The organism is Photobacterium sp. BZF1 (genome assembly GCF_014349205.1).
Lineage (GTDB): Bacteria > Pseudomonadota > Gammaproteobacteria > Enterobacterales > Vibrionaceae > Photobacterium.
On the sequence record NZ_JACSOF010000036.1, the window covers coordinates 1 to 46,731 of the forward strand.

36 protein-coding genes and 2 tRNA genes are annotated in these 46,731 nt (G+C 51.6%); 20 read left to right on the forward strand and 18 right to left on the reverse strand.

Annotated elements, in window-relative coordinates:
- Positions 1-124: 124 nt before the first annotated feature.
- The 3 genes from BIZ37_RS10060 (at position 125) to BIZ37_RS10070 (ending at position 1,717) form a co-directional block, all read left to right on the forward strand.
- Positions 125-200, forward strand: a tRNA-Asn gene (locus BIZ37_RS10060).
- Between the two features lie 44 nt (positions 201-244).
- Positions 245-320: transfer RNA gene (locus BIZ37_RS10065), tRNA-Thr, on the forward strand.
- 140 nt (positions 321-460) lie between these two features.
- Positions 461-1,717, forward strand: coding sequence for an HD-GYP domain-containing protein (locus tag BIZ37_RS10070; RefSeq protein ID WP_187461392.1), 1,257 nt, complete (start codon positions 461-463; stop codon positions 1,715-1,717).
- A gap of 82 nt (positions 1,718-1,799) precedes the next feature.
- On the opposite strand, the gene mrcB is transcribed toward BIZ37_RS10070, so the two are convergent.
- Positions 1,800-4,283, reverse strand: coding sequence for a penicillin-binding protein 1B (gene mrcB / locus BIZ37_RS10075; RefSeq protein ID WP_370577332.1), 2,484 nt, complete (start codon positions 4,281-4,283; stop codon positions 1,800-1,802).
- Between the two features lie 15 nt (positions 4,284-4,298).
- A complete protein-coding gene (gene hrpB / locus BIZ37_RS10080; protein WP_187461394.1) occupies positions 4,299-6,764 on the reverse strand; it encodes an ATP-dependent helicase HrpB in 2,466 nt (821 codons plus the stop codon).
- Positions 6,765-6,822: 58 nt separating this feature from the next.
- On the opposite strand from hrpB, the gene thpR reads away from it, so the two are divergent.
- The 8 genes from thpR to panC all read left to right on the forward strand — a co-directional run bounded on the left by thpR (position 6,823) and on the right by panC (position 13,443).
- Positions 6,823-7,374: an RNA 2',3'-cyclic phosphodiesterase gene (thpR, locus tag BIZ37_RS10085; RefSeq protein WP_187461395.1), complete on the forward strand. Its 552-nt coding sequence runs from the start codon at positions 6,823-6,825 to the stop codon at positions 7,372-7,374.
- Positions 7,375-7,397: 23 nt separating this feature from the next.
- Complete coding sequence (sfsA, locus tag BIZ37_RS10090) at positions 7,398-8,111, forward strand: DNA/RNA nuclease SfsA (RefSeq protein ID WP_187461396.1); 714 nt, start codon at positions 7,398-7,400, stop codon at positions 8,109-8,111.
- Between the two features lie 136 nt (positions 8,112-8,247).
- Positions 8,248-8,697, forward strand: a complete 450-nt coding sequence (gene dksA / locus BIZ37_RS10095) for an RNA polymerase-binding protein DksA (RefSeq protein WP_107301166.1) — start codon at positions 8,248-8,250, stop codon at positions 8,695-8,697.
- Positions 8,698-8,768: 71 nt separating this feature from the next.
- On the forward strand, positions 8,769-9,662 hold the full coding sequence (gene gluQRS / locus BIZ37_RS10100; protein ID WP_187461397.1) for a tRNA glutamyl-Q(34) synthetase GluQRS: 894 nt from the start codon (positions 8,769-8,771) through the stop codon (positions 9,660-9,662).
- Between the two features lie 214 nt (positions 9,663-9,876).
- The gene (pcnB, locus tag BIZ37_RS10105) at positions 9,877-11,250 is read left to right on the forward strand and encodes a polynucleotide adenylyltransferase PcnB (protein WP_370577333.1); all 1,374 of its coding nucleotides are present in this window, start codon (positions 9,877-9,879) and stop codon (positions 11,248-11,250) included.
- Entirely contained in the window at positions 11,247-11,732 is a 486-nt protein-coding gene (gene folK / locus BIZ37_RS10110; RefSeq protein ID WP_107301163.1) for a 2-amino-4-hydroxy-6-hydroxymethyldihydropteridine diphosphokinase, read from the forward strand. Before pcnB ends, folK begins: the two co-directional genes overlap by 4 nt.
- A gap of 28 nt (positions 11,733-11,760) precedes the next feature.
- Complete coding sequence (panB, locus tag BIZ37_RS10115) at positions 11,761-12,555, forward strand: 3-methyl-2-oxobutanoate hydroxymethyltransferase (RefSeq protein WP_107301162.1); 795 nt, start codon at positions 11,761-11,763, stop codon at positions 12,553-12,555.
- Positions 12,556-12,564: 9 nt separating this feature from the next.
- A complete protein-coding gene (gene panC, locus BIZ37_RS10120; protein WP_187461399.1) occupies positions 12,565-13,443 on the forward strand; it encodes a pantoate--beta-alanine ligase in 879 nt (292 codons plus the stop codon).
- A gap of 64 nt (positions 13,444-13,507) precedes the next feature.
- Here the strand turns inward: panC and BIZ37_RS10125 are convergent, their stop codons facing one another.
- Positions 13,508-14,278, reverse strand: coding sequence for an ABC transporter permease (locus BIZ37_RS10125; RefSeq protein WP_107301160.1), 771 nt, complete (start codon positions 14,276-14,278; stop codon positions 13,508-13,510).
- On the reverse strand, positions 14,275-15,207 hold the full coding sequence (locus tag BIZ37_RS10130) for an ABC transporter ATP-binding protein (RefSeq protein WP_107301159.1): 933 nt from the start codon (positions 15,205-15,207) through the stop codon (positions 14,275-14,277). The genes BIZ37_RS10125 and BIZ37_RS10130 overlap by 4 nt, the downstream gene beginning before the upstream one ends.
- 199 nt (positions 15,208-15,406) lie before the next feature.
- Here BIZ37_RS10130 and can point away from each other — a divergent pair, with 199 nt between their 5' ends.
- On the forward strand, positions 15,407-16,060 hold the full coding sequence (gene can, locus BIZ37_RS10135; RefSeq protein WP_187461400.1) for a carbonate dehydratase: 654 nt from the start codon (positions 15,407-15,409) through the stop codon (positions 16,058-16,060).
- A 68-nt stretch (positions 16,061-16,128) separates the two neighbouring features.
- Here the strand turns inward: can and hpt are convergent, their stop codons facing one another.
- The gene (gene hpt / locus BIZ37_RS10140; protein WP_107301157.1) at positions 16,129-16,662 is read right to left on the reverse strand and encodes a hypoxanthine phosphoribosyltransferase; all 534 of its coding nucleotides are present in this window, start codon (positions 16,660-16,662) and stop codon (positions 16,129-16,131) included.
- A 221-nt stretch (positions 16,663-16,883) separates the two neighbouring features.
- On the opposite strand from hpt, the gene BIZ37_RS10145 reads away from it, so the two are divergent.
- Positions 16,884-17,474: a TetR/AcrR family transcriptional regulator gene (locus tag BIZ37_RS10145; protein ID WP_187461401.1), complete on the forward strand. Its 591-nt coding sequence runs from the start codon at positions 16,884-16,886 to the stop codon at positions 17,472-17,474.
- A gap of 82 nt (positions 17,475-17,556) precedes the next feature.
- Here the strand turns inward: BIZ37_RS10145 and BIZ37_RS10150 are convergent, their stop codons facing one another.
- The 6 genes from BIZ37_RS10150 to BIZ37_RS10175 all read right to left on the reverse strand — a co-directional run bounded on the left by BIZ37_RS10150 (position 17,557) and on the right by BIZ37_RS10175 (position 23,737).
- Entirely contained in the window at positions 17,557-18,591 is a 1,035-nt protein-coding gene (locus BIZ37_RS10150) for an ABC transporter ATP-binding protein (protein WP_107301155.1), read from the reverse strand.
- Positions 18,591-20,219 (reverse strand): iron ABC transporter permease, encoded by a 1,629-nt coding sequence (locus BIZ37_RS10155; protein ID WP_187461402.1) that lies wholly within the window; start codon positions 20,217-20,219, stop codon positions 18,591-18,593. The genes BIZ37_RS10150 and BIZ37_RS10155 overlap by 1 nt, the downstream gene beginning before the upstream one ends.
- Positions 20,220-20,400: 181 nt before the next feature.
- A complete protein-coding gene (locus tag BIZ37_RS10160; RefSeq protein WP_187461403.1) occupies positions 20,401-21,414 on the reverse strand; it encodes a Fe(3+) ABC transporter substrate-binding protein in 1,014 nt (337 codons plus the stop codon).
- 167 nt (positions 21,415-21,581) lie between these two features.
- Positions 21,582-22,811, reverse strand: a complete 1,230-nt coding sequence (locus tag BIZ37_RS10165; protein ID WP_187461404.1) for an ammonium transporter — start codon at positions 22,809-22,811, stop codon at positions 21,582-21,584.
- Positions 22,812-22,836: 25 nt separating this feature from the next.
- Complete coding sequence (locus BIZ37_RS10170) at positions 22,837-23,175, reverse strand: P-II family nitrogen regulator (RefSeq protein ID WP_107301151.1); 339 nt, start codon at positions 23,173-23,175, stop codon at positions 22,837-22,839.
- Positions 23,176-23,368: 193 nt separating this feature from the next.
- Positions 23,369-23,737, reverse strand: coding sequence for a YacL family protein (locus BIZ37_RS10175; protein ID WP_107301150.1), 369 nt, complete (start codon positions 23,735-23,737; stop codon positions 23,369-23,371).
- Between the two features lie 117 nt (positions 23,738-23,854).
- Here BIZ37_RS10175 and BIZ37_RS10180 point away from each other — a divergent pair, with 117 nt between their 5' ends.
- The 4 genes from BIZ37_RS10180 (at position 23,855) to BIZ37_RS10195 (ending at position 28,368) form a co-directional block, all read left to right on the forward strand.
- On the forward strand, positions 23,855-24,991 hold the full coding sequence (locus BIZ37_RS10180) for a sugar diacid recognition domain-containing protein (protein WP_187461405.1): 1,137 nt from the start codon (positions 23,855-23,857) through the stop codon (positions 24,989-24,991).
- A gap of 159 nt (positions 24,992-25,150) precedes the next feature.
- Positions 25,151-26,416 carry a GntP family permease gene (locus BIZ37_RS10185; RefSeq protein ID WP_187461406.1) on the forward strand — a complete coding sequence of 422 codons (1,266 nt, stop codon included), beginning with the start codon at positions 25,151-25,153 and terminating at the stop codon, positions 26,414-26,416.
- 12 nt (positions 26,417-26,428) lie between these two features.
- Positions 26,429-27,565, forward strand: a complete 1,137-nt coding sequence (locus BIZ37_RS10190) for a glycerate kinase (RefSeq protein WP_187461407.1) — start codon at positions 26,429-26,431, stop codon at positions 27,563-27,565.
- 341 nt (positions 27,566-27,906) lie between these two features.
- Positions 27,907-28,368, forward strand: coding sequence for a DoxX family protein (locus tag BIZ37_RS10195; RefSeq protein WP_107301146.1), 462 nt, complete (start codon positions 27,907-27,909; stop codon positions 28,366-28,368).
- A gap of 216 nt (positions 28,369-28,584) precedes the next feature.
- On the opposite strand, the gene acnB is transcribed toward BIZ37_RS10195, so the two are convergent.
- Both acnB and BIZ37_RS10205 read right to left on the reverse strand, forming a co-directional pair.
- Positions 28,585-31,182, reverse strand: a complete 2,598-nt coding sequence (acnB, locus tag BIZ37_RS10200; protein ID WP_187461408.1) for a bifunctional aconitate hydratase 2/2-methylisocitrate dehydratase — start codon at positions 31,180-31,182, stop codon at positions 28,585-28,587.
- A 274-nt stretch (positions 31,183-31,456) separates the two neighbouring features.
- A complete protein-coding gene (locus BIZ37_RS10205) occupies positions 31,457-33,697 on the reverse strand; it encodes a patatin-like phospholipase family protein (RefSeq protein WP_370577330.1) in 2,241 nt (746 codons plus the stop codon).
- A gap of 131 nt (positions 33,698-33,828) precedes the next feature.
- On the opposite strand from BIZ37_RS10205, the gene BIZ37_RS10210 reads away from it, so the two are divergent.
- The 3 genes from BIZ37_RS10210 (at position 33,829) to BIZ37_RS10220 (ending at position 38,600) form a co-directional block, all read left to right on the forward strand.
- Positions 33,829-35,745, forward strand: a complete 1,917-nt coding sequence (locus BIZ37_RS10210; RefSeq protein WP_187461410.1) for a methyl-accepting chemotaxis protein — start codon at positions 33,829-33,831, stop codon at positions 35,743-35,745.
- A gap of 274 nt (positions 35,746-36,019) precedes the next feature.
- Positions 36,020-38,083 (forward strand): LruC domain-containing protein, encoded by a 2,064-nt coding sequence (locus BIZ37_RS10215; protein WP_187461411.1) that lies wholly within the window; start codon positions 36,020-36,022, stop codon positions 38,081-38,083.
- A gap of 97 nt (positions 38,084-38,180) precedes the next feature.
- Positions 38,181-38,600: a hypothetical protein gene (locus tag BIZ37_RS10220; RefSeq protein ID WP_187461412.1), complete on the forward strand. Its 420-nt coding sequence runs from the start codon at positions 38,181-38,183 to the stop codon at positions 38,598-38,600.
- A 159-nt stretch (positions 38,601-38,759) separates the two neighbouring features.
- On the opposite strand, the gene lpdA is transcribed toward BIZ37_RS10220, so the two are convergent.
- The 5 genes from lpdA to ampD form a co-directional block, all read right to left on the reverse strand.
- Positions 38,760-40,190 (reverse strand): dihydrolipoyl dehydrogenase, encoded by a 1,431-nt coding sequence (gene lpdA / locus BIZ37_RS10225; RefSeq protein WP_107301141.1) that lies wholly within the window; start codon positions 40,188-40,190, stop codon positions 38,760-38,762.
- A gap of 185 nt (positions 40,191-40,375) precedes the next feature.
- Positions 40,376-42,253, reverse strand: coding sequence for a pyruvate dehydrogenase complex dihydrolipoyllysine-residue acetyltransferase (aceF, locus tag BIZ37_RS10230; RefSeq protein ID WP_187461413.1), 1,878 nt, complete (start codon positions 42,251-42,253; stop codon positions 40,376-40,378).
- Positions 42,254-42,267: 14 nt separating this feature from the next.
- Positions 42,268-44,931 (reverse strand): pyruvate dehydrogenase (acetyl-transferring), homodimeric type, encoded by a 2,664-nt coding sequence (gene aceE, locus BIZ37_RS10235; RefSeq protein WP_107300055.1) that lies wholly within the window; start codon positions 44,929-44,931, stop codon positions 42,268-42,270.
- 82 nt (positions 44,932-45,013) lie between these two features.
- Positions 45,014-45,787, reverse strand: a complete 774-nt coding sequence (gene pdhR, locus BIZ37_RS10240; protein ID WP_107300054.1) for a pyruvate dehydrogenase complex transcriptional repressor PdhR — start codon at positions 45,785-45,787, stop codon at positions 45,014-45,016.
- Positions 45,788-46,101: 314 nt separating this feature from the next.
- Entirely contained in the window at positions 46,102-46,656 is a 555-nt protein-coding gene (gene ampD, locus BIZ37_RS10245) for a 1,6-anhydro-N-acetylmuramyl-L-alanine amidase AmpD (RefSeq protein WP_187461414.1), read from the reverse strand.
- Between the last annotated feature and the right edge of the window lie 75 nt (positions 46,657-46,731).

Genomic DNA, 46,731 nt, shown 5'->3' on the forward strand with positions numbered 1-46,731 from the left:
CTCGATAGCTCAGTCGGTAGAGCAGAGGATTGAAAATCCTCGTGTCGGTGGTTCGATTCCGCCTCGAGGCACCATATTTCGATTGTGGTGCTTGAAATAAGCAACATAATGTAAAAAAGATAATTCCCCCTTAGTTCAGTTGGTAGAACGGCGGACTGTTAATCCGTATGTCGCAGGTTCGAGTCCCGCAGGGGGAGCCACTTTCAATTTAAGCTTTCATTAGCTTGAATAATAAGAATAAATTGCCGACTTAGCTCAGTAGGTAGAGCAACTGACTTGTAATCAGTAGGTCACCAGTTCGATTCCGGTAGTCGGCACCATCTTTTGAAACCTCATCTTTGATGAGGTTTTTTTTCGCCTGTCGTTTACCTCTAGAACATTACGCAACCTTGGTCATATTGGGAAAATATACTCGGTTAGGTAGAATTGCACTCTATTTTCAATACGTTGCACGGACGTCATGGCCAGTATCAAACTTTCTGTAGAGCGCTTAACCGAAGGCCTGTATATCAAGCTGCCTGTGCAATGGACCGATCACCCTTTCCTGCTAAACCATTTCAAAATCAAAGATAACCAGCAAATTAGGCTGATTAAGAACCTAGGGATTAAGCATGTCTTCCTGATTCCTGAAAAGAGTGAGTCTCAACCCCTTGATCCAGACAATGCTCTGGAGGCTATCAGCGAGCATGAGAGCCGTTTCCTCGACCAGCAAGCAGATAAGCTATGGAAAGAGAAACAAGGCCGTATAGAGAAGCTGAAGAGCTACAAGCGCAAACTGCAACGTTGTGAAAAAAACTTCTCCCGTTCGATGGCACAACTACGCTCGATAGTGGGAAAGATCAAAAACCGCCCGGTCACGGCCGTTAAAGAGGCAGAGATGCTGGTCGAAGAGATGGTCGACGCCCTGCTTGAATCTGACAATGTTGCCCTGCACTTGATGAACGAGGGCAGTGAGAACGAAGATATCTACAGCCATTCACTCAATGTCGCCATCATGTCAATGATGTTGGCCCGCTCCAGTGGTATGGATGGAAAAGACATCAAAACTATCGCTATCGGCGCCCTGTTCCATGATATGGGCAAACTCAAGGTACCGACCGCCATTATCCGCAAGACAACACCACTCACCGAGCCAGAAGAGAACTATTTAAAGCTCCACCCGAAGTACAGCGTCGATTTAGCCAACTTATCAGATAGTTTCCCCGAGCAGGCCAAGCCTATCCTTAGCCAGCACCATGAACTGCTTGACGGTAGCGGCTACCCTAAACAGCTCACTGCAGAACAGATCGATCCCAAAGCTCAGCTTGTTGCGGTGGTTAATGCCTACGACAATCTCTGTCACCCCCAGGACCCAGCGAAAGCGAGGATCCCATACAGCGCCCTCTCCTACTTGTTCAAGCACAAGAAAGAACAATACAACAATGATTATCTGGCGCTGCTTATCCGGTTACTTGGTGTCTACCCACCTGGTAGTGTGGTCCAACTTTCAAACCAACAACTGGGGCTGGTGATTTCGGTCAACTCAGAAAGCCTACTGACACCCAATATCTTGCTTTATGACCCAACGGTTCCGTCAAATGAAGCACCGATCATTGACTTGGAAGAGAGCCACCTTCGCATCGAACAGGTTATCCACCCAAGTAAGCTGCCGGATAAAGTCCATGCTTACCTCAATCCCCGCAGCCGGATCTCTTTCTACTTCGATCCTGATGACTAACTTCCCTCTAGAAAAATAAAACGCCCCTGTCACGGAAGTCCGAAACAGGGGCGTTTTGATTTAAAGCTATCAGCCAATCGGCTTACCAGCTAAACATCTCTTTGATCCAACCTTCAGGCTTGCTGCCGTCGCAGTAACCTTTAACCGAGCCATCCTGATCCCACATTGGCAGCGAATGCTGGCCCGCACAGTCCCTCACCAAGGTACCATTTGGCATCTGGCTGAACTTGGCTGTCGTCAACTTCTGCGGCCATTGCAGCGCCAAGCGCTCTGGCTGGCGACGTTTGAGGTAATCACCATACAAACGCAACGCACCTGCCGATCCTGTCAGGTTAACCGGTTTATTGTCATCACGGCCAACCCAAACCGTTACCACTTCTCGGCCATCGGCACCGACATACCAACTATCACGGTTTTTATCTGTGGTACCTGTCTTGCCGGCCAAGGCTGCCCAACCAAATTGTGGTTGAAGGAAACGTGCAGTCCCTTGTGAAACCACATTCTTCATGCCGTAGGTGGTCAACCAAGCCGCTTGCTCAGGGACAGCCTGGCTGGCCCTTGGCATCCACTGGTAAAGTTGGTTGCCTTGCTGGTCAACAACGGCCCTCAACGCTGTCAGGTCAGCCTTGAGCCCACCACTGGCAACCGACTGGTACATCTGGGTCACTTCAAACGGTGTCAGCGTGAAGGCTCCCAGCAGGATAGAAGGTAGCTTAGGCACTTCACCGCGATCAACGCCAAGATCGACCATGGTATCAATCACTTCATCAAGTCCAACCTGCATCCCTAAGTTAACCGTTGGGACGTTGAGAGATTTTGCCAGTGCGTAATACAGCGGCACTTCTCCCCGGAACTTGCGGTCATAGTTACGTGGCTGCCAGTTTTTCCCCTTGCTGCCACTGAGCATAATCGGCTTATCTTCAACCGTGGTGGCAAGCGAAAACGTCTCAGGATGGCGCAATGCCGCCAGATATACCGCAGGCTTGACCAAAGAGCCGATCTGGCGGCTGGCATCCAATGCCCGGTTAAAACCGGCATAGCCCGGGTTACTGCCACCAATCATCGCCCTAATTTCACCGGTTCGACGATCTGCTGCTACCAAAGCGGTTTCAAGTCCAACGCCTGCCTTTTGCTTCAGCTTAGGCACCATACTAACCACCGCTTCTTCGGCTTCTTTCTGCGAAAGGGGATCTAAGGTACTGAAGATCCGCAAACCAACACCTGGTGTGTAGTTGTTACCAACCCGCTGCTGCAATTCACGGCGAAGCTGCTGGAAGTAGGCTGGCTGACGACGGGCAATCATTGGCCGGGACTGGACATCCAGCGGCCTCGAGGCAGCCAGTTCATAATCCTCCCCAGACAGGGTGCCGTTGTCCATCATCAGCCTGAGAACAAGGTCACGGCGCTGTTTGGCACGCTCAGGGTTGCGCCATGGGTTGTAGTAAGAAGGACCTTTTGCCATCGCTACCAACAATGCCTGCTGGTCAATCCTCAACTCCTGTAGCGGACGGCCAAAGTACAACCTCGCCCCCAAGCCAAAGCCATGGACTTCCTTACCGCCATTTTGCCCAAGGTAAATCTCGTTGAGGTAGGCTTCGAGGATTTGATCTTTGGTGTAGCGATAATCAAGGATGATGGCAATATAAGCTTCCCTCACCTTCCGCCATAACGAACGCTCACGTGAAAGGAACATATTCTTGGCAAGTTGCTGGGTTAGGGTACTCCCTCCCTGCACTGTCCTGCCCGCCTTCAAATTGACGACCATAGCGCGGGCAATCGCCAAAGGCGAAACACCATCGTGGTGGTAGAAATCCCGGTCTTCTGTCACCAGCAAGGCATCAACCAGCACTTCAGGGAACTGCTCCCGCGGGAGGAACAAGCGTTGTTCGCTCTCTCCGGTTTCCAGCATCCCCAGCATCTTTGGCTCTATCCGCAAATAGCCTAGCTGACGCTTGGAGCCAGCCTCCTGAATACTTTTCAGCTCGCTGCCATCAAAGGTCAGCATGATATGCCGCGCTGCCTCGTAGCCGTCGGAAAAGTCGAACGGGCGGCGGATCAGCTCTATACGGGTCGAAGACGATGAATACTCACCGTTGCGTTGTGGCGTTCGTACTTTGTGGTATTGCAAGACATCCAGCTCGCGCCGGACTTCCTCCAACGTAATAGCCTGTCCCGGTTGCAGGTCCAGCACCCGGCCATACACAACCGCGGGCAAACTCCATAATTGGCCATCAAAACGGTCACGGACAATATTATCGAGGTAGATGCCGACCAACAGCAGTACCGCAAGGATGGCAACCGATAACTTCAGGCCAAAACCAAGCAGCCACTTGAACCAGCCCGGCAGCCCCTGCCGTTTCCCTTTAGGACTCTTTTTACGGCTCCGAGTCGATTTGGCCGGACGTTTCTTGGCAGTTGTCTTGGCCTTGCTTGCCGCTGCCGGTTTACGCTTGCGTACCGGTTTCTTGGTACCGTCCTTGTCCGCTGCGGGCTTCTTGGGTGCCGGCTTTTTGGGAGCCTGCTGTTTTGGTGCTGAAGCCACCGAACGCCTTGCTTGCTCTGTCATCATGATCATCTATTTCTACATGTATTTCTTGGTTTTTTTGGTTGGCTCATGGTTCGCAGGATCATCCGGCCACGGGTGTTTAGGGTAACGCCCTTTCATCTCTTTTTGCACCTCGCGGTAAGCTCCTTGCCAAAAGGCTGCCAAATCGCGGGTAATTTGCAATGGCCGCTGAGCCGGCGACAGCAACTCAAGCACCACCGCCACCTTGCCGTTGGCAATCGTCGGAGAGGCCTTCTCACCAAACATTTCCTGTAATTTCACGGCCAGCACCGGATATTGTCCGGGTTGATAGCGAATGGCATAGCGTGAGCCTGTCGGTACGCTGTAATGGGTCGGCAGTGCCTGATCGAGCAGCTGTTTTTTATCCCATCCCAAACGGGCTTCCAGTGCTGCCAGCAGATCAACCCGTTCAAGAGCCTTGAGGGTTTTCATCCCATTCATGTATGGCAGCAGCCATTCATCCGCAGCAGTTAGCAGTGCCTCATCATCCATCGCAGGTAAATCCAACTCTGGCAGCCATTCGGCAGCGCAGCGGGCGCGATTCAGCAACCCTTCGCTATTCTTGTTCCACGGCAGAATGCCCAGCCCCTTGCGCTGGACTGCATTGAGTAAAGCTTCACTGGCCTTGGCCGGATCTGGCTCCCCCATCAGTTGACGTTCAAGTATTAACTTGCCACAGCACAAGTGCTTCTCTGCGGTCAGGCGGCCTTTCTTATCATCCCAATCGAGCCATTCACGCCACACAAACAAGTGCGGCAGTGTGTCTTGCAATTCAGATAACTGAGCTGGAACGGCTGAAAAGATCCTGCTGTCCCCTTGGCGAGTTTTGATAATATCAGCCACCACCAGCAACTCTTCGTCTGCCAGCGGTTCATCCGGCATCATCATAGCTCCTTGGCCATTAGCAAGCTGATAACGGCTGTCTTTACCGCGTGATAGGGCAATACGGTCAGGGAAGCCTGCAGCCAACAAAGGGGCTACCCATTCACCAGCAACTTTAATTACAGCCTTGCTGGCACCCAATTTTGCCAGGTGCTGAGATGCCCGCTGCAGGTAAGCCTTGCTCCTCGCCTGTTTGCCACTTTCAACTAAATTAAGCTGGAAGTGTAAGTCCGGATTATTATTGCCCCGAGGCGGTTCTTCCAGCAGGGCAACCAGCAACGCGGCAGTCACCATTGCTTTGTCCCCGTGTTTTTGGGCCAACAGCAGCATCGCTGCATGGCGGGGCTCAACACCCAGTTTCTGTATCGCGCTGCCCATCTCGGTCAACCTACCGCCCTCGTCCATAGCACCTAGGCCTTCCAATAGCGTATGGGCTTGCTTCAAGGCAGGAGCAGGCGGTAAGTCCAGCCAATGCAGATCAGCGGCAGACTGGCAGCCCCACTGGGCTAATTCCATCGCGAGCGAAGTAAGATCAGCCCGCAATATCTCCGGCTGAGGCGTTGCAGGTTGGCGAGCCAACATGTCCTCGCTGTATAGGCGCAAGCAGATCCCCGGCTCCAAGCGACCAGCACGGCCAGCCCGCTGCTCGGCAGATGAGCGGGCTATACGAACCGACTCCAAACGGCTTATCCCTGTTTTCGGGTCCCACTGGGCGATGCGCTCCAAACCACAGTCCACCACCATCCTGATCCCCTCGATGGTCAAACTGGTTTCGGCAATATTGGTCGCCAACACCACCTTGCGCTTGCCTTTCGGCGCAGGCGTAATGGCCTGCTGTTGCTGGTTGGCGGTCAACTGGCCATAGAGAGGGCACACCAGCACATCATTGCCGAGATGCCCTTCCAATTGCTCTGCCAAACGGCGGATCTCCCCCGCCCCCGGCAAGAAGGCCAACATCGAACCAGGCTCCGAAGCCAGCAGAGCTGAAATCTCTCGTGCTGTCGCGTCAATGAGGTGGGTATTTTCCGCCAGCTTCTTGTACCGTAATTCAACGGGGAAACTACGTCCTTCAGACTCAATGTAACCTGCTTCAGGCAGTAACCCTGTCAGGGCATCCGCATCCAGCGTGGCCGACATCACCAGCAACTTGAGGTCATCACGCAGTGCTTCTTGCACCTCCAGCGCCAGTGCCAGTGAGGTATCAGCATGGATACTGCGTTCGTGAAATTCATCGAAGATCAACAGGTCGATCCCGGTCAGCTCAGGATCTTGCTGCAACATCCGGGTCATGACCCCTTCGGTGACAATTTCCAACTTGGTCTTGTTACTTACACGGGTTTCCCCCCTAACCCTCAAACCTACCGTCTCTCCCACTTGCTCACCGAGCTGTGAGGCAAGGTAACGGGCAATATTCCGGGCTGCCAGGCGGCGCGGCTCGAGCATCACTATCTTGCCAGCAACTGCCTCCTGCTGTAGCAAAACCAAAGGCAAGCGGGTTGATTTACCGGCCCCGGGAGGGGCTTTGAGGATCAGTTGTGCGCGGGCATCGAGTTGGGTCTGCAGTGCAGGGAGCACGTCATCAATAGGCAGTTGTGACAATGGGAACACCTTGTGTCATATTCAATTTAGGCTTGGCCATTGTAGCTTACTTAATCATATGAAAGAGAAAAAACAGCGCCTGTTCTTTGCATTATCGCCCGATAGCAGCAGCGATGACTTCCAGCGCCTCGCCAGGCTTTCGGCACAATGCGGCATATTCGGCCGCCCAGTCATCACCGACAACCTCCATATAACGCTAGCCTTTCTCGGTATGGTGACTGACGAGCAGGCAGCAAAGGTTGTGGCAACTGCCGGACAACTAACGCCGCCACCGGCTTTCTCTTTAAATTTAGATACATTGGGCTACTGGAAACGCAGCAAGGTCATCTGGGTTGCGCCAGATAAGCCGCCGCAGGCTTTGCTGACACTGGCACAGCAACTCAAGGTATTGGCCCTAGATTGTGGTCTGGAGCAGGAATCACGCCCCTACAAACCCCATGTCACCCTTGCCAAATCCGTAGCAAAACGCCCCGAACAATTGCCACAGGTTGGCAAAATAGACTTTCACTTCAACAGTTTTGGCCTGTATATTTCCAAGCCAGTCAGCCATAACGGCCGCCAAGGTGTGCAATACCTCCAGCTTGGTAAATGGCCCCTCGGCAGCCAATAGCAAGAAAAACAACAGGACAAGGTATGAAGTTCAACGCACCACTGCAATCAGCCACCCTCATCAAACGCTACAAGCGTTTTCTCGCCGACATCACCTTGCCCGACGGTTCAACCACCACCATTCATTGTGCCAATACCGGTGCCATGACAGGGTGTGCCGAACCAGGAAATACGGTGTGGTACTCCACCTCTGCTAACCCAAAGCGGAAATATCCTAACAGCTGGGAGCTTTCTCAAACTAAAGAAGGGCATACCATCTGCGTCAACACCGCACAGGCCAACCGCTTGGTAGTCGAGGCCATTAACAAGAATGTCATCACAGAATTGGCAGGCTATTCATCACTTCGCACCGAAGTTAAGTATGGTAGTGAAAACAGCAGGATAGATGTTTTATTACAAGACGAATCAAAACCTGATTGCTATATTGAAGTAAAGAGTGTCACTCTGCTGGACCAAGGAAAGGAGGGGCAAGGTTTTTTCCCGGACGCAGTAACAACCCGGGGGCAGAAGCACCTGCGAGAATTAATTGAAGTGGCACAAAACGGTGAACGTGCCATACTTTTTTTCGCAATTTTACATTCAGGGATTGAAAAAGTATCTGCGGCACACCATATAGACCCGGACTACTTTTCATTAATACAACAAGCAGAGCGGGCTGGCGTAGAGATCCTGTGTTACAAGGCGGTATTGAACCCAACGGAACTCTACCTCGCGCATCGCATAAAATTCAACCAGTAAGTACCGCAAAGTGATGGTTTCTTCACATTGGTATAAAATTGAATATATGCAGCAATTGCCACACCACTCCCTTTCTGCTATAGATACCGCCCAAATTTAACCAGTGACGGTTATTAGGTATATTAGGAGATGCTATATGCCAGAGAGCAACGTTAAAAAATCGCTAGGCATCCTGGCTATTGCTGGGGTTGAACCTTACCAGGAAAAGGCTGGCGAAGAATACATGGGTGAAGCTCAGCTAGAGCACTTCCGTAAGATTCTTGGTGCTTGGCGCAACCAGCTACGTGAAGAAGTTGATCGTACTGTAAACCACATGCAGGACGAAGCAGCCAACTTCCCAGATCCCGTTGACCGCGCCGCTCAGGAAGAAGAGTTCAGCCTAGAGCTTCGCAACCGCGACCGCGAACGTAAATTGATCAAGAAAATCGAGAAGACCCTTCAGCGCATTGAAGATGATGACTTCGGTTTCTGTGAATCTTGCGGTATCGAGATTGGTATCCGCCGTCTGGAAGCCCGTCCAACAGCCGACCTATGTATCGACTGTAAGACGCTGGCTGAAATCAAAGAAAAGCAGATGGCAGGCTAGTACGATTCGTACAGCACCATGATAGTCAAGAGGGAGCGCTAGCTCCCTTTTTCGTTTTGATTGATTTTCTTATGAGTACAAACAAGCACTATATTGGCCGTTTCGCCCCATCCCCATCAGGTCCCCTGCACTTCGGCTCGCTGGTTGCCGCCTTGGGTAGCTATCTGCAAGCCAAAGCCCAGCAAGGCACCTGGCTAGTTAGGATGGAAGATCTGGACCCGCCACGGGAAATGCCCGGTGCTGCGGATGATATCCTACATACCCTCGAAGCCTATGGCCTCGAATGGGACGGAGGGATCATGTACCAAAGCCAGCGTCACGACGCCTACCAAGCCCAGATTAATGCCTGGCTGGCCGACCAACAGGCCTATTACTGCCAATGTACCCGTAAGCAAATCAAGCAAGCCGGGGGCTTCTATCCGGGTAACTGCCGTGACAAGCAGCTCGAGGCTGCTGGAAATGCCATCCGCCTCAAGGTCGATGAGCCCGTATTAGCCTTCGATGACCTACTGCATGGCCATATCAATATCCCGCCACCGCTGGCCGAAGAAGATTTCATTATCCGCCGCCGCGATGGCTTGTTCGCCTATAATCTGGCAGTAGTACTGGATGACATTGAGCAGGGGATCACTGAGGTTGTCCGCGGCGCAGACTTAATTGAGCCAACCGGCCGCCAGATAGGGCTCTATCGGCTGCTCGGTCAACCTGAAGTCGGTTACCTGCACTTGCCACTGGCAGTGACCGAAAACGGCAACAAGCTCTCGAAGCAGAACCATGCCCCGGCCATCGACAAGGCCAACCCAAGGCCGGCGCTGGTCGAAGCGATGCGATTCTTAGGCTTGCAGCCACCGGCAGATCTGGCAAGCTCGACAACCCGAGAGATTTTGTGCTGGGGAATTGCCCATTGGCAGATAGCTAACCTGCCGGCAACCACAGCGATAACTTTCGACCCTTCACACGGTTGAAACCAAGCATCTGCAGTATTGTCGCCCAGCTAAACGTTAACCGCCTTGCTGCCCCCGAAATGCCCGCAATTTGCCGCCAAAATGCGGGGGAAACAAGCGCTAGGATTCTAAAATGGCCTGCTGTGATATATGATATGCGGCTGTTTGTTGAATCCGAACCACATAAATGAGGTGTATTATCTTTAATCGAGTCGCCAGCTTTTGCCGTAAGGTACTGAATCGAGACGCAAGTGATCTCGACCATGAGGAACTCGCCTTGCAAGTTTATCAGCGCCAAGAGCACGGTATTTCACGTAAAGATATCAGCGAGAATGCGCTGAAAGTCCTTTACCGCCTAAATAAAGCCGGATATGACGCATATCTGGTCGGTGGTGGTGTTCGCGATCTCCTGTTGGACAAACAGCCAAAAGACTTCGACATTGCCACCAACGCGACACCGGAGCAAATCAAGCAGTTGTTCCGCAACTGTCGCCTGATTGGCCGTCGCTTCCGCTTGGCCCATATTCTGTTTGGCAGAGACGTCATTGAAGTCGCCACTTTCCGTGGCCACCACTCAGATGCCAAGCCGAGCATCAAAGATAAAAAGAATGTCTCGGCCCAAAGCCAGGAAGGCATGCTGCTGCGTGACAATGTCTATGGCAGCATCGAAGAAGATGCCGAGCGCCGTGATTTCACCATCAATGCGCTCTACTACAGCATCAAGGATTTCACCGTTGCCGATTACGTCAACGGGGTGGAAGATCTTGATAACCGTATTGTCCGCCTGATCGGCGATCCGGAAACCCGCTACCGCGAAGATCCAGTGCGTATGCTGCGTGCCGTGCGCTTTGCCGCCAAGCTGGACATGGATATCGAACCGAACACAGCGGATCCTATCAAGCCGCTGTCGACCCTGCTGCAGGACATTCCGGCTGCCCGCCTGTTCGAGGAAAGCCTCAAGCTGCTACAGTCAGGTGACGGTCTGCAGACCTACAAACTACTGCGCGAATACAACTTGTTCCAGCAACTGTTCCCGCTACTGTCTGAGCACTTCACTGAAGATCACAGCAGCCAGACCGAGCAGATGATCGAACACATCCTATCGGCAACCGATAAGCGTATTGCCGACGGCAAGCGTGTTAACCCAGCCTTCATGTTCGCAGCCATGCTGTGGTACCCGCTGGTTACCCGTGCCGAGGAAGTCGCCTTTGCCAGCGGCCTCGCCTACTATGACGCCTTTATGGTCGCCGCTAACGATATTCTCGATGAGCAGGTCAAGACGATTGCTATCCCGCGTCGCTTTACCACGACTATCCGTGATATCTGGCAGCAGCAGACCCGTTTCAACCGCCGTAGCGGCAAACGCGCCTTCAAGATGATGGAGCATCCGAAATTCCGCGCCGCCTTCGACTTCCTGGAGATGCGTGGTAATTTCGAAAGTGAAGACATTGCCGAGTTGGCCCAATGGTGGGACAAGTTCCAGCACGGTGACCGCAACCAGCGCAGCAAGATGGTGCAGCAAATCAACGAAGGTGGCTCTGGCGCCCCTCGCCGTCGCCGTCGCCGCCCGCAACAGCGCCGCAAGAAACCACAGGCTAAATCGTCATGACCCTAGCCTATATCGCTATCGGCAGTAACCTTGCCGATCCTGTCGCCCAGGCCCAAAGTGCGATCGAGGTGCTCAAGCAGCACCCCGATCTCAATGTAGTAGCCGTATCCTCGCTCTACAGCAGCACCCCGATGGGGCCGCAGGACCAGCCTGACTACATCAATGCCGTCATCGCTGTCGAGACCAAGCTAAGCCCACTGGCTTTGCTAGATTGCACCCAGTCCATCGAACAGGAACATGGCCGGGTCCGCAAGGCCGAACGTTGGGGACCACGCACCCTGGATCTCGATATCGTCCTGTACGGCGACCTTGAACACCACTGCGAGCGCCTGACAGTGCCGCATTACGGAATGAAAGTCCGTGAGTTTGTGCTTTACCCACTCGCGGAAATTGCCCCTGAGCTGGTACTACCCGACCACACTCCGCTCAAAACACTGCTGGAGCAGGTAGACCGTAACGGGCTGAGCATCTGGTCTCAGTAACCATTTCTCAGGATTAAAGGGAGAACACATGAAAAAGATCACTATCAACGACCTGATGACATGGAAGCAGGAAGGTCGTAAATTTGCCTCGGTTACCGCGTACGATGCCAGCTTTTCCCAGCTGTTCGAACAGCAAGGCGTACCAGTGATGCTAGTCGGCGACTCGCTGGGCATGGTACTGCAAGGCAAGCCTGACACCCTTCCGGTAACGGTAGAGGATATTGCCTACCATACCCGTGCGGTTCGTGCCGGTAGTCCAAACTCACTGCTGATGGCCGATATGCCATTTATGAGCTATGCCACCCCTGAGCAGGCTTGTGAGAATGCCGCGACACTAATGCGTGCCGGTGCCAACATGGTGAAGCTCGAAGGCGGCGGCTGGTTGGCTGAAACTGTGACCAAATTGACCGAACGTGCTGTGCCTGTCTGTGCGCATTTGGGGCTAACCCCTCAATCTGTCAATATTTTTGGTGGCTACAAAGTGCAAGGACGTGACTCCGACCACGCTGAGCAGATGGTAAAAGATGCTATCCTGCTGAAAAACGCGGGTGCACAAATTATCTTGCTGGAGTGCGTACCGGCCAGCCTGGCAGAGCGTATCACCAAGGCCGTTGAAGTACCGGTGATCGGTATCGGTGCTGGCAATGTGACTGATGGCCAGATCTTGGTCATGCACGATATGTTCGGGATTTCAGCTAACTATATCCCTCGTTTCTCCAAGAACTACCTGGCAGAAACCGGCGAGATGCGCGCAGCCGTCACCAAATACCTAGAAGATGTCGAGGCCGGCACTTTCCCTGGCCCAGAACATACCTTTGAATAAGGAATAAAAATGCAAACATTCGCCGAGATTGCCCAGATCCGCGAGCAAATCCGAAGCTGGCGCCGTGAAGGCCGTCGGATTGCTTTCGTACCGACAATGGGAAACCTGCATGAAGGCCACCTGACGCTGGTCCGCAAGGCCCGTGAAATGGCAGATGTGGTTGTGGTTAGCATTTTTGTCAATCCGATGCAGTTCGACAAGGCAGACGATCTCGACAACTACCCGCGTACCTTGGAAGAAGACTTGGCCAAGCTGAACAACGAAGGCGTTGAACTGGTCTTCACCCCGACTCCGGACATCATGTACCCGGAAGGCTTGGACCGCCAGACTTTCGTTGAAGTCCCAGGCCTATCGACCATGCTTGAAGGTGCCCTGCGTCCAAGTCATTTCCGTGGTGTTTCGACGATTGTGACCAAGCTGTTCAACATTGTTCAGCCGGATATTGCCTGCTTTGGCGAAAAAGACTACCAGCAGCTAGCCCTGATCCGCCAGATGGTGATCGACCTAGCGATGGATATCGAAGTTGTCGGCGTTGCCACTGTCCGTGAAATGGACGGCCTGGCCATGAGCTCACGCAACGGCTACCTAACCGTTGATGAGCGCCAGCGTGCCCCAGTACTGGCCCGCACTATGCGCTGGATCAGCAGTCAGATGCGCGGCGGCCGTAGCGACTACGCCGAGATCGTGGTCGATGCCAACGACCAGTTGCGTGCTGCCGGCCTGCAGCCAGATGAAATTTATATCCGTGATGCAGTCAGTCTGCAGCCTGTGAGCGAAGAGACCCAACAGGTCGTGATCCTGATGTCTGCCTTCCTCGGCAAAGCCCGCCTTATCGACAACCAGGTGGTTGAGCTAAGCACGGCAACAGCTGCAGCAACAGAAGAATAAACAGCATTCCAGTAATAAAAAAATCCCGGCCTTGGCCGGGATTTTTGTTTTCGGGATACCTAACTTATGAACGCAGGCCAATACCGCGCGAGATCAGGTAATAGCAGATGCTGTAAAGGATAACGGTAAACACGCCCAATACGGCAAACGACGTACCGATACCGACATCAGATACGCCAAGGAAGCCGTAACGGAAGGCATTGACCATGTAGACGATTGGGTTCAGCTTTGACACCCCCTGCCAGAACTCCGGCAGCAAGCTCAGTGAGTAGAACACCCCACCCAAGTATGTCAGCGGTGTCAGCACGAAGGTCGGGATAATACTGATATCATCAAACGTCTTGGCAAAAACAGCATTGATCAAACCGCCTAGCGAGAACACCACAGAGGTCATCAATACGGTTGCGACAATAACGCCAAAATGAGCGATTTGCAGGTCGACAAACAATAGGGAAACCACGGAGACAATCACACCCACACCGAGGCCGCGCAAGACCCCACCACCGACAAAGCCGGCAATGATGATGTAGTTCGGCACCGGCGCCACCAGCAGTTCCTCGATATTGTGCTGGAACTTGGCACTGAAGAACGACGACGCCACATTGGAGTAGGAGTTGGTGATCACCGACATCATAATCAGGCCGGGTACAATGTATTCCATGTAGCTGAAACCGCCCATCTCACCGATACGGCTACCGATCAGGCTGCCGAAGATCACGAAGTACAGGGTCATAGTAATTGCCGGCGGCACCATGGTTTGTACCCAGATCCGGGCAAAGCGGTTGACTTCTTTGGTGATCAAGCTTTTGAAGGCAATCCAGTACTGCCGATTCATGATTGGACTCCTTGCTTACTCTTGCTGTTGGCCACCAGCGTCACGAACAATTCTTCTAGACGGTTAGCCTTGTTGCGCATAGAAATAACGTCGATCCCCTGCTCTGTCAGTAGACTAAACACATGGTTGAGGCTATCCCCTTTGTTGATATCCACTTCAAGGGTGTGGTTATCCGGCAGCTTCCAATTGATATCTTCCAGTACGGGTTTGTTGCCGTTCAGTTTGACATCAAGGATGAAGGTTTCAACCTCTAGCTTACCAAGCAGCGCTTTCATCGACGTGTTCTCGATAAGCTCGCCGTGATTGATAATACCGATGTTGCGGCACAGCATCTCGGCTTCTTCTAGGTAGTGGGTGGTCAGGATAATCGTTACTCCCTGGCGGTTGATTTCTCGCAGGAAGTCCCACATCGAGCGGCGTAGCTCGATATCCACCCCGGCAGTTGGCTCATCGAGGATCAGAAGGCGTGGCTCGTGCATCAGGGCACGGGCAATCATCAGGCGGCGTTTCATTCCGCCCGACAGGTTGCGGGCGCGCTCTTTGCGCTTGCCCCACAAGTCGAGCTGGGATAGGTATTTTTTCGCCCTTTCTTTAGCCAGCTCCTTCTCAACCCCGTAGTACCCAGCCTGGTTGATCACGATCTGCTCAACGGTCTCGAACTGGTTAAAGTTAAATTCCTGCGGCACCAAGCCCAGCTGTTTTTTGGCTTCAACGATCTGGGTATCCAGGTCATAACCGAACACCTTCACCTCACCCGAGGTTTTGTTAACCAGCGAGCTAATGATGCCAATTGTGGTTGATTTACCAGCACCGTTTGGGCCTAGAAGCGCGAAAAAGTCGCCTTCCTTAACACATAGGCTCATATTTTTCAGTGCATTAACGCCACCTTTATAGGTTTTGTTTAAATTTTGTATTTCCAAAGCGTTCATAAAATGCGATCTTAATGTTAGAAACTTTCTTCGGACAACTACTCCGATTTGATATCGAGACAGCTTGTGTATAGTTACATCCGGTTTACATAGGTCTCAGGACTGACAGCAGGACTGATACCTATGTAAATTTGTTTTTCCCCAGCACCAGGGAGCTTCCCTGAACTGCGGGTATAAAATATCAGAGAAAGGCATCATCATGGCAGATATTAAACAGCTATTCGCAAATAACGTTGCTTGGTCAGAGAATATCAAGGATGAAAATCCGGAATTCTTCAGCCATCTTGCGAAAGCCCAGCACCCTGAGTACCTATGGATCGGTTGTGCCGACAGCCGAGTTCCCGCCGAACGCCTAACCGGATTGGATTCCGGCGAGCTCTTTGTTCACCGAAACGTGGCCAACCAGGTCATCCACACCGATCTTAATTGCCTGTCTGTGGTCCAGTACGCCGTCGACGTTCTGAAAGTTCGCCACATTATTGTCTGCGGCCATTATGGCTGTGGTGGTGTGACTGCCGCTATCGAAAACCCACAACTTGGCCTTATCAACAACTGGCTACTGCATATCCGCGACCTGTTCATGAAGCACCGAGATGACCTTGCCCATTTGCCTCGTGAAGAGTGGGATGACAAGCTCTGCGAGCTCAATGTCGCTTACCAGGTCTACAACCTAGGTAACTCCACCATCATGCAGCAAGCATGGGAGCGTGGCCAGCAAGTGAAGATCCATGGTTGGATTTACGGTATCGGTAATGGCCAATTACGTAACCTTGGTGTAACTGCCACTAGCCGTGAGTCGCTTGAAGCCTCATACAACGCAGCAATGGCCGAGATCCTGCCTCACAAAGGCTAATCGCCCAGATATCCAATACAAAAAAGCGACTGTCGACCAGTCGCTTTTTTAATGCTTTGAAATCAGTATTAGTCTTCCAGCGGAACGACTTTACCGATATATGGCAGGTGGCGGTACTTCTGGGCGTAATCGATACCTACACCAACGACGAATTCATCAGGAATTTCAAAACCCACCCACTTCACGTCTACGTGAACTTCGCGGCGCGAAGGCTTATCCAGCAGGGTACAGATTTCAATTGAGTTTGGTTCACGCAGCGACAGGATTTCACGCACCTTGTTCAGGGTATTGCCAGTATCAATAATATCTTCAACCAACAAAACGTCCTTACCCTTGATGTCATCATCCAAGTCTTTAAGGATGCGCACATCACGGCTGCTTTCCATCGTGTTGCCGTAGCTTGATGCGGTCATGAAGTCGACTTCATGAGTCAGTTCAATTGCACGAGCCAGATCAGCCATAAATACGAACGAGCCACGTAGCAGACCCACCATGACCAGATCTTTGGAATCTTTATAATGTTCAGTGATTTGCTTTCCCAGCTCTGTTACACGTGCCTGAACGTCCTGCTCAGAAATCATTACTTCAATGGTATGTTTCATCTTTATCTCCATCAGTACGGCTGACCTGCCGCCTGTCGGCTTGCGGTAAAACGGAGCCTTATTCTATCACCACTACAAAGTAATAGTTATTTTATCGACCCTGTCAATTGTATGATACAGAATGAATAAAACATGATTGAATATAACTAGTTGCTACTGTAAAGTGAACGCGTGTACAAATCATAACCAAAATAATGACAATTGAGCTAGGAATCAGAGACATGGATACGATCGCGAAAAGAACAAGGACCCGTCTATCCCCAGAAAAACGTAAAGAACAGCTACTCAACTTCGCTTTGGATGTTTTTGCCCGACGCGGCATCGGCCGTGCCGGACATGCAGATATCGCCGATATGGCCAATGTTTCTGTGGCCACCGTTTTTAACTACTTCCCGACCCGTGAAGCCTTGGTCGAAGAAGTCTTGACCCAGGTTGAGCAGCACTTCAAGGCTATGGTGAACGAGAACTTAGCCGGTGATCAGCCTTTCGAGCAACAGCTTACGGCTATTTGTTACCACCTGATCGATGAAGTGGTCGAGCAAAAAGACTGGTTGAAGGTATGGTTTGAATGGAGCACATCAGTGCGGGAAGACATCTGGCCCCATTTTGTCAGCAGCAACCAAGATAACTTCTCAAAAATTGCCGAAAAGTTCGAACAGGCCAACCTTCCGGGCAACCTTTCTGCTTATGACCTCGCCTGGCAGTTCCAGGGGGTGTGCTACATTGTTTACCTGCAAGCCAATATCTCCCCGGAGCGGGAAGAGATGCAGGCATTGGCAGACAATCACATCAAAGCGCTTTTCAGAAAATAACGGCCCTTACAGGCACCAATGCAACAAGGCCGGTCATGATGACCGGCCTTGTTGTTTTTCTTCAGTGCATTTCGCTCAAAGGTTAGCTAGCCGCGGCAAACACGACCGGGTCGTGTGGCTCCAGGGTGACGGCTACACGCTCACCAATCTGCAGGATGAGGTGCGAGTTAACAATCAGGCTATGGCCTTGGAATTCGACCGTATAGCGGCAAATGTCACCCATAAACAGTTGCTCGGTGATCACCCCTGCTCCATCTTCTGCCGGTTGAACGTTGAGGTTCTGCGGACGAAGCAGCCATTCAGCATCGCCGTTGCTAGCCGGCGCGCTATTGACGTTAATCGCTCCAAATGGAGTCGATAAGGTTTGGCTATCAGCCAATGTCACCGGCAAGTATGAGCCAGTACCAAGGAACTCGGCAACAAAGCGGCTGCTCGGACGGTAATAAAGCTCAGTCGCTGTGCCAAATTGCTCGATCACCCCGTTGTTCATTACCGCCATCCGGTCAGCAAAGGCAAAGGCTTCCTCGCGGCTGTGGGTAACGAAAATCGCGGTCACACCCTGCGCCTTGAAGATACGGCGGATCTCTTTGATCAGGCCATGGCGAACTTGGGTATCGATATTGGAAAACGGCTCATCAAGCAAAATCAAATCTGGCTCGCAGGCCAATGCCCTGGCAATAGCCACACGCTGCTGCTGGCCGCCAGATAACTGGTGCGGATAACGGTCATCAAGGCCAGTCAAACGTACCAATTCGAGCATTTGCTGGATCTTGGCCGTCACTTTTTCCTTGCTCCAATCACGCAGGCCAAAAGCAATGTTTTCAGCAACGGTCAGGTGAGGGAACAAGGCATAGTCCTGGAAGATCATCCCGATGTTACGCTTTTCAGGCGGCAACCAAGTGTGCTCATCAGCAATCGTTCGGCCATTGATATGGATAACACCACTTTCCAGCGGCAGCAGGCCCGCAATGGCCTTTAGCAAGGTTGTTTTACCACAACCACTGGCACCAAGCAGGCAGACAATTTCATTGTCTTTGACTGGCAGGGACAAGTTTTCCAATACGGCCTGACCGTTATATTTACAAGTCAGGTTGCTTACAGATAATGCGTGAGTCATCAGTGTTTCTGCTCCAAAGAACGGTTAACCATCACCAGAGGGATCAGGCCAACAATGACCAGTAGGATCGCCGGTAAGGCAGCCAGCTCAAGCTGCTCGTCAGAAGCGAAATTATAGACATAGGTTGCCAATGTCTCGAAGTTGAATGGGCGAAGTAGCAAGGCGGCATTGAGCTCTTTCATCGACTCAATAAACACCAGCAGGCCGGCAATCAAACAACCACGGCGGATCAAAGGTAGATGGACGCGACGCAGCATCGCCATCGACGCATAGCCCATGGTTTTGGATGCCATATCGAGTGACGGCGGGATCTTGGCTAGGCTACTTTCGATACTCCCCACAGCCACCGCAGCAAAGCGCACCACAAAGGCAAAAATAATGGCAAACATGGTGCCGGAGAAAATCAGCCCAGGCCGACCTAGCCCATTAGCAATAGTGAAATCGTTAAGCAGATGATCAGCACTGGTTAGCGGGATCATCACACCAATAGCCAACACCGTACCCGGTACAGCGTAGCCCAATGACGAGATCCGCGTCGGTACCACAGTAATGCTACGGCCATCCAGACGACGGTAGAAGTTCACGATTAATGCGAGGGCGACAGCCAACACAGCGGCAATCAGCGAGACTTTCAGGCTATTGATACTGTATTGCTGGAACTGGCTGGTCCAGCTATCACCGAAGTAATGCCAGGCATAGTAACAAAGCTGCATCAGAGGCAATAGGAAGGCAAAGCCAATCAGGCCCCAGCACCACCCCATAGCTACCCACTTCTTCCATCCCGACAGGGTGTAACGGATATCATCGCCATGTTCGAATTCCTGCTGGAACATTTTCTGCTTGCGGCGGCTGAAACGCTCGGCGCTGATCAGCACGAAAATCACCAACAGCATAATGGCCGAAATCTTGGCAGCGGCATTGAGGTTGGAATAACCGAGCCAGGTATCGTAGACCGCCGTAGTCAGCGTGTTCACCGCAAAATAGCTAACAGTACCGAAGTCCCCAAGGGTTTCCATCGCCACTAGGGACATCCCCACCGCAATCGACGGACGGGCCAGCGGCAGGGAAATACGGCGGAAGCTATCTAGCGGACTGCACTTAAGTAGACGGGCTGATTGCAACAGGCTCGTACTTTGCTCCATAAACGCCGCACGGGCCAGCAGGTAAATATATGGATAAAGCACCAATGCAAGGACAAGGCAGGCACCGCCCAGCGAGCGGATATTCGGGAACCAGTAGTCATGGATAGTCTGCCAGCCAAAAATATCACGCAGCAGAATTTGAACCGGGCCGGCATAATCGAACCAATCGGTATAGATATAACCGATAATATAGCCCGGCATGGCCAAAGGAAGTACCAGCGCCCACTGCAGTACCCGCTCACCGGGAATACGGCACATTGCCATGATCCAAGCGGCAGGCAAGCCAAACAGCAGAGCCAAAATCAGGGTACCCGCCACCAGCCAAAACGTATTGGCGGCATAGGTCGACATCACGGTTCCCATTAGGTGGGAGAAGACGTCATCGGCCTCACCGAGGGCGGTGTAAAAAATGGCCAGAATAGGCAAAACCAGCAGCAGGGAAAAGCCCCAACCACTGGTCCGCCAGAAGAGATATTTTTCTTTCATTGCTAACTACTTAGTACCTTTTGCAATCAAGAAGTGGCACCGGTGCACTTCTCCTGCCGCTCATTCCCGACTTAGGGGGAAAAACCTTGCTACAGGAGGGGAGAAACTACCACAACTTATTGGAAAAAGTACTTAGCCTTGAGCAATAAATGGGGCATTAAGCCCCATTTTTTGTAACCAATTACAGATCAAACTTCACTTCGTCTAGAAGTTTGATAGCTGTGCTGTGGTACTCGGCGACTTTATCCAGAGAAACTTCGTCTGCTTTGAAGTCACCCCAAGAAGCCACTAGCTCAGAACGCTTAACGCCTTCTTTGACTGGGTACTCGTAGTTAACTTCTGCATACATCTGCTGGGCTTTGTCGCCAGTCAGGAATTCCATCAACTTCAGGGCATTTTCTTGGTTTGGCGCGTATTTCGCCATTGCCATACCACTTACGTTTACGTGGGTGCCGTTGTTTTCCTGACCCGGGAAGTTGATGTATACCGCTTCAGCCCAAGACTTCTGCTTATCATCGTTAACCATTTTGCCTAGGTAGTAGCTGTTACCGATTGCTAGGTCACAAAGACCTTCTTTAACGGCTTTAACCTGCGCACGGTCATTACCCTGCGGCTTACGAGCTAGGTTTGCTTTGTAGCCTTCTAGCCACTCTTTAGTTTCAGCTTCGCCGTAGTGAGCAATCATCGAAGAAACTAGAGAAATGTTGTATGGGTGTTTGCCAGAGCGCGTACAGATTTTACCTTTCCACTCAGGCTTAGCCAGATCAGCGTAATCGAAATCTGCTGGTAGGCGGCCTACACGGTCACGTGAAGAGTAAACGTTACGGGTACGTAGCGTTAGTGCGAACCACTCGTCTTCATTATCGCGGAACTGTGCTGGTACATTGGCATCAATCACTTTGCTGTCAACGGCTTGTACTAGCTCTTTGTCAGAAAGCTCAACCAAGCGGCTGATATCTGTTGTCAGGACCACATCTGCTGGGCTGTACTGGCCTTCCTGCTGAAGTTTTTCAGCCAGACCTTCTTTAGCAAACTTAACGTTTACTTTAATACCCGTTTCAGCGGTGAACTCTTTGAACATTGGCTCAACCAAGAATGGCTGGCGGTAAGAGTAAACATTGACTTCTTCCGCTGCGATTGCCGCTTGCGGAGCCGCCAAGCCCAATAGAATTGCCGATGCCAACAGCTTTTTCATTATGATCCTTCCCTTAAAGTAAACGCAAAATGTAATGATAATACTTCTCAATGACGCATGATTATAATGTAGCTTATCTTTAAAGCAATGGCTTGTAACATTAACAAACAAAAAAACGCTGCCAGTTAGCAGCGTTTTTTCAAAGTTGTGAACTAAATATATGTTACTTATTTCACGCTAACAAATTCTGGGTAGGCATCGATACCACAATCGTGTAGGTCCATACCCGCCAGCTCTTCTTCTTCTGTTACTCGGATACCTACTGTGTACTTCAACACAGCCCATACCGCCAAGCTTGCCGCGAATACCCAACCGAAGATGACTGCCGCACCCAGAAGCTGAGCACCGAAGGTCGCATCGCCGTTGCTGAATGGCACAACCATCAGGCCGAAGAAACCACACACACCGTGCACCGAGATAGCACCTACAGGATCATCAATCTTAATCTTGTCAAAGCCGATGATGCTGAAGACTACAAGTGCACCAGCAATCACACCGATAATCACAGAAGCGATTGGCGATGGAGACAGTGGATCCGCCGTAATGGCAACCAGACCAGCAAGCGCGCCGTTGAGGATCATGGTCAAGTCAGCCTTGCCCCAAGTCGTCTTACACACTGCCAGTGCAGCAATGGCACCCGCTGCCGCAGCCGCGTTGGTGTTCAGGAAGATTTGACCAACCGCTGTTGCGTTTTCGAAGTCAGAAACCATCAGCTGTGAGCCACCGTTGAAGCCGAACCAGCCCAGCCACAGGATGAAGGTACCCAGCGTTGCCAATGGCATGTTAGAACCCGGGATTGGGTGAACCGCACCATTCTTGCCGTATTTGCCCTTACGAGCACCCAGTAGCATCACACCCGCTAGCGCTGCAGCAGCACCTGCCATGTGAACAATACCTGAGCCAGCGAAGTCACTGAAGCCTGCTTCAGACAGGAAGCCGCCGCCCCAAGTCCAGTAACCTTCCAGTGGGTAGATGAAGCCAGTCAAAATGACAGAGAAAATGAGGAATGACCATAGCTTCATACGCTCGGCAACTGCACCCGATACAACAGACATAGCCGTCGCAACAAATACTACCTGGAAGAAGAAGTCAGATTCTAATGAGTGGTCTGCACCTTCTGCCTGAGAACCAATCAAGGCACCAATTGATGGTAGCCAGCCGCCTTCGCCATTGTCGACATACATAATGTTGTAGCCAACAATCAGGTACATGGTACAAGCGATGGCATACAAGCAGAAGTTCTTGGTTAGAATTTCAGTGGTGTTCTTTGAGCGCACCAAGCCTGCTTCCAGCATGGCAAAGCCCGCTGCCATCCACATAACCAGTGCACCAGAAATCAAAAAGTAAAAAGTATCGAGTGCGTAACGCAGCTCACTTACAGTCGTTGCTAGTTCCATAATCTTCGTCCCCTACGCTTAATTCTTATAACGCTTCTAAATCCGTTTCACCGGTACGAATACGTACTGCATGGTCTAGGTCGTAAACAAAAATCTTGCCGTCACCGATCTTGCCGGTCTGTGCTGCCTTTGAAATGGCTTCGATAATGGCTTCTAGGTTTTCTGCCTGAGTCGCAATTTCCAACTTCACTTTCGGTAGGAAATCCACCTGATACTCTGCCCCACGGTACAGTTCGGTATGGCCTTTCTGGCGACCGAAGCCCTTGACCTCTGAGACTGTCATCCCCTCAACACCAACATCTGCTAGCGCTTCACGTACATCGTCCAACTTGAATGGTTTGATTATTGCGTTGATCAATTTCATTGCATGCTCCTCGAAAACAGAATTCCTTCTCAATCACAGTTCAATAACAAACAAGCAACGTGCCAACTTTTTTAATACTTTATTTTCAATGACTTAATAAATAATGTGATTTTGATACAAAAAAGGCCGCACCCAAATGGTGCAGCCCTTTCACTAAAATGAAGCATTTTTAGCCGTTCGTCGGCATTAGAGATCAAAAACGGGTAACGAACGCACGCCATGCCGTCAAAACCTGTGCAAAGTCCTCAAACCCGCACACTGCCACCGCTTCTTCATCATAGAAGTCCAGATTGTCTTCCAGCTCGGTGTCATCCTCGGAAAACAGATAGTTAGCCTGTACCACGGCTTCATTGTCCTGCAGGCTCAAGGTCAGCTCGTCACCGATAATCCGCCACTCCTGGGTACTGTTTTTCAATGCACCAAGCTGGGACATCACGGTATCTATCTTATCGAAGTCCTTGCCGATCTCTTCCACCAACCAACGGCCCAGGGCTTCATGCCCCATTGAGAAAACCGCATGATAGCTACCGTCTAGGGTATTTTTCTTAAAGTCGTAATCCATAGCTATCCTCTGTGTGATGTCAGTGATCTAAAGTGCAATGATGGTACACTTGTTTGAGCGGACGGCGTTCTGCCATCCTTCGCGCAAGAGCGCACATTTTCAGGATCTGACACAGAAATGCAACTCAATGCGACCATTGCCCGCCAAATCGTCGAGCGGGCGATGAAAATCATCAAGCACTCGGTCAACGTGATGGACGAATATGGCCGGATCATTGGCTCCGGTGATCCCAGCCGCCTCAACCAGCGTCATGAAGGGGCTATCTTGGCGATTACCGATAACCGGGTGGTTGAAATCGACCCCGGCACCGCGCTGCAACTTAAAGGGGTAAAGCCCGGGATCAACCTGCCAATTGTCTTCCGCGACCAAATTATAGGTGTGGTGGGGATCTCCGGCACTCCGGATCAAGTGCGCAACTATGGTGAGCTGGTCAAGATGACCGCCGAGTTGATCGTCGAGCAAGAAGCACTGATGTCGCAGGTGCAGTGGAACAAGCGCCACCGCGAAGAGTTGGTACTGCAGTTGATCAAAGATACCGAACTCAATGATGCCCAATTAAACTCCATCGCCCAAAAGCTGGATCTTGACCTGGCCCAGCCGCGTATCGCCGCCCTGGTCAAAGTGATCCCAGCCGCCGGTGAATCGCTATCCCTTGAACACCTACAGAAAATGGTCCACCTGCTCGAATACCCTGAGCGCGATAACCTAGTCGGGATCCATTCCGTCTCGCTCAATGAGATCGTGGTACTCAAACCGATCACACTGGAAGATTCAGGCTGGTCGCGATCTATCGAGCAGAAGCGGATCAACAAACTCATGCGGCGGGTTGCCAAAGAAAGCCATTTCTCAATCCAAATTGCCCTCGGCGACTATTTCCCCGGGCTTCAAGGACTGTCACGCTCTTTCCAGACTGCCCAGGCGACCCTCAAGGCTGGGAGCAGTGAAGAGAGTGTCTTGTTCTACCAAGATCACCTGCTGCCTGTTCTGTTAAGCAGCCTCAAAGATGACCCGTGGCGCTATGAACAACTGATGCAACCACTGGAAGCCCTCAAGGCCAATGACCCCAAGGGCACCTTGCTAAAGACCTTGAAGGTATTTTTTGCTCAGAATTGTGATTTAGCTCAAACGTGTGAAACGCTCCACATTCACCGCAATACCCTGCGTTATAGGCTTGATCGCATCGAACAAGAAACAAATTTAAACATCAATAACTTATCCGATAAAACCCGGTTATACCTCGCCCTCTCCTGCTAGTTCAAAAAAGCCACAAATTGTGCAATTGCACAAAAATATGTTTTTGAGGTGGTGATTTTTCGTCACCTCGCCTAAAGCCAAACGTTGCTTGCCCGAGTACATTCCACCGCAGTTAGGAATTTTGATTTTTTCTTTTTTAATTTTGACGTGGAATAGAACATGGTAGAAGTATCAACACTGGGCGCGTTAGCCGCGCTGGTAGTGGCCATTAGCCTGATCCTGAAAAAAGTCCCGCCAGCTTACGGCATGATCATCGGTGCCCTTGTCGGCGGTATCGTCGGTGGCGTATCGCTGACCGATACCGTAAACCTAATGATTGGCGGTGCGCAGGGCATTGTCACTGCAGTATTGCGTATCCTGGCAGCAGGTGTACTTGCCGGTGTGTTGATTGAATCTGGTGCCGCGACCTCTATCGCTGAAACCATCGTCAAAAAAGTCGGTGAAACCCGTGCCCTGCTGGCACTGGCTGTCGCAACCATGATCCTGACTGCTGTCGGCGTCTTCGTTGACGTTGCGGTGATCACCGTTGCTCCTATCGCACTGGCCATTGCCCGCCGTGCAGACCTATCGAAAATGGCTATCCTGCTTGCCATGGTCGGTGGCGGCAAGGCCGGTAACATCATGTCGCCGAACCCAAATGCCATCGCTGCAGCCGATGCCTTCAATGTCCCGCTGACGTCTGTCATGGCTGCCGGTGTGATCCCTGGCCTCTGCGGTATGGCTTTCGCCTACTTCATTGCGAAAAAGCTGGTTAACCGTGGTAGCAAAGTTGCCGAGCATGAAGTCGTCAAAATCGACCACAGCCGCCTACCAAAATTCGGCGCTGCGATTGTTGCCCCGCTTATTGCTATTGCGCTGTTGGCACTACGCCCTATTGCCGGTATCAATGTTGACCCGCTAATCGCCCTACCGCTAGGTGGCTTGGTGGGTGCTGTTGTCATGGGCCGCTTCCGCGATACCAACCACTTTGCCGTGTCTGGTCTAACCCGTATGGCACCTGTTGCGGTCATGCTGCTAGGTACCGGTACACTGGCTGGCATCATTGCCAACTCTGGCCTGAAAGACGGCCTGATTGACCTGCTAACGGCTTCTGGCCTGCCATCTTACCTGCTAGCCCCTATCTCAGGTTCGATGATGGCACTGGCTACCGCTTCAACCACTGCCGGTACTGCCGTTGCTTCTAGCGTATTTAGCCACACCATCCTTGAGCTTGGCGTACCTGCGCTAGCCGGTGCGGCGATGATCCACGCTGGTGCAACTGTACTGGACCACATGCCTCACGGCAGCTTCTTCCATGCCACGGGTGGCGCTGTACATATGGATATCAAAGAGCGCCTCAAGCTGATCCCTTACGAATCAGCAGTCGGCCTGATGATTGCCGTCATCTCAACCCTCATTTTCGGTGTATTCGGTTTCTTCGTTTAAGGATTTATAGTCATGAAAATTGTTATTGCCCCAGATTCGTACAAAGAGAGTTTGACAGCCATGGAAGTGGCAACGGCTATCGAGGCGGGTTTCCGCCAAGTCCTGCCGGAAGCGGAGTACCATAAACTACCTATGGCTGATGGCGGTGAAGGCACAGTGCAGTCACTGGTTGATGCCACTAATGGTTCTATTATCGAGCAACCGGTTACCGGCCCTCTGGGTGAACAAGTCGAAGGTTTTTACGGCGTAATGGGCGATGGCCGCACCGCAATTATCGAAATGGCAGCAGCCTCTGGCCTACACCTTGTTGAGCCTGAGCTACGCAACCCGCTGAAAACCACGACTTTCGGTACCGGTGAACTTATCAAAGCCGCTCTAGACAAAGGTGTCGAACATATCATCGTCGGTATCGGCGGCAGTGCCACCAACGACGGTGGTATCGGTATGGCCCAGGCCCTGGGTATCCGCCTGCTTGACGAAAACGGTGAAGAGATTGGTTTCGGCGGTGCCGAGCTAGCCCGTATCGCAACCATCGATAAAACCAATCTAGACCCACGCCTCGCAACCGTGAAACTGGAAGTAGCCTGTGACGTCGACAACCCACTATGTGGCCCGAAAGGCGCGTCGCATATCTTCGGCCCACAAAAAGGCGCGACACCAGAAATGGTCGAGCAGCTTGACGCTAACCTGGCCCACTACGCCGACATCATCAAGGCCCAACTAGGCCGTGACGTGAAAGATATGGCTGGTGCCGGAGCTGCCGGTGGACTTGGCGCTGCCCTGCTTGGCCTACTAGATGCCAGCCTTCGTCCGGGTATCGACATCGTAATGGATGCGGTTAACCTGCTGGACGTTTGTGCTGATGCTGACTTGGTGATCACCGGTGAAGGCCGCATCGACAGCCAGACCGTACACGGCAAAACTCCAATCGGTGTTGCCCGCACAGCCAAACGCTTCCATCTCCCGGTAGTCGGTATTGCCGGTTGTCTGGCTGCAGACTGTGACGCGGTTTACGACCACGGCATCGATGCGGTATTTAGCGTAACGCCACGCGCCATGGAGCTTAAAACAGCAATGGAAGAAGCCGCGTTCAACGTCGAGATGACCGCCCGCAACGTGGCCGCCATGCTAACTGTCGGCAAGCGCTAAGCCATTCCGATTAGAAAACGAATATCAAAAGCCGGTACATCTGTATCGGCTTTTCTTTATGTGCCCGCTTCACTTACTTGATGTACGAACTGAGAAATTCCCCCCCATGTCTACTTTACGGGGGTCATATCAATATCACCTCTAGCCTTTAGCCTTTAGCCTTTAGCCTTTAGCCTTTAGCCTATTGCCCCTCGCCATACGCCTATCGCCATACGCCTCTCACCCCAAATCGTGTTAGCTTCCTCACAGAACCACACATTGATCTACGCCATTCAGATTAAAGTCATGTCAGCCGTAGTCTAATAGAGCAAGCTCCTCTTTATTCTTTAAAGGATCCTGTCATGGACAAACTACTTGCTCTCCTATCCGGCCGCAACGGATCTCACCGCATCGAAGATCTGCTTCTGCTGTTGCTCCGTTTGGCCATCGGTGGCGCGATGCTGACCCACGGTATCGGCAAAATCATGAACTTCAGCGAACTGGCCCCCACCTTTATCGACCCGTTCGGTATCGGCTCTACCCCGAGCTTGGTGCTGGCAATGCTGGCTGAAGTACTGGGTTCTATCGCCCTGATGCTGGGTGCCTTTACCCGTATCAGCGCGTTGGTGTTGCTGTTTACTATGGGTACGGCAACTTACGCAGTGGGAATGCTGAAAGGTTGGGCGGGCGCAGAACTGGCCTTTATCTACTCGCTGGTCTATCTGACCCTGATGGTACAGGGTGGCGGCCGTATCGGCCTTGAGCATTTCTGGCTCAGCAAGCGCCGCAAAGCCAAGGCTTTGGCGAAAGAAAAAAGTGCATAAATACAGGCAAACACAAAGCTTATTTATCACTACCCATGCTGCTGGATAAAATTTCAAAACCTACCCGCCATGGACGGCGGGTCGGAGCGACATGGATGTCACTTCTGCGTTTTTGAAAATTTCATTCAGCGGCTTGGAGCACAACAGACAATTTTACGCTCACAACAAACAAAAACGCCTCCAAATGGAGGCGTTTTTATTAGTAGCAACTGACCCTTAGGCTGGCTGCTGGATAATCACATCATCCGCTTTCTTGGTATACTGGTCCATGCGGTGGAAGTTGAGGTAACGGTAGGTATCCGCTGCCGTCGCATCGATCTGCTTAGCGTACTCCAGGTACTCTTCCTTAGTCGGGATACGACCAAGGATTGCGCCTACTGCCGCTAACTCTGCTGAAGACAGGTACACATTGGCACCGGTACCCAAACGGTTCGGGAAGTTACGGGTCGATGTCGACATCACTGTTGCCTTATCGGCAACACGGGCCTGGTTACCCATACACAGTGAACATCCCGGCGTTTCGATACGCACACCAGCACGGCCGAAGATACCGTAGTAACCTTCTTCAGTCAGTTGGTCTTTGTCCATCTTGGTCGGTGGTGCAACCCACAGACGGGTATCAAGCGTACCGCCAAATTTCTCTAGCAGTTTACCTGCCGCACGGAAGTGGCCGATGTTGGTCATACAAGAACCGATGAACACTTCATCGATTGAGGTACCCTGCACTTCTGACAACAGGCGGGCATCATCCGGGTCGTTTGGCGCACACAAGATTGGCTCGTCGATTTCAGCCAAATCGATTTCGATAACATGCGCGTACTCGGCATCGCCATCGGCTTCCATCAGCTCAGGATTTGCCAACCACTCTTCCATCGCCGTGATACGGCGCTCGATAGTACGGCGGTCGCCATAACCTTCGGAGATCATCCACTTAAGCATCACGATGTTCGAGTTCAGGTACTCGGCAATCGACTCTTGCGATAGCTTAACAGTACAACCTGCCGCACTACGCTCGGCAGATGCATCGGACAACTCAAACGCCTGCTCAACCGTTAGGTGCTCAACACCTTCGATTTCCAGTACGCGCCCAGAGAACTCATTGATCTTACCGGCTTTCTCAACGGTCAATAGACCCTGCTTAATGCCGTAATAAGGGATGGCATGAACAAGGTCACGCAGGGTAATGCCTTCTTTCATCTCGCCCTTGAAGCGAACCAGGATAGACTCAGGCATATCAAGCGGCATAACGCCGGTTGCTGCCGCAAACGCGACCAGGCCAGAACCTGCCGGGAACGAAATACCCAATGGGAAACGGGTATGTGAGTCACCGCCGGTACCTACGGTATCTGGCAATAGCATACGGTTCAGCCATGAGTGGATAACACCATCACCCGGACGTAGCGACACGCCGCCACGGTTCATGATGAAATCAGGTAGGGTATGGTGGGTGTTCACATCCACCGGCTTAGGATAAGCCGAGGTGTGACAGAACGACTGCATAGTCAGTTCAGCCGAGAAGCCTAGACAAGCCAAATCTTTCAGCTCGTCACGGGTCATAGGACCTGTGGTATCTTGCGAACCAACCGTTGTCATTTTCGGCTCACAGTATGTGCCAGGGCGAACACCTTCAACACCACATGCTTTACCGACCATCTTTTGGGCTAAGGTGTAGCCTTTGCCAGAATCTTCAACCGCAACCGGGCGGCGGAACACATCAGAAGAAGCAAGACCCAGAGCCTGGCGGGCACGGTCAGTCAGACCACGGCCGATAATCAGAGGAATACGGCCACCGGCACGCACTTCGTCAATCAATACATCGGTTTTCAGCTCGAAGGTAGAAACTACATCGTCGCTGCCGTGGCGGCGGACTTCACCTTTGTATGGGTAGACATCAATCACATCACCCATGTTCAGCGCAGTCACATCGACCTCGATTGGCAATGCACCGGCATCTTCCATGGTATTGAAGAAGATTGGCGCGATCTTACCGCCAAGTACGTAACCACCAGCACGCTTGTTAGGGACGTTAGGGATATCATCGCCCATGAACCACAATACCGAGTTGGTCGCCGACTTACGGGAAGAGCCCGTACCGACTACATCACCAACATAAACCAGTTGGTGGCCTTTTTCTTTCAGTGCTTCAATTTGCTTGATAGGACCGATTGAGCCAGGCTGCTCAGGTTCGATGCCTTCACGCTCGTTTTTAAGCATCGCAAGGGCGTGTAGCGGGATATCAGGGCGCGACCAGGCATCTGGTGCCGGAGACAGGTCATCGGTGTTAGTTTCGCCAGTGACCTTGAATACGGTAAGGGTGATTTTTTCCGCCAGTTCAGGTTTAGACAGGAACCATTCTGCATCAGCCCAAGATTGGATCACCTGCTTGGCAAAGGCATTGCCCGCTTTGGCTTTTTCTTCGACGTCATAGAAGGCATCGAACATCAGTAGAGTATGAGACAGCGCTTTAACCGCAATTGGTGCAAGGGCATCATCGTCCAACAATGAAACTAGCGGCTCAATGTTATAACCACCTTGCATGGTACCCAGTAGCTCGGCAGCTTTTTCCTTGCTGACGATCGGGGACTGCGCTTCGCCTGTTGTTAGTGCAGCAAGGAAGCCTGCCTTCACATAGGCGGCTTCATCTACACCAGGGGGAATACGATTTTCCAGGAGATCTAGCAGAAAGGCTTCTTCACCGGCTGGTGGAGTCTTTAGTAATTCAACCAGGGCGGCAACCTGCTCAGCATCGAGCGGCTTTGGAACAATTCCTTCTGCAGCACGTTCTTCGACGTGTTTACGGTAGGCTTCAAGCACGACATATTCCTCATTTTAGGTTTGGCCGCGATGGCCAAACATCCTTGGAAGTGATTGATCTGCCGTTAGCATGCTGGAAGGGCTTGTTATTCCTTCTGTCACATAAGAAATGTTACTATTTCAGCCAACGGAGACCAAAACCGTTCATCGAGCATACCAGATTTAACGTAATATTAAAATCCGGTCGTTTTTTACAACATTCACAAATTTTGAATAAATGTAAGCAACTGTTGAGCCCACCGTTGGCTTTTTACCTTGATATCAGCCTGTTAAATTACAGTGCCCCGCCAAAGAAGACATAAAATGCATGGTTTGACTGCTCGGTGCGCCCATAGGCTAAGATCAGTGGTCCCATCGGAGTGGTGATACCTGAGTACAAACTACCCGCGGTGTAAAGCGGTACATCCTTGAAATCCAGGTCGGGATCGTTGTATATCCCGCCGTACTCTAACGAGCCACCGAAGAAGACCGAAGACTTGAATAGGCCAAAATCTTGCTCCATCAGGTTGTAGCGGTAAATTGCTGCACCAAAGAGTTTGTTGTTACCCGATAGGCTATTTTTCGGGATCCCGGACAGGTTGAGAAAGCCCCCCAGCTCTTTAGGATCAAGCCTCAGGTCAAGGTCCGAGCGAATCCGGCCATATTCCAGCTTGCCCATGAAGGTATGGTCACCATAAGTCACAGCACCCTTCCAGTTTGCATCGATATGGACAGAAAAATCATCGAGCTCAACCCCAAATCTGCGAGCAACGTCTTCCGACCCAGCCAGCTCAAGCTCCAACAAGTTACCCTGCTTGGGCAACATGAAATCATCCAGGGTATCTAAGCTGTAGCGGATATAGCCAATTTGGCTCCTACGTTTTTGCACCCCAAACTCGGGGAACCCCAGCACTTCAGTTTCACCACTTAGGTAGCGCATGCCGATCCGGAATTCCTGCCAAAGTGTTGGCTGCCAGCCAAACGATGCATCAAAAACAGTATCGGTATAGGTGGCAGGAAAGAAGGAATCAATGTCTTCCAAAACAGGCTCGTCTTCATTGAGCGGGATATTGTAATCGGTATTCTTGTACTCGGCGCTTATTAGGGAAAACCAATCGTTGTCTTTGACAAACGGCAGGTAAAGCCCGGTGGCAATACGCTTGTCCGAGCCATACTCCAGCTCCGTACGCCACTCTGCCCCGGCCCGGCTCAGCCCGGTAACATTGAACGCTATACCGAAGGAATAATCGGTACTGTTTTCAAAATCATCCTCAAGGGCAAAACGGAAATCAATAAAGTTCGGTCCCCAGCTTTTTTCCCTTACATCGAGCAAAATGACATTCTCATCATCGATTTGCTCTATCCGGTAATCGACCCGCTCAAAGCGATCCAAGGCATAGAGGCTACGCACACTCTCATCAAGCTCTTCAGAGCTGATCACCTTGCCCGCCTCAAGTTGCAGGCGTCGCAGCAACACATCGTCGGAATAGCTACTATTGTTCTTCAGCCGTATCTCGTCCACGACCAGTTCGTCGAGCGGGACAAGCTGGCGGCGGCGAAGCTGTTTCTGGTCAATATAGTTCTGGAACCAGGTGCTGCGGCCAAGGTGGGCAAGCTCATCGGCCATTGCCATCACCTCGACATAACCGCTTTCGAAGGCCAAAGGCATCCGGGCAAAATCGGCGGTTTTAATACCCCTGATATTCGGCCGGATCAGGAAATCTTCATCCGACAGCAACGCAATCTGACGATCGGCATTATCACGCACCATAAAGTCTGTCAGCTGGTCCATCACCGCAAAATAACTGCTGAGCTCATCGCGCTTTTTGAATTCGTTGCTGATATCAACCGCAATAATGATATCGGCCCCCATGTTGCGCACGACCTCTATCGGCAGGTTGTCGGTGATGCCACCATCCACCAGCAACTTGCCATTGAGCTCTTTGGGTGGAAGTAGGCCAGGGATAGACATACTGGCCTGCATCACCTCAGCCAAATCGCCCTTATCAAGCACCACCGGCTCTAAGTTTTCGATATCTGTTGCCACCGCGCGGTATGGGATCACCAGTTGGTCAAAATTCTCGAACACCGGCAGGTTGCCTGATGTCGAGCGTAGGATCTCGCCCATCGTCTGGCCCTGTACGATCCCCCTCGGTGCCCTCACCTCCCAAAAGCCAAAGCCCAACTCGCTGCTTACCTGGTATCGGTCTTCCTGCTGCTTTTCCCGCACCCGGCGGTCGCCGCGTTTCACCCTGTCCTGGTAGCCCTGTTCCCAGTCGACACTGGTCAGCAGGGCTTCAATCTCATCGGCACTCATCCCGGTGGCGTAAAGCCCACCGACATAGGCCCCCATACTGGTACCGGCGATATAATCCACCGGGATCTGGAGATCCTCCAGCGCTTTAAGCACACCGATATGGGCGGCACCTTTGGCCCCGCCGCCGCCCAGCACCACCCCCACCTTCGGGCGCTCTTCGGCAAACGCGAAAGAAGAAAAAGTTACGCTGAACAAGCACAAAAATGTGATACTTAGCACTAAAGTTCTGCAACAGGAGTGCAGATAACATAACACGCTGTGAGTTGCCGCAAATGGCTGTTCTTGAGTCATGGGCTACTTATTCCGTGAACGCACTTACGTTCACATCTTCAGACAAAACTATAAAGACTATGAAGTTCAACCAATTCACAATCAAACAAAAGCTGATCCTAGCTATGGTCCTTGCGGTTCTCGCTTCTACCTTGCTAGTTGGCATTATTAGCCAAAAACAATCTAGGCAAGTGGTCGAAAACCGGTTAATGCAGTCGGAGCTTCCCGCTACCCTGCTACAAATCCGCAATACCATTGATAAAGAAGTGTCACTGATGCTGGCGGCTGCCGAGCAGCTGGCCTCCAGCCGTTTTATTACCGACCTTTATCATGATGGTAGAACGCAAGCCGATGAAAACAAAATCATCCAGCGGCTGAATGATATCAAAAACCAATACCAATTGTTCGATGCCTCAGTTGCTGATCGTACCAGTGGTGATTACTGGAACCAGAACGGTTTTCTGCGTCGTTTGACCCCACAGCAAGATGCCTGGTTCTATAACTTCACCCAATCAGGCCAAGCCCGTTCATTAAGTGTATTCCGCGAGAATAACGGCGATGTGAAGCTATTCGTTAACTACCAGCAATTACACGGTAAAGGCATGGCCGGACTCTCTAAGTCGCTGGGTGAGATGGTGCGCTTTATCAACCAATTCCAATTGGAGCAAAGCGGCTTTGTATTCCTTACCGATAGCCAAGGCCTAGTCCAAATCCACCGAGACAAAGGCGTAATGGGTAAAATGAAGCTATCAAACCTCTATGGCGCCCAGGCAGCAGCAAGTTTGATGGCTAAAGACGATTTCAATATTGTCCAGCACACTATCAATGGCAAAGATGTATTGGTGGCCACCAGCTACATCCCATCCATGGATTGGTATGTTGTGGCCCAACTGCCCCTTGAGGAAGCCTTTGCCGAGCTCAACCAAGCTCGTCAGCAAATCATGCTGTGGACGGCCGGTATCGCGGCAGTCTTCGTCTTGCTGGCTATCTGGTTAGGTACCAACATCACCCAGCCAATTGCACGCCTAGCGGCAATGTTCAAGGATCTTGGTGAAGGTGAAGGGGATCTGCGCCATCGTATTGAAGTAGCAGGCAACGATGAAATTGCCCAGCTGTCATCAGGCTTCAATAGCTTTATCGGCAAAATCCATTATTCCGTGAAAGAAGTGGCCGAAACCGGGAACAGCCTGCGTGAAGCTGCGGAATCTGTCGCCCATCAGGCGGAAATTACCCTAGATACCAGCCACAGCCAACGTGACCGTACCCTACAGGTTGTTACTGCCATCAATGAGATGGGAGCGACTGTCAACGAAATCGCCAGCAATGCCGCGCAGGCAGCCGATGCCGCGCACAATGCCGAGAACGAAACCCAGAGCGGCCAGCAGGTAGTCAGCCAGGCCCGTGACACCATCAACCAACTGTCCAATGATGTCACTCAGGTCAGCGAGGTGATTGAATCACTTGCCAGCAACACCCAAGCGATCGGCAGCATCCTTGATGTGATCCGTGGGATTTCCGAGCAAACTAACCTGCTGGCGCTCAACGCCGCCATAGAAGCTGCCCGCGCCGGTGAGCAAGGCCGAGGCTTTGCCGTTGTGGCCGATGAGGTCCGTAGCCTCGCTAGCCGTACGGCAGATTCGACCGATGAAATCCAAGCTATGATCAATCGCCTGCAAGAAGAAGCGAGCAATGCGGTCAATGCCATGGTGCAGAGCCGCCAGTTGACCTCCGACGGTGTATCAGCAGCAGATGAAGCATCAGGTGCCCTATTGTCGATATCTGATCGTATCACCCTGATTTCAGACATGAACACCCAGGTGGCAACGGCAACCGAAGAGCAGTCAACCGTGGTTAGCGATATCAACTGCAACATTGAAGATATCAACGAGACGACCCAGCGCACTGCAGATACGGCTTCTCAACTGGCGCAATCAAGCCAAGAACTGCGTGACCTATCCAAGCGCCTGGATGATATGGTTGGCACCTTCAAGCTTTAACAGCAAAACGGGTAAGTACGATTAAAATCAGTACTTTTTTATCCTAAGGAGGGCAAAATGCTCTCCTTTTTTATCTTTACCTTCCACCGTCAGTTCCCCAAACATCTACAGAATGCATCGCAAGATACAAAACCACTCCCTGTTGCCTTCCAAGAAATTGCAAAAGCAAATCCCCCAATAGCCATAAAAAGAAAAACAACCAAACAAAAACAATAACTTAAAAACATGGCATCAAAGTTGATTTGAACCTGTCAGCCATAGGGGGATTTTTGTAATGGATAAAAAAATTTTACTTTCAGTAGTGCCTTTTTTGCTGTGGAGCCAACACGGCCACAGCGCAGCTTTTGATACCTGCCCGTATACCGCCTTCCTGATGCAAGATGAGCAGACCAATGTATACGGCGTTAACCTGCTCACAGGTGCCTACCAGACCCTGCAAACGGATATTGGTCAAACAGGGAACCTCAATGCTGCCGGTTACAATGAAACCGACAACTTCATCTATGCCTTCAACACAACCCAGAAAAAAGTGGTTCAGGTAGGTAACGACTTCAAGGCAACGACCCTGCCGGTTACCGGCCTGCCTAACTCCACTTTCTTTGTCGGGGATGTCGCCAATAATACCTACTACCTTTACCGCTCCGGTTTGTATACCATCCCGCTCGACGAGAGTAGCCCAAACTACCTCAAGGCCAGCAAAATTGAAGGTAGTGATGGCAACATGAAGCTGACGGATTTCGCCTTCCACCCCGAAGATGGCAACATCTACGCGGTCGACAACAAACAAGGCCACCTCTACCGTATCAACCCTGCCAATGGCAGCAAGGTGATCCTGGGTAATACCGGCGTAACCGGTACCTTTGGGGCAGCCTACTTCGAAGCTAGCGGTAATTTTTACTTCAGCCGTAATCAGGACGGTATCATCTTTACCGTTGATATTTCGGACCCTAGCAATATCAATCCTACAGCCTCCCAATTTGCGGCTGGTCCCAAGTCAGGACTCAATGACGGTGTGCGCTGTGCTTCGGCACCGGTGGCTATCGAATCTATCGACTTGGGTGACGCGCCCGACAGCTACCAAACCTCGGTCGATAACAACGGTGCCAGACACGACCTCAGCAACAATACCTTGTTCCTTGGTGGTGTTGCCCCGGACAGCGAGTCAATACCCGGCAGCAGTGACGATGCCACAGGGGTAGACGACGAAGACGGCGTGATCCTGACTAACTTACAAGGCGGCGAATCAGCCATTGCCAACATTACCGCCAGCGGCGCCGGCTTCCTCAATGCCTGGATCGACTGGAACAAAGATGGCGACTTTGCCGACAGCAATGAGCAGATTTTTAGCGGCCAAGCACTGAGCGCTGGCATGAACGCTCTGGTCATCAATGTACCCAGCTCAGTCTCTGCTGGCGAAACCTGGGCCCGCTTCCGCTTCAGCAGCGCCGAGGAGCTCCCGGCCTTCGGTGGTGCCCCGGATGGTGAGGTAGAAGATTACCAAGTCACACTCGAAGATGCCCTGTTCAGTACCGCAAACTATGGCCCGTTTACAGCTGCTTTCGAGGACAGCTGGCCGCGTGAAGGCGACTACGATCTCAATGATGTGGTGATGCGTTACCAAGTCGAAGTGAAATCCGATCAAGCCGATAATGCCAAGCAAATAAAGATTTCGGGTACCCTGCAAGCTCTGGGGGCGGATTACCAGAACGGCTTCGGCATCCACCTTCCCTCACTCGCCCGCAGTGCCGCAGACGAAGGTAATATCGTCTTCCTCGTCAACGGGCAGCCGGTTAACCGCTCACCGCTAGAGGCAGGGCAAGGCAACGTGGTATTGATCATCTCGGAGAACCTGACTGCCGACACCCAATCAAGCTGCCGCTTCCACCGTACCCTGGAAAACTGCCAGGAAGTTGAACGCTTCAACTTCTCTGTCACCGTTCCGCTGGACGACGGCATTAGCACAGGCTCGTTGCCCAACGCACCTTTTGACCCATTTATTTTCGCAGTCGAGGGCTTTAACCACGGTGCAGGTACTTCGATCGGACGCGGGCTGGAAATCCACCTCGATGACTTCGAGCCAACCCAACTTGGTAACCCTAGTCTGGAACTGATGGGCGACTTCGACGACCGTAGTAACTTAGGCACTGGCAGTCTGTACCGAACCGAGAACGGCCTACCATGGGGCTTCATCCTCACCGAGAACTGGGCCCACCCTGAAGAGCAGGTCGACATGCTACTGGCCTACCCGCGCTTTTTCGATTACTGCACAACCGGTGATCACCCTGACTGGTTTATTTCAGAGAAACGGGTCAGCCAGCACCTATATGGCCTGGAATAACTCTGGCTGCAATGTTCAAGCTTTGAATTCAGGAATATAACAAGAGGATTTGATGATGAAACACTACAAGCAGATACTTTGCAGCTCGTTATTAGCTTTGGGTCTCACTGCATGCGGCGGCGGCGGAGGTGGAGACAGTGCCTCTTCTGGCAGCTCTCCTGCCGATAGTGGTGTGGGCAGCGATGAGCCGGTCACCATGGCAAGCATCAAGGTTGCACCGGGCTACGACTTCACTACCAGCCAGCAACTTGAAGTTAACGTCGATGTCAGCTCTGTGACCGACCAGCGCGCCTACATCGCCTTCTACCAGGACTGGAGCGGGAGCGACAACGCTCCTATCCCTAACCCGGACTCCCAGTTGCTAATGAAGGTCACCGACAACGGCACGCTCAGCCAGACCCTGACCATCGGCAAACAGCAACAGTCGCTGCTGATGGTAGTAATGTTCGCCGATACCAGTATCAGCCCTGTTACCGATGTGTTTGCAGTGGATGGCGAGGGATATGCGTATCCGTAGAGAGGGTCCTGGGTCCTGCTGGCAACATTCGCTACACACTCAATAACTATCAAGCTCTTTCTTTTGATTTTCCTAGGACCAAGGGCCTGCTTTTCCTAGGCCCTAACGTCAAAAAAGCGCCCTAGGGCGCTTTTTTCATATCTTTCAAAGCAGCAAGAATTACTTCTTACGCTTAACCGCTTTCGGGTTAGGAAGGTCAGTGATTGAACCTTCGAATACCTCTGCAGCCAGGCCAACAGATTCGTGTAGCGTTGGGTGAGCGTGGATAGTCAGAGCGATATCCTCTGCATCACAGCCCATCTCGATCGCTAGACCGATTTCACCCAGCAGCTCACCACCGTTAGTACCTACGATAGCACCACCGATAACACGGTGAGTGTCTTTGTCGAAGATCATCTTCGTCATACCGTCTGCACAGTCAGAAGCGATTGCACGGCCAGAAGCTGCCCATGGGAATGTCGCCACTTCGTAGTTGATGCCTTCAGCTTTTGCTTCTTTCTCGGTCTTACCAACCCATGCCACTTCTGGCTCGGTGTAAGCGATTGAAGGAATAACTTTAGGGTCGAAGTAGTGCTTCTTGCCAGAGATAACTTCAGCGGCTACGTGGCCTTCATGCACACCTTTGTGAGCAAGCATTGGCTGGCCAACGATGTCACCGATAGCGTGGATGTGGGCAACGTTAGTACGCATCTGCTTGTCAACGTTGATGAAGCCGCGCTCGTCAACTTCGATACCCGCTTTCTCTGCATCGATCAGCTTACCGTTTGGTACACGGCCGATTGCCACAAGAACAGCGTCGTAACGTACTGGCTCAGCAGGTGCTTTCTTACCTTCCATTGATACGTAGATACCGTCTTCACGCGCTTCAACAGCGGTGACTTTGGTTTCTAGCATCAGGTTGAATTTCTTCTTGATGCGCTTGGTGAAGACTTTAACGATGTCTTTGTCAGCTGCAGGGATAACCTGGTCGAACATCTCAACCACGTCGATCTCTGAACCCAGCGCGTGGTATACCGTACCCATCTCAAGGCCGATGATACCGCCACCCATGACAAGTAGCTTCTCAGGAACTTCTTTCAGCTCAAGCGCGTCAGTTGAGTCCCAGATACGTGGGTCTTCGTGCGGGATGAACGGTAGCTCGATAGGACGAGAACCTGCCGCAACGATAGCGTTGTCGAAGTTGATAGTCGTTTGACCTTCTTCGCCTTCCACAACGATAGTGTTAGGACCAGTAAACTTACCGTAACCGTTAACTACGTTAACTTTACGCATCTTAGCCATGCCGCCAAGACCGCCAGTTAGCTGGTTGATTACTTTTTCTTTCCATAGACGGATCTTGGAGATATCAGTCTGTGGTTCACCAAATACGATACCGTGATCGGCCATCGCTTTAGCTTCTTCGATTACTTTAGCAACGTGAAGCAGGGCTTTAGATGGGATACAGCCCACGTTTAGACATACACCACCTAGCGTGCTGTATTTTTCGATTAGAACCGTGTCTAGGCCTAGGTCGGCGCAACGGAATGCCGCAGAGTATCCTGCAGGGCCTGAACCCAACACCACTACCTGGGCTTTAATTTCTTTACTCATCATGACCTCGTTGTAAGTCTTTTATCCCTAACAGGCTAAGTATTCGTGTTCTACTTTTTTTTGTTTCAGCTGGCTAACGATTTTACAGAGGTGTTAACAAACTGAAAAGTAAATTGCTATAGCCTGTGAGCTACACAACACTTCCATGCCCGCTTTTGCAGGCATGGAGGTTGGGTTAGGAAACCTTAAAGTACCAGACGGCGAATGTCAGACAGACACGCGTTCAGGTATGTGATGAAGCGAGCACCTTCCGCGCCATCGATCACACGGTGGTCGTATGATAGAGACAGAGGAAGCTGTAGGCGTGGTTCGAACTCTTTGCCGTTCCACACAGGCTTCATTTCAGACTTAGATACACCCAGGATACCAACTTCTGGTGCATTCACGATTGGTGTGAACGCAGTACCGCCGATACCGCCTAGGCTTGAGATAGTGAAACAGCCACCCTGCATGTCAGCAGCAGTTAGCTTGCCAGCACGTGCCTTCTTAGACACTGCCATTAGCTCTTCAGATAGCTCGTAAATGCCTTTCTTGTTCACGTCTTTGAAGACAGGAACAACTAGGCCGTTTGGTGTATCAACAGCGATACCCACGTTTACGTACTTCTTCAGGATCAAGCTTTCGTTGTCTTCAGACAGCGAAGAGTTGAACGCTGGGAAGGCTTCAAGCGCTTTCGCTACCGCTTTCATGATGAATACAAGCGGAGTGATCTTCATGCCAGTATCTTTCTTCGCTTCGATAGCATTCTGCTCTTTACGGAATGCTTCTAGCTCAGTGATGTCTGCGTTGTCCCACTGTGTAACGTGAGGGATCATTACCCAGTTACGGTGCAGGTTGGCGCCAGAGATCTTCTTGATGCGAGATAGAGGCTTAGTTTCAGTCTCACCGAACTTGCTGAAGTCAACTTTCGGCCATGGTAGTAGGCCAAGTGCAGAGCCGTCGCCCTTGCCAGATGCCGCAGCACCAGACTCAAGACGCTTAAGTGCTTCTTTAACGAAGTTCTGAACGTCTTCTTTCAGGATACGGTTCTTACGGCCAGTACCTTTAACCTTAGACAGGTTAACACCGAACTCGCGAGCTAGACGGCGAACAACTGGAGACGCGTGAGCGTACTCGTTGTTTTCCTGGAAGTCGCCAGTCGAAGCTGGTGCTGCCGCCGCAGGAGCTGCTGCTGGAGCAGGTGCCGCTGCTGGCGCTGGAGCTGCTGCCGCAGGAGCCGCTGCAGGTGCTGCGCCTGCTACCTCGAATACCATGATTAGCGAGCCAGTTGACACTTTGTCGCCAGCTGCAATCTTGATTTCTTTAACCTTACCAGCGAACGGTGCAGGTACTTCCATAGAAGCCTTGTCACCTTCTACAGTGATAAGAGACTGCTCTTCTTCAATCATGTCGCCAACAGCTACCATGATTTCAGTCACTTCTACTTCGTCGCCACCGATGTCCGGTACGTTAACTTCTTTGTCAGCTGCCGCTGCAGGAGCTGCCGCTGGCGCTTCTACTGCTGCTGGAGCTGCTGCAGGTGCAGAGCCTGCAGTTTCGAAGATCATGATTAGAGAGCCAGTCGATACTTTATCGCCTGCCGCTACTTTGATCTCTTTTAGGGTACCGGCGAATGGTGCTGGTACTTCCATTGATGCCTTGTCGCCTTCAACAGTAAGAAGAGACTGCTCTTCTTCGATGCTGTCGCCAACGGCTACCATGATTTCGGTCACTTCAACTTCGTCACCACCGATGTCCGGTACGTGAACTTCTTTCAGTTCAGCCGCTGCTGCTGGAGCTGGAGCAGCAGGCGCTGCTTCAGCCGCAGGAGCAGGTGCTGCAGCTGCAGCACCCTCGGCTTCGAAAATCATGATTAGAGAACCGGTAGAAACCTTGTCGCCTTCAGCCACTTTGATTTCTTTAACGATACCCGCCTGAGAAGCTGGTACTTCCATAGAAGCCTTGTCGCCTTCTACAGTGATCAGAGACTGCTCTTCTTCAACCTTGTCGCCAACGCTAACAAGAATCTCAGTTACTTCAACCTCATCCGCACCGATGTCAGGTACATTAATTTCGATTGCCATGTTTAATTTGCCTCTTACGCGTATAGCGGGTTGATCTTGTCAGCGTCGATGTCGAACTTCGCGATTGCTTCAGCAATTACAGATTTCTCAACATCACCACGCTTAGCCAGTTCAGTCAGTGCAGCAACAACTACGTAGCCAGCGTTAACTTCGAAGTGGCGGCGTAGGTTCGCACGGCTGTCAGAGCGGCCGAAACCGTCAGTACCAAGTACTTTGAAAGACTCAGAAGGCATGAACGCGCGAACTTGTTCTGCGTAGTTCTTCATGTAGTCAGTTGCAGCGATTGCAGGCTCAGTGCCCATAACCTGTGCGATGTACGGTACTTTCGCTTCAGCTTCTGGGTGAAGCATGTTGAAGCGCTCTACGTCTTGACCTTCACGGGTTAGTTCGTTGAAAGACGTCACAGAGTAGATGTCAGAAGCGATACCGTAGTCGTCGCTTAGGATCTGTGCTGCTTTACGAACTTCGTTCATGATGGTGCCCGAGCTCATTAGCTGAACTTTAGACTTATCACCCGCGTAAGATTCTAGCTTGTAGATACCCTTACGGATGCCTTCTTCAGCGCCTTCTGGCATTGCTGGCATCGCGTAGTTTTCGTTCATTACCGTTAGGTAGTAGAACACGTTCTCTTGCTCGCCGTACATGCGACGGATACCGTCTTGCATGATCACAGCAACTTCGTAAGCGAACGTTGGGTCGTAAGAGATACAGTTAGGAACAGTGTTAGCCATGATGTGGCTGTGACCGTCTTCGTGCTGTAGACCTTCGCCGTTCAGGGTAGTACGACCTGCTGTCGCACCCAGTAGGAAACCACGCGCCTGCTGGTCACCTGCCATCCACGCCATGTCGCCCACACGCTGGAAGCCGAACATTGAGTAGTAGATGTAGAACGGGATCATTGGAAGATCGTTGGTGCTGTATGACGTTGCCGCAGCAACCCATGAAGACATTGCACCTAGCTCGTTGATACCTTCCTGTAGTACCTGGCCCGAAGTCGCTTCTTTGTAGTAAGAAACGATGTCACGGTCCTGCGGAGTGTACTGCTGGCCGTGCGGGTTGTAGATACCGATTTGACGGAACAGGCCTTCCATACCGAAAGTACGTGCTTCGTCAGCAATGATAGGAACGATGTTCTTACCGATGTTCTTGTTCTTAAGTAGAACGTTTAGCGCACGAACGAATGCCATAGTTGTAGAGATGTCACGCTTCTGCTCTTCTAGCAGTGGCTTGAACTCTTCAACTTCAGGGATCACTAGTTCTTCAGTGAAGTTAGGCAGACGCTGTGGCGTGTAGCCGTGAAGTGCGTTACGACGAGCGTGTAGGTACTCGTGCTCTTTCGAACCTTCTTCCAGTTTCAGGTAAGGCAGGTTCTTCACTTCTTCGTCAGATACTAGGTCTTGTAGGCCTAGGCGGTCACGCAGGTGCATAACAGAAGACATGTCCATCTTCTTAACCTGGTGCGCAATGTTCTTGCCTTCCGCTGCTTCACCCATGCCGTAACCTTTAACAGTCTTAGCCAGGATAACAGTTGGACGGTCTTTGGTTTCTGCCGCGTTCTTGTAAGCTGCGTACAGCTTAGATGACTCGTGACCACCGCGCTTAAGCTCGAAGATCTGCTCGTCAGTCATGTCAGAAACTAGTGCAGCAGTTTCTGGGTACTTACCGAAGAAGTGCTCACGTACGTAAGCGCCGTCTTTCGACTTGAATGTCTGGTAGTCACCGTCGATAGTCTCGTTCATAAGCTGAAGCAGCTTACCAGAGGTGTCTTTCGCCAGTAGTGAATCCCAGTTGTTACCCCAGATAACTTTAACCACGTTCCAGCCAGCACCTTTGAATAGGCCTTCTAGCTCTTGGATGATCTTGCCGTTACCCATTACCGGGCCGTCAAGACGCTGTAGGTTACAGTTGATTAGGAAGCATAGGTTGTCCAGTTTCTCACGCGCAGCGAAAGAAATTGCACCACGTGATTCTGGCTCATCCATCTCACCGTCACCTAGGAACGCGTATACGCGCTGCTCTTTGGTATCTTTCAGGCCACGGCCGTCAAGGTACTTAAGGAAACGTGCTTGGTAGATAGCAGAGATTGGACCCAGACCCATAGATACGGTCGGGAACTGCCAGAACTCAGGCATTAGTTTAGGGTGCGGGTATGAAGGGATACCTTTACCGTCTACTTCCTGGCGGAAGTTGTCTAGCTGCTCTTCAGTCAGACGACCTTCAACGAATGCACGAGAGTAGATACCAGGGGCAATGTGGCCTTGGTAGTAAACTAGGTCACCACCGTCCTTCTCGTTCGGAGCACGGAAGAAGTGGTTGAAACAAGTCTCGTAAAACGCTGCAGCAGACTGGAATGAAGCCATGTGACCGCCAAGCTCAAGGTCTTTCTTAGAGCCACGCAGTACGATCATCGCTGCGTTCCAACGGATGATCGCGCGGATACGGCGCTCAAGCGTTGTGTCACCAGGGTAAGCTGGTTCTTGATCTGATGGGATGGTGTTGATGTAGTTGGTAGTGATACCGGTTGGCATATCTACGCCATCAAGACGAGCCTTGTCCAGTACTTGCTCAAGTAGGTACTGGGCGCGTTCTACACCTTCTTCACGAACGACTGACTCAAGGGCTGCTAGCCACTCTTGAGTTTCCAGTGCGTCCACGTCATTTTTCATGACTTCAGACATGCGATCTATCCTTTCGTTGATAATCTACAAAACTAACAATGTCGCGACTGTTTACTAGTGCCCTCGGCTTATATGAGGGGTACTAATCCAGCCCGTCCTTGCGTTGTTGAATGCGTCGAAGAGAGCGTTCTCGTCTACTGTCTTCACGCGATAAATCCAACAAGGTTTCCTCGATATAAGCCAAATGTGCATGCGATGCTTCGCGGGCCTGTACGGGCTCACCCGAAACAATCGCCTGGACAATGTTGGCTCGATGATTGCGCACCTTTTCCACCACTTCTGGGCGACGGTTCAGGAGCTCAAAGTTTTGTAATACGTTTTGCTCCAGCAGAGGGGCAAGGCTACGGATGATATGGAGCAATACCACGTTGTGAGCGGACTCGGTCACCGCTATCAGGTATTGCATCACGGCGGCGGCTTCGGCCGGCAAATCACCTTGCTGCTGGGCGTCCTGTATACGTGAATGGCAGTCACGGATACGGGTGAAATCTTCTTCGTTGCCGCGAAGGGCGGCGTAGTAGGCAGCCAGGCCCTCTAGGGCATGGCGCGACTCCAGCAAGTCTAGCTGGGTCTCGGGGTGGGCGGATAGGAGTTCCAACAGTGGCTCGGAAAAGCTCTGCCATAGCTTCTCGGTCACAAAGGTACCGCCACCCTGGCGGCGCGTGAGCAGTTTTTTTGCTTCTAGGCGCTGGATAGCTTCACGGACAGACGGGCGAGAAACATCGAATTGCTTGGCAAGCTCACGCTCAGGCGGCAGCTGCTGACCCGGGGATAGGATTCCCTCGAGGATCAGGTGCTCCAGTTCCTGCTCGATAGCATCGGAGAGCTTGGGTTGGCGGATTCGTTTATAAGTCATTCGTTATTCGTTCTTGGTTGTACTTATACGTTTCAAGGTAGTCCGGAATGCGGATAATTGGTATTACCAATTTAACTATGGAAGGAAAGTTTACAGAAATAATTGAGGATGTCTACCGACAACTTGATTGAAATCATAGAATGAGGGGTGATTTAACAAAAATTTCAAATTATGAAAACTTGTTAAAACATGACAAACACTAGTAGTCAACAGGGGTTAGGGCAATGTTTGACGAGAAAACAACCAATGGTCAGACCAATTATTTGTTACATTTTCTCGCCAGTTTTCCCATCAGCAGCCGCCCTGATTGGCGATTACTTGAGCAATATTGAAGACTTATAGGCAAGCCAATCAAATGCTAAACCTGGGTCGGTTTTGCGACCGGGGGCGATGAACTCATGGCCGGTGATCCGGCTGGCTTCCATGCGGGGGTAGTTATCGAGCAGCACCCAGGTGAGTGCGGCAAGGGTATCGTACTGGGCCTGGGTATAAGGCAGGGTGTCCGTTCCTTCCAGTTCTATCCCGATTGAATAGTCATTGCACTTGTCGCGGCCTGCAAATGTCGACACACCCGCATGCCAAGCCCGACAGTCAAACGGAACAAACTGGATAATATCGCCATTTCGCCTGATTAGACAGTGAGCCGAGACCCGAAAACCGGAAATTAACTCAAAATAGGGATGTTCGTCAGGTTTTAACGTGCCAGTAAATAGCTGTTCGATATAAGGCCCGCCGAACTGGCCCGGTGGCAAGCTGATATTATGTACAACCAGCAGCGATATATCGTCACTATCCGGCCGGGTATCAAAGAACGGCGAAGGCACATGCTTGACCCCTTCCAGCCAGTGGTTTTGATTGATTGTTAGCATTTTAGTTCCTGTGGTCCTGTGGTCCTGTGGTCCTGTGGTCCTGTGGTCCTGTGGTCCTGTGGTCCTGTGGTCCTG

What these genes read in the sequence shown, in the direction of transcription:
- thpR (WP_187461395.1), top strand. Translation starts at nt 6,823, where the DNA reads ATGAAAGAGAAAAAACAGCGCCTGTTCTTTGCATTATCGCCCGATAGC.
- aceF (WP_187461413.1), bottom strand. Translation starts at nt 42,253, where the DNA reads ATGGCAATCGAAATTAATGTACCTGACATCGGTGCGGATGAGGTTGAA.
- mrcB (WP_370577332.1), bottom strand. Translation starts at nt 4,283, where the DNA reads ATGACAGAGCAAGCAAGGCGTTCGGTGGCTTCAGCACCAAAACAGCAG.
- pdhR (WP_107300054.1), bottom strand. Translation starts at nt 45,787, where the DNA reads ATGACTTATAAACGAATCCGCCAACCCAAGCTCTCCGATGCTATCGAG.
- panB (WP_107301162.1), top strand. Translation starts at nt 11,761, where the DNA reads ATGAAAAAGATCACTATCAACGACCTGATGACATGGAAGCAGGAAGGT.
- BIZ37_RS10185 (WP_187461406.1), top strand. Translation starts at nt 25,151, where the DNA reads ATGGTAGAAGTATCAACACTGGGCGCGTTAGCCGCGCTGGTAGTGGCC.
- BIZ37_RS10145 (WP_187461401.1), top strand. Translation starts at nt 16,884, where the DNA reads ATGGATACGATCGCGAAAAGAACAAGGACCCGTCTATCCCCAGAAAAA.
- BIZ37_RS10190 (WP_187461407.1), top strand. Translation starts at nt 26,429, where the DNA reads ATGAAAATTGTTATTGCCCCAGATTCGTACAAAGAGAGTTTGACAGCC.
- BIZ37_RS10195 (WP_107301146.1), top strand. Translation starts at nt 27,907, where the DNA reads ATGGACAAACTACTTGCTCTCCTATCCGGCCGCAACGGATCTCACCGC.
- lpdA (WP_107301141.1), bottom strand. Translation starts at nt 40,190, where the DNA reads ATGAGTAAAGAAATTAAAGCCCAGGTAGTGGTGTTGGGTTCAGGCCCT.
- BIZ37_RS10160 (WP_187461403.1), bottom strand. Translation starts at nt 21,414, where the DNA reads ATGAAAAAGCTGTTGGCATCGGCAATTCTATTGGGCTTGGCGGCTCCG.
- BIZ37_RS10165 (WP_187461404.1), bottom strand. Translation starts at nt 22,811, where the DNA reads ATGGAACTAGCAACGACTGTAAGTGAGCTGCGTTACGCACTCGATACT.
- BIZ37_RS10175 (WP_107301150.1), bottom strand. Translation starts at nt 23,737, where the DNA reads ATGGATTACGACTTTAAGAAAAATACCCTAGACGGTAGCTATCATGCG.
- BIZ37_RS10130 (WP_107301159.1), bottom strand. Translation starts at nt 15,207, where the DNA reads ATGAACGCTTTGGAAATACAAAATTTAAACAAAACCTATAAAGGTGGC.
- BIZ37_RS10150 (WP_107301155.1), bottom strand. Translation starts at nt 18,591, where the DNA reads ATGACTCACGCATTATCTGTAAGCAACCTGACTTGTAAATATAACGGT.
- gluQRS (WP_187461397.1), top strand. Translation starts at nt 8,769, where the DNA reads ATGAGTACAAACAAGCACTATATTGGCCGTTTCGCCCCATCCCCATCA.
- BIZ37_RS10155 (WP_187461402.1), bottom strand. Translation starts at nt 20,219, where the DNA reads ATGAAAGAAAAATATCTCTTCTGGCGGACCAGTGGTTGGGGCTTTTCC.
- BIZ37_RS10210 (WP_187461410.1), top strand. Translation starts at nt 33,829, where the DNA reads ATGAAGTTCAACCAATTCACAATCAAACAAAAGCTGATCCTAGCTATG.
- BIZ37_RS10180 (WP_187461405.1), top strand. Translation starts at nt 23,855, where the DNA reads ATGCAACTCAATGCGACCATTGCCCGCCAAATCGTCGAGCGGGCGATG.
- BIZ37_RS10215 (WP_187461411.1), top strand. Translation starts at nt 36,020, where the DNA reads ATGGATAAAAAAATTTTACTTTCAGTAGTGCCTTTTTTGCTGTGGAGC.
- sfsA (WP_187461396.1), top strand. Translation starts at nt 7,398, where the DNA reads ATGAAGTTCAACGCACCACTGCAATCAGCCACCCTCATCAAACGCTAC.
- ampD (WP_187461414.1), bottom strand. Translation starts at nt 46,656, where the DNA reads ATGCTAACAATCAATCAAAACCACTGGCTGGAAGGGGTCAAGCATGTG.
- BIZ37_RS10070 (WP_187461392.1), top strand. Translation starts at nt 461, where the DNA reads ATGGCCAGTATCAAACTTTCTGTAGAGCGCTTAACCGAAGGCCTGTAT.
- BIZ37_RS10170 (WP_107301151.1), bottom strand. Translation starts at nt 23,175, where the DNA reads ATGAAATTGATCAACGCAATAATCAAACCATTCAAGTTGGACGATGTA.
- dksA (WP_107301166.1), top strand. Translation starts at nt 8,248, where the DNA reads ATGCCAGAGAGCAACGTTAAAAAATCGCTAGGCATCCTGGCTATTGCT.
- hpt (WP_107301157.1), bottom strand. Translation starts at nt 16,662, where the DNA reads ATGAAACATACCATTGAAGTAATGATTTCTGAGCAGGACGTTCAGGCA.
- folK (WP_107301163.1), top strand. Translation starts at nt 11,247, where the DNA reads ATGACCCTAGCCTATATCGCTATCGGCAGTAACCTTGCCGATCCTGTC.
- can (WP_187461400.1), top strand. Translation starts at nt 15,407, where the DNA reads ATGGCAGATATTAAACAGCTATTCGCAAATAACGTTGCTTGGTCAGAG.
- panC (WP_187461399.1), top strand. Translation starts at nt 12,565, where the DNA reads ATGCAAACATTCGCCGAGATTGCCCAGATCCGCGAGCAAATCCGAAGC.
- aceE (WP_107300055.1), bottom strand. Translation starts at nt 44,931, where the DNA reads ATGTCTGAAGTCATGAAAAATGACGTGGACGCACTGGAAACTCAAGAG.
- BIZ37_RS10125 (WP_107301160.1), bottom strand. Translation starts at nt 14,278, where the DNA reads ATGAATCGGCAGTACTGGATTGCCTTCAAAAGCTTGATCACCAAAGAA.